The sequence below is a fragment of the Nocardia amamiensis genome, from assembly GCF_015477605.1.
GTDB lineage: Bacteria > Actinomycetota > Actinomycetes > Mycobacteriales > Mycobacteriaceae > Nocardia > Nocardia amamiensis_A.
The window spans coordinates 1-57,671 of sequence record NZ_JADLQX010000034.1; the positions used below are offsets into that span (position 1 = coordinate 1).

Here is a 57,671-nt window from a genome sequence, read left to right on the forward strand (position 1 = left end):
CTGCGGGCGATTCTGTGTGGTGGTGAGCGGGTCGGTCCGGAGTTGGTCGCGCGGTGGGCGAGCGGTGATCGGTCGTTCTACATCGTGTACGGGCCGACCGAGACCACCATCTTCGCCACCGGCACCGCGGCACTACGCCCGGACGACCCGCCGCACATCGGCACGCCGGTCCCATCCCTCGGAGTACATGTGCTCGACGCGCGGCTACGGATGGTGCCGCCCGGCGTGATCGGCGAACTGTATCTATCCGGACCCGCTCTCGCGCAGGGATACCTTGGACGACCCGAGCTGACCGCGGACCGGTTCGTCGCCAATCCGTTCGGCGCGACACCCGGACACCGGATGTATCGCACCGGTGATCTGGTGCGACGCACCCATGACGGGCTGCTCGAGTATCACGGGCGGATTGATTTCCAGGTGAAGATCCGGGGCCTGCGGATCGAGCTGGACGAGATCGACAACGCGTTGACCGCCCATCCGGACGTCGACTACGCCGCCACACTCGGCACTACCCTGCCCTCCGGCAGCAGAGCATTGGTCTCTTATGTGCTGCCACGCGCTGGGTGCGGCGCGGACCGCGGCCGGGTCGCGCTGGACACGACGGAACTCACCGAATTCCTCGCGAAAACCCTACCGGCATACATGATTCCGGCCGCGATCATGGTGCTCGACGAACTACCTCTCACGCCGGTCGGAAAACTGGATCGGGCGGCCTTGCCGGAGCCGGTGCTCACCGTGCGGGAGTTCCGGGCGCCCGCCACGGCAGCGGAGCGGTTGGTCGCGGACACCTTCGCTGCAGTGTTGTTGCCGCAGGACGACGACGAAACTGAGCGGGTAGGCGCAAACGACGACTTCTTCGAACTCGGCGGCAATTCGCTGCTGGCCACACAGGTCGCCGCCCGGCTCGGCACCGCGTTGGGTGTGCGGGTTCCGGTCGCGTTGGTGTTCGAGGCGTCGATGGTGGCGCGGCTGGCTGAGCGGTTGGGGGAGCTGACGGGGGCGTCTGTTTCGCCGCCGCGGCCGATGCCGCGGCCGGAGCAGGTGCCGTTGTCGTATGCGCAGCAGCGGATGTGGTTTTTGAACCGGTTCGACCCGGCTAGTGCGAGCAACAATATTCCGCTGGCGGTGCGGCTCAGCGGTGCGTTGGACGTGGCCGCGCTGCGCGCGGCGATCGGGGATCTGGTGGCGCGGCACGAGGTGTTGCGCACCAGCTACCCGGAGCACGATGGTGTGGGCAGCCAACGCGTGCATACGGTTTCGGAGCCCGGTGCGGTGCCGGAGCTCCCGGTGCTCGAGGTCACCGAAGCCGAGATTCCCGAGCATACGGCGGCGGCGATGATCGAGGGTTTCGATGTCACGGCAGCACCGCCGATCCGGTTGCGTCTGCTGCGGCTGAGCGCCACCGAACACGTGCTGGTGTGCGTGGTGCACCACATCGCCGCGGACGGCTCCTCCATGCTGCCGTTGACCGCGGATTTGATGACGGCGTATTCGGCGAGGGCGACCGGTGCGGCCCCGGGGTGGGAGCCGCTGCCGTTGCAGTACGCGGATTACACACTGTGGCAACGCGAAATCCTCGGCGACGAAAGCAATCCAGACGCGACACTCGCCCGCCAAATCGGGTTCTGGCGTGACCGGCTGGCCGACCTGCCCGAAAAGCTGGACCTACCCACCGACCGCCCGCGTCCGACACTGTTCTCCGGTCGCGGCGCGACGTACGAGTTCAAGATCGACGCGACGGTACACGCGGCGCTGAACCGGCTCGCGCAACGCCATGACGCCACCCTGTTCATGGTGGCGCACGCCGCGTACGCGGTCTTGTTGGCCCGGTTGTCGAACACCGGCGATATCACCGTCGGCACCCCGGTGGCCGGTCGCGGAGACACGGCAGTGAACGGCTTGATCGGCATGTTCGTCAACACCCTCGCCTTGCGCACCGAGATCGACCCCGGCAGCAGTTTCGCGGAGCTGCTGAATCAGGTACGGGGCAGGGATATCGAAGCGTTCGGGCATGCCGAGGTGCCGTTCGAGCGCTTGGTGGAGCTGCTGGACCCGGTGCGGTCGAGCGCGCACCATCCATTGTTCCAGGTGATGCTGACCTTCCAGAACTTCACGCCCGCAACCCTGGAACTACCCGCGCTGAACGTCTCCGCGCTGGATTTCACCGTGCCGCTGACCAAGTTCGACCTCGAACTGACCATGCTGCCCCAGGAGGACGAGCGGACACCGTTGGGGATTTCGGCGGCGTTCACCTACGCCACCGACCTGTTCGACGAGGCCACCATCACGAGCTTCGCGGAACGGTTGTGCCGAATCCTCACGGCCGTGGCCGATTCGGCAGATCGTGCGGTGGGAGAGATCGACCTACTCGACGCTGCCGAACGCACCGCCCTCTTGGTCCACTGGAACGACACTCGACACCCGGTTACTCCAGGTCTGGTGCTGGACGGGTACCGCCGCGCCGTATCCGAGTATGGCGATTCCGTCGCAGTGGTGTACGCCGATCAGCAGTTGACGTATCGCGAGTTCGATGAGCGGGTCAATCGGTTGGCAAGGGTGCTGATCGAGCAGGGGGTGGGTGCGGAGTCGTTGGTGGGTTTGGCGGTTCGGCGTTCGCTGGACCTGGTGATCGGTATGTACGCCATCCTCGCCGCGGGTGGGGCGTATGTGCCGTTGGACCCCGACCACCCCGCCGAGCGGATCGGGCACGTGCTCGATACCGCCGATCCTGTGTGTGTGCTCACCACGACCGCTGACACCATTCCGGTTCCGTCGCATATCCCGGTGTTGTGTCTGGACACCCTCGACACCGGCGGTCGCTCGGGTGCGCCGGTCCGGGTCGAGGAGTTGGCGCGTCCGGTGCTGCCACAGCATCTGGCGTATGTGATCTTCACTTCGGGGTCGACCGGGCGTCCGAAGGGTGTGGGGGTCTCCCATCAGGCGATCGATAACCAGATCCAGTGGATGCTTGCCGAATACCCGATGGGTCCGGGGGAGGTGTATCTGCAGAAGACCGCGACGACTTTCGATGTGTCGTTGTGGGGGTATTTCATGCCTTTGCGGACGGGCGCGAAACTCGTTGTCGCCGACCATGATGGGCATCGTGACCCGTCCTATCTGGCTGCGGTGATCGCCGCGCATGGGGTGACGGTGACCGATTTCGTGCCGACGATGTTGAGCGAGTTCGCCGCCCACGTACCTGCCGCAAGCCTCGCCGGTTTGCGGGATGTGTTCGTCATCGGCGAGGCGCTGCCTCCAGAGACTGTGCGGGCGGTGGGTGCGGTCACCGATGCGCGGGTGCACAATCTCTACGGTCCGACCGAGGCGGCGGTGTCGGTGACCTACTGGCCTGCTGACGGCTCGGATACGGTGACGGTGCCGATCGGCCGCCCGCAATGGAACACCCAAGTGTTCGTGTTGGATGCGCGGTTGCGCCCGGTGCCTGCCGGAGTGCCGGGTGAGCTGTATCTGGCCGGTGATCAGCTCGCCCGCGGGTATGTGCGCCAAGCCGCGCAGACGGCGGGGCGGTTCGTGGCCAGTCCGTTCGCTGCTGGGGCGAGGATGTATCGGACCGGGGATCTGGTGATCTGGCGTGGGCCGGATGCGGAGCGGCCGCAGCGGCTGGAGTATGTGGGGCGTACTGATTTCCAGGTGAAGTTCCGTGGTCAGCGGATCGAACTCGGTGAGATCGAAACCGCGCTGCTGGCCCAACCGTCGGTCAGCCAAGCAGCAGCCGCCGTGATCCCCTCCACGCTGGGTGACCAGTTGGCCGCCTACGCCGTCCCGGCGCCCGGGCACGACATCGACCAACACGACCTGCTGCACGCAATCTCCACGGTCCTACCCGCATATATGATCCCGTGCGCAATTGTCGCGTTGCCCGCGCTGCCGCTGAACGCGAGCGGCAAACTGGATCGCCGGGCACTACCAGAGCCGGTGTTCGAGACGAGAGAATGCCGCGACCCCCGAACGCCCGCCGAGCAGGCGGTCGCCCAGGTGTTCGCCGACCTGCTCGGCATCGACCGGGTGGGCGCCGAGGACGACTTCTTCGCCCTCGGCGGCAACTCGCTGCTCGCGACACGGGTGGTCGCAAGGCTGAACGAGGCGACGCAGTCGCAGGTCACCGTGCGTGACCTGTTCGAGGCTTCCCGTGTTTCGGCATTGGCCGCCAGGACGATGCGCCGCACCGGTGGCACCCGTGTACCGCTCGTGCGGACGGCGCGTCCGGACCGCGTACCACTGTCGCTGGCACAACAGCGGATGTGGTTGCTCAATCGCATCGAGCCGGAATCCGCCGCCTACAACATGCCCTTTGCCCTCCGCCTGACCGGCGCCCTCGACGTGCCCGCGCTGCGCCTCGCGGTCGCCGACGTACTGGAACGCCACGAGGTGCTGCGCACGCGCTTCCCGGCCGACCCCGACGGGCTGCCGTATCAGGAGATCCTGCCGACCGACGCGGTGCTGCCCGACGGACTCGCGATCGACGATGACACCACCGATGTCACGGCCATGGTGACCGGACTGATGTCCGCGGGCTTCGATGTGACCACGTCCGTACCGGTCCGGCTGCGGCTGTTCAGCTCCGGTAACGATCATCTGCTCGTCCTTGTGGTGCACCATATTTCGGCCGACGGGGCATCGCTGGCGCCACTGGCCCGCGACCTGATGACCGCCTACCTCGCCCGCACCGGCGGCGCGACGCCGGACTGGTCGCCGCTGCCGGTGCAGTACGCCGACTTCGCCCTCTGGCAGCACACCGCCATCGGTGCTGCAGCCGACGCGAATTCCATTGCCGCACAGCAGCTCGCATATTGGCGCGACCAGCTGTCCGGGCTGGCCGGACCGCCGGAGCTGCCGACGGACCGCCCGCGCCGGTCGACGCCGTCGATGCGCGGTGCGTCGACCAGCGTCACCATCCCGGCTGCGATCCACGACCAGCTGACCCGGATCGCTCGTGAGCACAACGCGACGTTGTTCATGGTGGTCCACGCCGGTCTCGCGGCGCTGCTCGGGCGGCTGTCCGGCGGCACGGACATCGTGATCGGCACCCCCATCGCCGGCCGCGGCGAACGAGCACTCGACGATCTGGTCGGGATGTTCGTCAACACACTCGCGCTGCGCGTCGACGTCGATCCCGCGGCAACCTTCCACGACCTGGTCGACCGGACCCGCGAAACCGCGCTGTCGGCATTCGCCAACGCCGACATTCCCTTCGAACGAGTCGTCGAGGAGATCGACCCGGCGCGCACCGGAGCGCACAACCCACTGTTCAATGTGATGCTGTCGTTCCAGAACATCGAGCAGCCGACGCTCGAGCTACCCGGTCTGACGGTGACCGCCCTCGACAACGGCGCGATCACAGCCAAGTTCGATCTACAGGTAATCGTCGAACCCCAGGTCGGCGAACACGGTGGCCATACAGGGTTGGCCGTGACATTCACATACGCCACAGACCTTTTCGAGGAATCCACCGTCCGCGCCTTCGGCCGCCGGTTCGAGCGCGTCCTGTCCGCGGCGGCAGGCAAACCCTCGACCCTGTTGTGGGACATCGACATTCTCGACGAGGGCGAGACTGAGGGGCTCCTCACCGGTGACCCGTCCGCTCCGCAATCGAGTCGGGTGAGCCTGGCGCAGCCGGGGATACCAGGCACGATCATGTCCGCGCCTGCGGCGACGTTGCCCGGGTTGATCAGTGAGCAGGCCCGGCTTCGGCCGGATGCGGTGGCTGTGCGGTATGGCGATGCGACGTTGAGTTTCGATGGTTTGCATCGGCGTGCGAGCCGGGTTGCGCGTGCGTTGATCGCGGCGGGGGCGGGACCGGAATCGCTGGTGGCGGTGGCGGTATCACGGACCGAGGAGCTGCCGGTCGCGTTGCTGGGTGTTTTGGCGGCGGGTGCGGCGTATCTGCCGATCGATCTCACATATCCGGCGCAACGGCTGGTGGGTGTGCTGGCGGACGCGGCTCCGGTGTGCGTGTTGACCACGTCGGAGGAGCGCTCGGCTCTGCCGGACAGCGGTCTGCCGGTGGTGTTGTTGGAGCAGACGGCCGGGTTTGCTGGTGATCCGGTGACCGATGCCGAGCGGTTGGCGCCGTTGCGGCCGGAGAATCTGGCGTACGTCATCTACACCTCTGGTTCGACGGGTGTGCCGAAGGGTGTGGGGGTGACGCATCGGAATGTGGTGGAGTTGTTCGCCAACACGCAGCCGTTGTTCGGGTTCGACGAGTGTGATGTGTGGACGGTGTTCCATTCGTTCGCGTTCGATTTCTCGGTGTGGGAGTTGTGGTGTGCGCTGGCGACCGGTGGCAGTGTGGTGGTGGTCGATTACGCGACCTCCCGTTCGCCGGAGCTGTTCCGGGAGTTGCTGATCCGGGAGCAAGTGACGGTGTTGAACCAGACCCCGTCGGCGTTCTGCCAGTTGGTGGAGGCCGACCGGGAGGCCTCTGCCGCGTCCGGAGAATTCAGTCTGCGGTATGTGATCTTCGGGGGTGAGGCGCTGGATCTGCGCCACCTGGGGCGCTGGTATGAGCGTCATCCCGCCGACGCGCCGCGGCTGGTGAATATGTATGGCATCACCGAGACCACGGTGCACGTGTCGTTCCTGCCAATCGATGAACAGTTGGTGGACAGTCCTGCAAGCCTTATCGGCCGGGCCTTGCCCGGACTGGACACCCCTGTGCTGGACATCCGGTTGCGTCCGGCACCGTTCGGCACTCCGGGTGAGATCTATGTGGCAGGCAGCCAAGTGTCTCGCGGGTATGTGGGGCGGCCGGGGTTGACCGCGACGCGGTTCGTGGCCGATCCGTTCGGGTCGCCGGGGTCGCGGATGTATCGGTCGGGGGACATCGCCCGCTGGATGCGGTCTGATGGTGAGCCTGGGTTGGCGTACGGCGGGCGGGGTGATCAGCAGGTGCAGTTGCGTGGGTTCCGGATCGAGCTCGGCGAAATCGAAGCGGCACTGCTGCGGTGCCCGGGTGTGAGCCAGGCTGTCGCGCTGGTCCGCGCCGATGTCACACTCGGTGATCAACTGATCGGATACGTCCTGCCCAAGCCGGGTGCGCGGCCGGATCCGACCGAACTCCGCACCCAGGTCAGCGAGTTCCTGACCGGTTATATGGTGCCCGCGGCGATCGTGGTGATCGACACCATGCCGTTGACGGTGAATGGCAAACTCGACCGTCGTGCACTGCCCGCCCCGCAGTTCCAGGAGCGGGAATTCCGCGCCCCCGCCACTCCCGTCGAACAGATCGTGGCCGCGGCGTTTGCGGAGGTGCTCGGTGTGGACCGGTTCGGGATGGACGATAATTTCTTCGAGCATGGCGGGAATTCGCTGATCGCGGCGAAGTTGACCACCCGGCTGTCGGGTGCGTTGGGTGTGAAGGTGCCGGTGATGCGGGTGTTCACCGCGCCCACGCCGGCGGGGTTGGTGGCGGATCTGGCGCGCCGGGCCGGTGGCCGGGTGGAGACCGAGGCGGCTTTCGACATGCTGTTGCCGCTGCGGCCCGCGGGTTCGGCGGCGCCGCTGTTCTGTGTGCATCCGGTGTCGGGGATTTCCTGGTCGTATGCCGGGTTGGCGGCCTATCTCGATCCGGACCGGCCGCTCTACGGTGTGCAGACCCCGGTGCTGGCGGCCGAGGCGGTGATGCCGGACTCGATCGAGGACTGGGCGGCGCGGTATGTGGAGCTGATCCGCTCGGTGCAGCCGCAGGGTCCGTATCACCTGCTGGGTTGGTCCTTCGGTGGCGTCATCGCGCACGAAATGGCGGTGCAGCTGCAGCGCGAGGGGGAAACCGTGGCCTTGTTGGCGGTGATGGACAGCTACATGGCCGATCCCCCGGGCACGCCGACCAGCGATGCCGGGCAGGTGCCGGTGGCCGAGCTGATCGGCGGTCTGCTCGGGGAAGCGGCCGGGGATCTGGGCAACGTCGCGGAACTGGATTGGGCGGCACTTCCGGAGATGTTCACCGAACTGCCCGAACCGTTTGCCTCCTTCGGCGCCGACCGGGTCACCCGGATCCTCGACGCCGCAGTGCACTCCGTGGCACTGCGCACCGCCTACCGGCCGCCGGTGTACCGGGGCGATGTCATCTACTTCACCGCCGCTCTGGACGACCCCACCGGCTGCGTCGGCGCGTCGATTTGGAGTGAGATCGTCGACGGCACGGTGTACAACCATGCCGTATCGACGACGCATTGGCGGATGACCGTGGCATCCGGGCTGGCTCAGATCGCGGATGTGCTCACAAAGGCGTGGCGAGAGGGTGAGGCGGAAGACCGCGCGATCAGCGAGTGAACCAGCGGTCGAGCCGGGCGGCGGCCGATTCGGCCTTTTCTCGGGCAAGTTCCTCGGAAGGCGCGGAGAACGGCGCCACCGGGGCGGGACCGGAGAGGAAGTCGGCGTCGACTTTGCCGACCAGCCCGCCTCCGAACTCGATATGGCACACGCCTCTACCCAGGTACTTCTCGGACGGCGTCGACCCGCGCAGCTTCGCTGCGATACCCGCCGCGACCGTTCGGGCGGCGTCCTCGGCGAAGACACCCGCACGCGGGACCGGCGCATCGGCACAGTCGCCTATGGCATAGACGTCCGGGTACCGCGTTTCCAGGGTGCGCGGGTCGACGGCGATCCAGCCGTCGGTTCCGCCCACGGTCAGCCCTGACGCCTCGACGACATCCGGAACGCGGTGTTTCGGGATCCCGATGAACAGGTCGTAGGCGAGATCGCCGTCACGGGTGACCGCCATGTGCCGGCTCGGATCGAGGGCGTGGACGCGGCGCCCGGGGGAGTACTCGATGTCGCGCCGGGCCAGCGCCTCGACAATGGCTGCGGAGGTGTCCGGCGACACCGGGATCGGTGAGTCCATCGGGGTGATCATGTGCATGCGAGTGCGGTCGCGCACCCCGCGCCGGGTCAGCATCTCGTGCAGGAGCATCGCGCCCTCATAGGGCGCGGGCGGGCACTTGAAGGGGACGCTCAGAACCGCGAGGATCACCGCCCCGCCGTCGAAACTGTCGAGCCGGTCGCGCAACCGGCAGGTGCCCTCGATCGAGTAGTACTCGTGCCCGTCGTCCGCGAACCCAGGGGTCGCGGCGGGGTCGTAGTCGGCGCCGAGCGCGACGACGAGAATGTCCGGTTCGTATTCGGATCGGTCGGTCACGACATGACGCGTCCGCGGGTCGATCGCGGTGACTTCCTCTTGGCGGAACTCGACACCCGGATGTGCGAGGCCGGCGTAGGGAACACGAACGGCCTCCGGTGGCACGCCCCGGAACAGGATCTCCAGCTTGGCGAAGCCGAACGTGAACGAATCGTTCCGGTCGACGAGGACGACTCTGACTTCCTCGGCCAGCGAACCCGACAAGCGGGCGGCCAGCTCCAAACCCCCGAACCCGGCACCGAGAATGAGCACGGTTCGCATACGACCCATTCTTCACCCGGCACACCACATGCGCGGGCAAACGAGTGTGTTGCCCGACGATTGCTGACCGGATGCTCAGTGCAAGGGAACCTTCCAGCACAGCCGGGTCCCGGCCGCGCCTCCCTCCGGGCCGGTGCCGGAGCCGATCGTGAAGGTCCCGTCCGCCTCCTCGGCGCGCCGGGCCAGGTTCGTCAGACCGCTGGGCGTGACGTTCTCCGGCATACCGCAACCGTCGTCCTCGACGAGGATGGTCAGGTCATCGGCGACCGCGATTTCGACCGAGACCGACTCGGCGCCGGAGTGCCGGACGGCGTTGCTGACCGCCTCGCGCACTACGGCTTCGGCGTGGTCGGCCAGTTCTGGATCGATCACGGACAGCGGGCCGGCGATGTGGACGGAGGTGCGGATCGCGCTGGCGTCGGTTTGCTGCCGGATCGCCTCCTCGATGCGCTGCCGGACTCGCGCGCTGGGGCCGTGGCCGCCGTGCAGGTCGAAGATCGAGGTACGGATCTCCTGGACGACATCCTGCAGGTCGTTGATCGCCTCGGTGAGCCGTTCCCGTACTTCCGGCACACGTGAGCGGGGCACGGTGCCCTGCAGGTTGAGGCCGACGGCGAACAACCGCTGGATGACGTGGTCGTGCAGGTCCCGGGCGATGCGGTCGCGGTCGGACAGAATGTCCAGTTCACGCATGCGTCGTTGCGCGTCGGCCAGTTGCATCGCCAGCGCGGCCTGGTTGGTGAAGGCCGCGGTCAATTCGAGGGTCTCGTCGTCGTACGGCGTCGACTCCACCGAACGCAGCGCCACCAGCACACCGACGGTCGTGTCGGATGTCTGCATGGGCAGGACCAGTGCGGGTCCCGCGTCCGGGAAGATCTTGCCGAGATCGGCACGGCGCGAGTCGCCGAGGCGCTGCGGCGCATGCAGCCGGAAGGCCGTGCCGATCGTGGCGTCCGCGAAGGGCAGCTTCATCGGGTGCCGGTTGTCCTCGGTTCCCGCGGCGTGTGTGATCAAGAGTTCGGTGATGTCTTCAGACCCGCGCTCGGGGTCGGGGACGACAGCGAGAAACGTCCGCTCCGAGCCGGTGAGCCGGCGCGTCGCCTCGACGAGGTGCGCCAGGACCTGGTCGGATGCGGTGCCCGCGAGGAATTCGGTCGTGATGTCGCGGGTGGCCTCGATCCAGGCTTGGCGGGTACGCGCGGATTCGTACAGGTTCGCGTTGTCGATGGCGATGCCGGCCGCGGCGGCCAACGCTCGCACGATGACCTCGTCGTCCTCGGTGAACGGCTGGCCGTTGGCCTTTTCCGTCAGGTACAGGTTGCCGAAGACCTCGTCGCGAATGCGGACGGGGACGCCGAGGAAGGTGCGCATCGGCGGATGGTGCGCGGGGAACCCGACCGAGGACGGATGGTCTGCGAGGTTGTCCAGGCGGATCGGTTTGGGCTGGCTGAACAGCAACCCCAGGACACCGTGGCCTTGGGGGAGATCACCGATCCGTTTCCTGGTCGGTTGATCGATGCCTTCATAGACGAACTGGGTCAGTTGCTGGTCGTGGCCGCGGATGCCCAGCGCCCCATAGCGAGCGTCGACCAGTGACGTGGCCGTATGCACGATCGTGCGCAGGGTGCGATCGAGATCCAGACCGGAGGTGACCGACAGCATCGCCTCGATCAGACCGTCCATCCGATCGCGAGCGTCGATGATCTGCTCGATGCGATCCTTGACTTCGGCCAGCAGTTCCCGGAGCCGCAGCTGCGACAGCGTGTCACGCACCGAATAGGTATCGGTGAGCGCGTCATCGGTCATGTCGACCGCTCCGAGTCCCGGCTTTGCGCATGGCAGGTGGCCATAGAGCAAGATTATTTCACGCACTGCTCGAAGTGAACGTTCGGCAATTCGGATGCGGGCTCGCCGGCCGCGCGACGGTCGATGGCGGCGCGGAAGATCAGAAGTCGGCCGTGGACCCGGACGACCGCGACCGCAGCTTGGACGCGTAGACGGCGGCCTGCGTGCGTCGTTCCAGGCCCAGCTTGGCCAGCAGCCGGGAGACGTAGTTCTTCACCGTTTTCTCGGCCAGGAACATGCGCTGCGCGATCTGCCGGTTGGTCAGACCCTCACCGAGGAGGTCGAGCAATTTGCGCTCCTGCTCGGTGAGTCCGGCCAAAGGGCCGTCTTGCTGGGTGTTCGCGCGCAGCCGTTGCATCAGCGCGGCGGCGGCCCGGTTGTCGAGCAACGACCGTCCTGCTCCGACTTCTTTGATGGCCTTCGCCAGCTCCATGCCTTTGATGTCCTTGACGACGTAGCCGCTGGCGCCGGCGAGGATGGCATCGAGCATGGCTTGCTCGTCGGTGAACGAGGTGAGGATCAGGCACCGCAGATCGTCGAGTTTCGACAGCAGGTCGCGGCAGAGTTCGATGCCGTTGCCGTCGGGCAGCCGCACGTCGAGGACGGCGACGTCGGGCCGCAGCGCCGGGATGCGGGCAAGGGCCTGCGCGACGTCGCCGGCCTCGCCGACGACGGACAGCTCAGGGTCCGCCGAGAGCAGATCGACCAGGCCGCGGCGGACTATTTCGTGGTCGTCGACCAGAAACACCGTGATCATGGTGGTGTCCAATCCGGGAAGAAGTGGTGGGGTCGAGACTACGCATCGCAGTGGCCCTCGGGGTAAGGACCAAGGTCCCCTTCCGGACGACCGCTCGTCACCTCGAGACCGGCAGACTCGGTGTTTCGGGCCGGCGCCAGGACTGTCGGCCAATCTGCTGGGGGCCGTTCCGTGGCCGGAGGGCCTCGCATTCGGTGACCTTCGACTGCTATCTGCGCCGCCCCATAGCGCGATGCTGAATGCAGACCAAGCCGGTGTAGTCAGCTGGGAGGTGCATATCGTGGCCGAGTCCAACGCGCCCGCGATGCCGCGTGCCCAACCCGACCGCGAGATGCTTCGCTCCGCGCTTGCTTCCGCGGTGCGGGCGCCATCGGTGCACAACACCCAGCCATGGCTGTGGCGAATCGGTGACAGCACCGTGCACCTCTATGCCGACGAGAGCCGATGGCTGCCGCACACCGACCCGGAGGGTCGCGATCTGCTACTGAGTTGCGGGGCGGCGCTGCATCATCTGCGGGTCGCGGCGCTCGGACTCGGATGGGAGACGGTGATCCATCGGCTGCCGGATCCCACCGAGCCGCGGCATCTGGCTGTCGTCGAATTCCGTGCTGCCGCCACCACCCCCGAAGCGTTTCGGATGGCAGGAGCCATCTACCGGCGGCACACCGATCGCCGGCGTTACGCTTCCCGGGCGGTGCCGGTCGCCTACGTCGAGGCCGTCGCCGCCGGTGCCGGGAACGGAGTCCACGCGCGCTGCATCAACGCCGGACCTGCTCGGACCCAATTGCTGCGCGCATTCGAGCAAGCGGCCTGGGAACATACCCGCGACTTCTCCTACGGCCTGGAGCTCGCGCAGTGGAGCGGCAGGCACAGCGCACCGGAGCGACACGCGGTGCTGCTGGCCGGCGATCCGGCCGTCCGGCCGTTCTCGAATCCAGGCCTCCCGCAGACGGTTATCGGCGGCGTCGACGCCGCAGACCGGCTGATTCTACTCAGTACGCCCGGAGATGACCGTTTGTCGCGATTGCGGGCAGGGGAGGCCGCCAGCGCGGTGCTGCTGACCGCCACGACACTCGGTCTGGCGACGTGCCCGTTGACCGAGCCGCTGGAGCTGACCGGCACCAGAAACCGGATCCGCACGAATGTTCTCGGCGAGAGCGGTTACCCGCACATCGTCGTCCGGATCGGATGGGCGGAAGAGAGTGCGGGTCCCGTGCCCGCCACTCCGCGCCGCCCACTCGACGAAGTGCTGCATCCGCTGGACGCGGCCGTCTCCGACGCGGGTGCTCGAAAGAGGTGATCGAGGTGTCGCAGTATCCGTCGGCCGTGGTTCGGCTATGGAGATCGCGGCCGTGGAGCGTCAATCCGCTGATGCGCGCCTCGGACCGGTGGGAGGCACTGGTGCGACTGCTGGCCGCGGGGGTGGTACTGCTCGCGATTCCGGTGGCGGGCGCGGCCGGTACCGCGGGTTACACGGCCGCGGTCGATCGGATCCGGACCGAGAACGCGGAGAAAGCCGCGGTGACCGCCACCGTCGCGGGAGAACCGGTGCGGCGGGTGACGGCAGCTCGGTACCAGGGCAGCCAAGAACAGCGGGAAGCGCCCGTGCATTGGACCCGCGGCGGCCGCGAACACAGCGCGACAGTGGAGGTCCCCGGCACGACCGAACTCGGCAGCCGTGTCACGGTGTGGCTCGGCCCGGACGAAAAGGTGACCGCGCCGCCGCGGCCGTCCTCCGACGCGGCGTGGTCCGGAGTACTGACCGGCTTGGCGGTACTGGCCGGGATATGTTGTGGCGCAATAGCTCTAGTGCTCACTACCAACTGGCTGCTGGGCCGGATCCGAAGCGCGGCCTGGGAGTCCGAGTGGCGGCGAATGAGCAGGCCGATCGGCAAGGACACGTAGTGACGCATCCGGAGCTTGCACCATGACAGAACTACGACCCCTCGATTCGGGCTTCATCGAACTGGAAGACGCCGACCGTCATATCAGCCTCGGGATCGGAGCGGTGGCGATCATTTCCGGAACGCCGCCGAGTAGAGACGACCTCATCGGCGTGCTCGCCAAAGGCGTGGAACAGAACGTCCGCCTCCGTCAGAAGGTACGCCGGGCTCCGCTCGATCTGGCCACGCCGGTCTGGGAGGACGACCCGAATTTCGATCTCGCACACCACATCAGATGGACCGCGCTGCCCGCACCCGGCGACGAGCCGGCGCTGTGTGAACTCGTCGCGACCGAACTGGAGGAGCGGCTCGACCGCGATCATCCGCTGTGGCAGGCCGTCGTGGTCGAACACCTCGCCGGGGACCGGTGGGCGCTGATCGTCAAAGCCCATCACAGCCTGGTCGACGGCGTGTCGGGGATCTCCGTCTTCGAGAACCTCTGCGATCCGGTCGCACCGGAGACCGTCGAGGCCGCGCCCGCGTCACGGGTCCGTACCGCGATGGAGTGGCTGGATGTGGCTCGCCAAGGATTCCGACTGCCGGTTGTCATGCCGCGATACCTCATGGGTGTGGCGCGCAGCCTGGCACCCTTGGCTGCCGCCGTGGTTTCGCCGACCGCTCAGTGCTCCCTCAACGGCCCCATCGGACGGCAGCGCCGGTACGTCGTCGCACGGGCCGCCCTGCCGGAGGTCCGTGCGATCGGCAGGGCGTTCGGCGCCACTGTGAACGATGTCGTGCTGACTGCCGTCGCCGCCGCGTACCGCGACCTCTTGCTCAGCCGGAACGAGCGGCCGTCCCCCGACAAGTTGCGCATTCTCGTTCCGGTGTCGATGCGGTCCACGGAGGGGAAATACACGCTCGCCAACCACGTTTCGGCGATGCTGCCGTTCCTGCCGATCAATGTGGCCGATCCGGTCGAGCGCCTGGAGGTCATTCACGCCCGGATGACGAAGCACAAGTCGAGAGGTGAGGCCCGGGCGGAGAGTTCGATGCTGGAATTGGCGGGGCGGTTGCCCTTCGCGCCCATGGCTTGGGGTATCCGGCTGCTGGCGCGCTTTCCGCAGCGAAGCGTCGGCGCGCTCGCGACCAACGTGCCCGGCCCGCGCCACGAACTCACCATCGGCGGGCGGCGAGTCCTCGAGTTGCTACCGGCCGTGCCGATCGCCATGCGGTTGCGCACTGCTATCGCGATCCTCAGTTACGCGGACCATCTGACGTTCGGCATCACGGGAGACTACGACACCGCGCCCGATATCGCCGTGATCGCCGACGGAATCGGGCGCGAGATCCAGCGGCTACTGGAACACGCCGAAGTGCGGCGGCTCGCCCGGCCGGAGGCGGCCAGGGAGTGAGCGCCGACCACGCCTGGGCCTGATCTCAGCGTGGGGATGCGGCGGATCCGGTCAGCCCTTCGGCGAGCAGGATGCGGTGGGCCTGCTGAGCGGCGGAAACCCGCGCGGCGTTGTGCGCCTCGCCGCCGACCGGTTCCTCGAGTCCGCGAACCAGCGCCGCCACGGCGTCGGACAGCGCCCGCAGCCGGTTGTCGATGTCGTCGAAGCGGGACGGTTCCGGTTGCGCGACAGCGGCCGCCGTCAACGTGCTGGACAGGTCGGAACCGCGCAGGATGGACCGCAGATTCTCGGGCAGGAGCGCGAACACGTGGTCGAGTTGCCCGGGGGAGAACAGATCGCTGAGCGAGTCGGTGACGGCGCCGGCGAGCGCGACGGCCTCGTCGCGCGAGACGCCTGCCTCCGCGGCGAACTGGCTGAGGAACGACTCCACATCGTGCCGGACGGGGACGTGAGCGGGAACCCAGCCCTCATAGAAGATCCCGCGCAACAGTTCGGGCAGCTGGGCGCTCAGGTGCGCGGCCGCGCTGACGCCGATGCGGTCACGCACCGAGTGCAGCCAGGCGCGCAGAGCGCGATGCGCGAAGGGGCGGTCCTCGGTGCCGAGTCCGTCGGCGACAGCGCGCAGCCACTCGTGTGCGGTGTGGACCGCGGGGGCGAGGGGATCACGGTGATAGCTCATGGGTTCGCCTTTCACGGATGAGTCGAGATGGAGGGGCCGTGGCCGGCGTGTACGGCCATATCGAAGAGCTTGCTCGCGTGCGTTCGGTCGGGTGAGAGGCCTCGTGCCCGTGCCTGTGGGACCATCGTCACCGCTGGTCACATGAGTTCGCGCTGGAATTCCGCCCGTACCGAGAGCATGCCGAACATGACGCGGCCCTCGGCGGTGCCGGTGTCGATGCCCTGCTCGAGGACCTTCAGCCCGGTACCGCGCCGCGGAGCTGCGCACCGAGGGTGTCCGTCGCGGGGGTCGTCGCTCACACGGGCGATTACCGGCTGCTGCGCGGCGAGGATCGACCGCATCCGTTCGGCCACGGCGTCGTTGGTGACCCCGGTGCGCAACAGCGCACCAACAATTGTAGGCCAACAGATGTTGACACGATCGACGCGCGTCCTCTAACGTCAATGCCAACAATCGTTGGCATTGGGGAGTGACAGCAATGGCGGCCGCGCGCCACACCAGGCCGCGCCAGGCATGCCAACTGTTGCCCCCACTCTGAGAGAAGGACCGAACGATGTCGAAGACTGTGCTGGTCACCGGCGCATCCACCGGAATCGGGCGGGCCACCGCCCTGCTGCTGGCCGGCAAGGGGTTCACCGTCTATGCCGGAGTCCGCAAACAAGCCGACGGGGAGGCGCTGGGCCCGGCGGTCACCCCGATCACGCTCGATGTCACCGACCCAGGGCAGATCGCCGCCGCCGCCGAACAGATCGGCCAGTTGGACGCACTGGTGAACAACGCCGGCGTCGGTGTCACCGGACCGGTGGAATTCGTGCCGCTGGACGCACTGCGCTGGCAGTACGAAGTCAACGTGTTCGGCCAGGTTGCGGTCACCCAGGCCATGCTGCCCCTGCTGCGGGCGTCGCGGGGCCGGGTGGTCACCGTCGGCTCGGTCGGCAGCTGGATCACCCTGCCCTTCGGCGGGCCGCTGTGCTCGTCCAAGCACGCGATCCGATCACTCACCGACGCCTTGCGGATGGAAGTCAAGCCGTGGGGCATCGACGTCGTGCTCATCGAGCCCGGCTCCACCCACACCGACGCCGTCGACAAGCTCGAAAACGAAGTCGAACCGCGCCTGGCCTCGCTGGGTACGGAAGGCAGAAAACTCTACGGCGACGCCTACCGCACCATGATCACCCACAGCCTCGAAAACGAGCGCACCGGCTCGAGCCCCGACGTGATCGCCCGCGCGGTCCTGCACGCCCTGACCGCCCGCCGCCCCCGCGTCCGCTACCCCGTCGGCAAAGGCTCCCGGCTGATGAGCACGCTCGGACGCTGGCTACCCCAACGACCACTCGACATCCTGCGCCTGCGTGCGCTCGGCCTGTCCTGAGCACCCCACATTTCGGAGCATTTCGGAGGAAACCGCCATGTCGCAACAGCAACCGCTCGCGGGTGCCGACGCCCTCGTCCAGCTCGACCCCGTTTTCGCGCAGATGGCCATGAGCGCGGGCCACAACCTGTGGAGCCTGCCCGACCTCACCGCGCGCGAGAAGACCTTCGTCTGCCTGACCGCCGACTTGTGCCATCCGCACCTGGGAACGCCGCTGGCCATGCACATCGAGATGGCATCGACCCACGATGTCGACTCCGAATCGATCCGGGAACTCTTCCGGCACCTGGCCCCATATGTCGGCTACCCCATCGTGGTCACCGCGTTCCAACGCCTGACCGAACTCGGCCTGCCCGCCGCCCGCGACGGCCAACCACCGACAACCGCCCCGCTCGACGACACGCTGAACGACATCGTGCGCGAGCTTCGAACCGTTGCCCCGGGACTGGCCGCGTTCACCGAACAGCAGCTCACACAACGCTGGACCCGCCCGGATCTGTCCGTGCGCGAACGAGCGCTCGCCTGCCTGGTCGTCGACATCTTCTACCAGACACTCGGCCCCTCGCTGCAACTGCACAGCCGAATCGCCCGAGCAGCTGGAGCCACCGAGCAGACCTTCGACAACCTCCTGCGCGCCACAGCCGAATTCGGACTCCCTCGTACTTGGGCTGCCGCCCGAGCACTCGCAGCAGCCAGCTCACCCACCGAATCCAGCCATCCATAACGGCTCCGCCACGAGCGTCACCGCCTCGGTCGAAATGTCTTCCGCGGTCAGCGGGGAGATCACCAGCCCGCCGCCGTCCAGGCGCACCGGACCGCTACCGGCGGCCAGGTCTTTCTCCAACTCTTCGACCGAGGTGTGGAACTCGTCGGTGACCTCGGCCAAGCGGGGGGCCAGATCGGCGAATTTGCCAACCAGGCGGCAGAATTCGCGCGTTGAGCGCCCACTGCTGCGGTGTGAGCGCGTAGGCGGCCGGGTCGGCGAGGACCAGGAAGCGGGGTTCGGTGGGACGAGGTCCGTTACGCCGACGCCGGCGCCGAATCACGGAGGCTCTCCAGCGCGGCGGCGAGTAACCGGCGCGCGTCCACGGCAACCGGGCGCAACGCCGGCTGGGTGGTCGCGCGCACGAGCAGATCGGGATCGGTGGCTTCGACGAGCGTTCCGGTGTCGACGGAACGCACCACCACCGTGCACGACAGCAGCAGCGCGGCCTGGCGGTCGGCCGTCAGCGCACGATAGGTGAGCCGGGGATCGCACACGCCGAGGAGCAGGAAGTCTTCGATCTGTTCGCCGATCTGCTCGCGCAGTGTGGCCTGGAGGTCGACTTCCGCGATCACGCTGAGCCCCTGATGCTGCAGTGCGTCTCGGGTTCGGCGCACGGCGATGTCGAACGGCGCGTCGAGACGGATGGCGATTGCCGGTGCGGGTGCCACCGGCAAACGGATCTCCGTGAGCAGCCGCCGCGGATCGGTGACCTCGTCGGGACCGATCAGGTACGCCTCGGTCGGCGGTCCGGTGGTCCGATAGCCGGAGTCGTGCAGCCATTCCCGCAACGCGGTATAGGCGTCGCCGAGTTCGCGGTAACTGCCGCGGTGGCAGGTGCGCGCGACGAGCGTTCCCGGCACCACGACCACCTCCGCGCCGGAACTGGGGCCGAGCTTGGGCGCCGGTTCCACCGGTACGCCGAAATCCACCGCGATCGCCTCATCGGCGGGCAGTTCTTGATGAAAGGTGATCGTCGGCGCCCCGCTGGCGGTCAATCCGGCGCGTTGGGCGATCTGGGTCAGCTCCCGCATTCCCTCGACGATGTCCTCGCCGAGCAGATTCGGGTTCGGCCGAATCTCCCGCGGCACCCGCAGCACCGTCTCCGGTGCCGACTCCACCAGGGCCACCCGGTACTCCATCGAAGCCTCCTCGGTCTCGTGTGATGAGCGTGCGCCGCGCCCGTTGCCACTGCACAGGGGCGAAGGTCCCGCGATGGTGGGCCTTACCGCCGTCCTGCTCCTGACCCGCCCATCCGCGCTATCCGCCAGCAAGGGCAGAAGATCCCGGCACGCCGGGACCTATCGCCCTGGCGGGTGCGACTCGCTCGAGCGCACGCTGTTGCGATGGAGCTGACTGCGGTACGTATAGACAAACCGGAGGATCTCAACGTGATCCTCGGGCAGTCCCACTTCATCAAGACCGTGGAAGACCTGCACGAGGCACTGGTCGGGATCAGCCCGCACCTGCGGTTCGGGGTGGCGTTCTGCGAGGCATCCGGGCCGCGGCTGGTCCGTCACTCGGGAAACGACGACGACCTGATCGAGCTCGCCACGAAGAACGCGGTCGCCGTGGGCGCGGGGCACTCGTTCATCGTGTTCCTGCACGAGGGATATCCGGTCAATGTGCTCAATGCGATACGGCAGGTCCCGGAGGTCTGCGGAATCTACTGTGCCACAGCCAATCAGGTCGAGGTGTTGATCGCCGAGACGGAGCTGGGACGGGGCATAGTCGGCGTCGTCGACGGGACCGTGCCGGTGGGCGTGGAGACCCAGGACGACCAGGAAGACCGCAGGCAGCTACTCCGCCGGATCGGATACAAGCTGTAGCAGAAAAGGGCGGCGGCACCGGGTGGGGACGCGCACACTGGGATCGGAGGACCACCGCACGCGCCGGTGGTCGACGCTGTCGCGGCACGCGGGATGTGACGGGCATGGCAACCGGTGAAGAAGGCGACCTGTGACGAGCTCAGAGCAGGACGAGGACCTACTGCTGGCGGTCGTCCGGGACCTCGTGGCCGAGCGGCACACCGTGGACCGCGCCGCGCGCGCGATGCTCGACAGCGAGTTGGAGCGCGATCTCGGGCTGGACAGCCTCGGCATCACCGAGTTGCTCGACCGCACCGAGCATGCGTTCGGGGTGAGCTTGGAACGAGGCGTTCTCGGCACCGTGACGACGCCGCGTGATCTTCTCACCGCCGTATGCGGCGCGCCTGCGCGGAGCCGCCAGCGGTCGATGCCCATGCGGCACGCCGCACCACCGCGGATCGACCGGACCCCCGCCGCAACCGCCACCCTCTGTGAGGCGCTGTCCTGGCATGCCCGCACCCACGCTCATCGCACCCACCTGCGGATACTCTCCGGAAGAACAAGGGATGGGGAACAGGAGGAGGTCAGCTACGGCGAGGTGCGGTCCGCCGCCGCGACGGTGTCCGCCGCCTTGCTCGCCCGCGAGCTGCACCCCGGCGACAGGGTGGCCATCATGCTGCCCACGGGCCGGGCCTACTTCACCACCTTCCTCGGTGTGCTCCTGGCCGGTGGCGTCCCGGTGCCGGTCTACCCGCCATCACGCCCGTCGCAGCTCGCCGAGCATCTGCGACGTCAGGTGCGCATCCTCGGCAACGCACAGGCTTGCGTGCTGGTCACCGATCCGCAGGCCGCGCGCTTGGCGCGCCTGGTACGCGACCAGGTGGAGCCGGTGCGCCACGTCCTGACTCCGGAAGAATTGGCCGGGTACGGGGAGGCGGAAGGCTCGGTCCGAGGGGCGGACGACATCGCTTTGGTGCAGTACACCTCCGGTAGCACCGGCGACCCCAAAGGCGTGACTCTCACCCACGCGAACCTGCTGTCGAATATCCGGGCGATGGGCGAGGCAGCAGAGGTCGCCACTTCGGACGTGTTCGTCAGCTGGCTTCCCCTCTACCACGACATGGGTTTGATCGGCGCTTGGTTGTCCTGCCTGTACTTCGGGGTGCCGCTGGCCGTGATGTCGCCCTTGGACTTCCTTGCCCGGCCGTCGCAATGGCTTTGGGCCATCCACGCCCAACACGGCACGGTATCCGCGGCCCCGAACTTCGCCTACGAGCTGTGCCTGCGGAAGATCGCCGACGTGGAACTCGATGGGCTCGAGCTCGGGTCGCTGCGGATTCTCTTCAACGGCGCCGAACCGGTGAGCGCGGACACCGTGACCAGGTTCGCCGAGCGATTCGGCGCCTATGGGCTGCGTCGCGAGACCCAGGCCCCGGTCTATGGACTGGCCGAGGCGTGCGTCGGCCTCACCCTCCCGCCTGTCGGCCGAGGGCCGATCGTGGATCGCGTCGACCGCAACCGTTTCCTGCGTACGGGCAGGGCGACCCGGGCCGCAGAGGACGACCCGGATCCGCTCCGCTTCGTCGGCTGTGGCCGGACGATCCCCGATCACCAGATCCGCCTGGTCGACTCGGCGGGAAACGTGCTCGGCGATCGGCGTGAGGGCCGGATCGAGTTCTGCGGCCCTTCGGCCACCGCGGGATACTTCCGCAATCAGCGGGCAACGAAAGCGCTGTTCCGGCACGGCTGGCTCGACACGGGAGATCTCGGTTATCTCGACGACGGCGAGCTCTACGTGACCGGCCGGATCAAGGATCTCATCATCCGGGCAGGCCGCAATCTGCACCCGGAAGAGCTCGAACGGGTCGTGGGCGATATCCCGGAAATTCGCAAGGGGTGCGTTGCCGTCTTCGCGACATCCGAGCCCACCGGCGGCACCGAGCGGCTGGTGGTGTTCGCCGAGACGCGCCAGACCGCGACTGCCGCCCTCGCCCGGCTGCGGGAACAGATCATCGGGGTGAGTGTCGACCTGCTCGGAACGCCCCCGGACGATGTCGTGCTCGCGCCTCCGGGAACGGTGCCGAAAACCTCCAGCGGCAAGCTCCGGCGCGCCGCCACCCGGGAACGCTACGAGCGGGGCGATCTGCGGGCCCGTCCCCGGCCCGTGTGGTGGCAGCTGGTCCGGTTCGCAGCGAGGGGCGCGATCCCCGGCGTGCGACGCGCGGGGAAACTCACGGCAAGCAGGGCGTTCGCCCTGTGGTGCTGGTCGGTTCTCATCGCGGTTGGTCTGCCGACACTGATCGTCGTGGCAGCGGTTCCCGGTCTCGGCGCGCGACGAGCTATCGTGCGCGCGGCCGCCCGCAGCCTCGCCCGGCTCACCGGCACCCGCATCACTGTGGACCGAGCCGAGCGGCTCGCGCGGCTGGGCGCCTGCGTCGTGGTCGCCAACCACGCCAGCCTCCTCGACGGCATCGCGTTGTCCACGATCCTTCCCGGCCGCTTCACCTTCGTGGTCGGTGAGGTATTCGAACGCAAGCCGCTGGTCGGCTTCTTGCTGCGGCGGGCCGGTACTCGATTCGTCGAGCGGACCGAGCGCGAACACGGCGTGGCCGACACCCAGCACCTGATGGAAGCGGCGCGGCACGGCGAATGCCTGGTGGTGTTCCCGGAGGGTGGCCTCTCGCCGGTGCCGGGCCTGCGGCCGTTCCACATGGGTGCGTTCATGATCGCCGCGAAGGCGGGCCTTCCGGTCGTGCCCGTGGCGATCTCGGGTACCCGCGCGATGATGTGGCCCGACCACGGCACGATCATCCGCCGCGGCGTCATCCACTTCGTCGTCGGGGAAGCGATCCTCCCTGCCGGAGACGGGTGGGATGCCGCCATCGGCCTGGAACACGCGGCACGCGCCGCGATTGCCGAACACTGCCGGGAGCCCGACAACACCCGGTGACGCGACCCGCGTGTTCCGTTCGGCAGGCATCCTGATCCGGGAATCTCCGGCCCGACAGGTGGCCGAAGGAGTCGGAATGGGGCCGATCGTCACGGGAATGGGTGATTTCGGCCCTGTCGATGGGCGCCGGCGGCGACGATCCTGATCTCATGACCGACAATTCGAACCTTTCGGCGCCCGAACAGCGGCGCATCGCCGAACAGGCCCTGGATGCGCTGGCGCAACCTACCGAGCAGGTGCTCCTCCAGGTGCGGTGTGGGCGCGGTCATCATGTGGCGACCGTCTTCGATACGTCCGCCGGCGCGGTGTACCGCTCCGTGGTCGGTCCACATGCCCACGGTGATCGCGACTACGTCGATACCGGACATGGCGCCCATGACCGCGGCACACGATACGTCGACCTACTGGCGGCCGCCCCGATCGTCGACGACGGCCTACCCGCCTCCTGCGAATGCGGTCCGCACACACTGTCGCGCGAACGGCTGAGGCAGGCTATTACCCACGACGAGCACACCCTCCAGTTGCCCTGAGACGCGGCACCGGGTAAACACAGCCAGCCTGCAAGCCGCAGCAGTTCAGCAGCGCCGGCGGATAGCAGCCGGCCGATTGCCGAGCCGTACATCACCTCGATCTCGCAGGCCCCCAGGTCGTCGCAACCAGCGTCGAGACAGCCCCGGTGTTGGTTTCGGCATCGGGCTCGAACCGGATTCCGCCGCCACGATGCGGGGTACTGACTTCACAGTCGCCTCAGTGGTGGTCGACGACAGTGAAGATGTCTGTGAGCGGTCGGCGCGGGGTGGGCGGGATCAGCTCGCTGTCCGCGGGTGCGGTCCCGACGCGGACCACCACCTGTGGCGTGGCCGGGCGGGGGATCAGGCTGGTGAGCAGTGTCCGGCCGGTCGGGAGTTCGGTGATATGGGTCAGCGCACAGGTCGCCAGCCCGGCCGCGGTGCACTCCAGCAGCACGGCTGACAGTGCCTCGCCGGTATGCAGCCAGTGGGTGACCGAGTCGCCGTCGGTGCTGAGCACCACCAGCCGCGCGCGGTCTCGGAGCTGCGCGCGGCGCATCGAGTGCGGAGCGGAGGGAAAGACGCGTCCGACACCGACACGCGCGAACTCCGCGTCCGACACCAGTGCGGACGGCGGCACACCTTCAGGTGTGTCCGGATGTCCGGCCCACCACTCCAATTCGGTTTGATACAGCAGGTCGTTGCCGCGTAGGGCACCAGCCTCGGCGGACGCGGCGGCCAAGCGTGGCCGGGCGCTTTCGTCGAGCACGTCGAGTTCGACCTCGTGCGGTGAGCTGAGCATGCGGATCCGGGGCAGGATGTCGGTGAACCCCTCAGGTTCCGCCAAGGGCAGCCGGTCGGTGCGCCGCTGGTCGATGGCGAGCGCTCGAGGGTGAACACCCTCGGGCGGGTCCGGCCACGGCCGGAACTCGATCGTCGCGAGATGATCGGGCCGTTGCGGGTTCGGTATGCGTACCGTGTCGGTGTGCCAGCCACGGTCGGCGAAGACGGTGCGAACGTGGTGCAGCATGGTGCCGCAGCTGATCAGCAACTGGCGGCCGAGCGGGTCGGTCGAGGGCAGCAGCCGGTCCGCGTCGGTGTGCAGGTGCAGGCGGGTACCGTCCAGGATCCAGCGCCACGGCTGGGTATTGTGCACCGACGGTGCACGAGCGGCCAAGCGCAGCGCCGCCAGTATCGTCGGGTGATCAGGTGCCGGAACCGCAGGCGCGTCGTCGTGGGTGGTCATATTTCGAGTGTTCTCGGTGCGCGGGCGCGCGGATACGGGCCTTCCGCCTGCGCGGCGGGGCCGTTGGTCACCTGGGGTGGCCGCGGTTCCCAGCCGAGTCGGTCGGTCGGCGCGGGTTTCGCTGCCAGGCAAGATCTTTGGTTCCATCATCAGGCCGCCCGGGTCGCTGACTTCATAACGCCTTAGGGGGCATGTCGAGGATCTCGGTGAGCGGCCGGCGCGGGGTCGCTGGACCGTCCGGTTCCGGCTCCGGGGCGATGCCGACCCGGACCAGCACCTGCGGCAGGCGGGACTGCCCGGTCAGCTCCCGGACAACGGCACGGCTGCGTGGCACTTCGGTCAGATGGGTCAGCGGACACGTCGCGAAGCCCGCGAGGGTGCATTCGAGCAGGACGGTGGACAGCACCTCACCGCAGCGCAGCAGGTCGTCGGGGATGTCGCTGTCGGTGGACAGTACGAGGATCACCGAGTGGTCGTCGGTGATCTCGCTTCGGCGGTGCGTGCCACCGGCCCCGGGGAACTGACGTCCCACGCTCACTCGCTGCCGTTCCTCCGGGGAGATCAGGGCGTCCCCGGGGACACCGGCGTCGGCAAGCGTGTGCCCGGTCCACCACTGCAATTCGGCGTGGTACCCGGAGTCGTAGCGGCGCAGCGACGCGGTCATCTCCGAGGCGCGGGCCAAGGCGGGCCGGCTGTCGTCCCGCAACACGTCCACCGTGGCATCGGCGGGATCGAAGGTGGTGCGCAGTACCGATTCGAAATCCGACCAGCCGGTCGGCTCTGCGAACGGCAGCCGGTCGGTGCGCCGCCGCAGAATGGCCCCGGCGCGGGCGCGGTCGCCATCGGTCACGATCTGGGCCGGCCGGAAGGCGAGGGTGGCCAGGTGCTCGCGACGGTTCGGGTCGGGGAAACGGGCGACGAGGATCCGCCAGCCCGCCGCGGCCATCGCGACGCGCAGATGGTTCAGGGCGACACCGCAGCTGATCAGCATCTGCCTCCCAGCGGTGTCCGTCGCCGGGAGCATTCGTTCAGGCACGGCGAAAAGCCGCAGCGCGTCCCCGTCGAACCTCCAGTGCCAAGGCTGACTGTTGTGCAGCGACGGCGCCCGGCCGGCGAGCAGGACGGCCTTCTCGATGGTTTCCCCGGTCGGTAGCTCGTTCATACCGCCGACGGTAGGTTGCGACGCCCGTTGCCGGAGGAGTCATAGGTCCCGAATCCGGATGCGAGTGGCCCCGTACCGGGCTGCTGTTACGGACCGAGCCCGTGGGTGCCGACGACGAGCAGGCGCGGGCTTGGATCCGTCGCGCAGGACCGGAATCGATGGCGCCTCCACCAGATCGGTCGTGATGTCCAGCTCGCCGATCGGGGCGGCGGCCGCCACGGCGGATTCGCGGGCGACGGCGAGAGCGTCCCGTCCCACCCGGGCCGAGTTCGGACGCTTCTCGGCAGCCGGTAGGCGATGCTGGAACAGTGTTGGCACGTTCACTCCCTGGCCTCCGGCAATTCGAGGGTTACCAGCGGGCATGGCTTCGGTACGACCTGCTCGCCGGCGTCACCGTGGCCGCGTACCTCATCCCGCAGGTCATGGCCTATGCGACCGTCGCGGGCCTGCCGCCGGTGGCCGGGTTGTGGGCGGCGCTGGGCCCGCTGGCGGTCTACACCCTGCTGGCGACGTCGCGACAGCTCTCGGTAGGACCGGAGTCGACCACCGCGCTGCTCACCGCCGTCGCGCTGGCTCCGCTTGCGCTGGGTGACCCAGGTCGATACGCCGCACTCGCGGCGGTGCTCGCGCTGCTGGTCGGCGCGCTGTGTCTGGCCGGTGCGGCCGCCCGGTTGGGCGTGCTGGCGGATCTACTGTCGAAACCGGTCCTGGTCGGGTATCTGGCGGGCACTGCCGGGATCATGATCGTGAGCCAGCTCGAATCGGTGACTGGAGTGCCGGTCGAAGGCGAATCGATCGTCGCGGAACTGCGGTCTTCCCTCCAGAACCTGGAGCAATGGCATGGGCCCACCGTCTGGCTCGCGACGGCGGTGCTGACGGGACTCCTGGTGCTGGCTTGGCGTGCTCCGCGGGCGCCCGGCCCACTCATCGCGGTTTTGCTGGCGACCGCGGTGGTGGGGGTCTTCTCGTTGGACCGCTTCGGCATCAGGATGGTCGGCGCGATTCCCGCCGGGATTCCGGCGCCGGGCCTGAGTTCGGTCTCCCTGAACGACGTCGCGGCACTGATTCTCCCCGCGATCGGCATCGCGGTGGTCGGCTTCTCTGACAACGTCTTGACTGCCCGGGCGTTCGCGGCCCGCCACGGATACCGCGTGGAAGCGAACACCGAACTGGCGGCCCTCGGCGCGACAAACCTGGCGGCCGGGCTCCTGCACGGATTCCCGGTGAGCTGTTCCGGCAGCAGAACCACGATCGCCGACGCCATGGGCGCTCGGACCCAGCTGTACTCGCTCGTCACGCTCGGCGGTGTGCTCACGGTGCTGCTCGGAGCCCGCGGCGTCCTCGCGGCATTTCCGACCGCGGCGCTGGGAGCGCTGGTCGTCTACGCGGCGCTGCGCCTGATCAACCTGCCGGAGTTCCGGCGTATCGCGCGATTCCGGCGCAGCGAGCTGGTGCTGGCGCTCGGCACGGTCATCGCGGTGCTGGGACTCGGCGTGCTCTACGGTGTGCTCGTCGCCATCGCGCTGTCGATCTTCGATCTGCTGCGCAGGGTCGCCCGCGCCCACGACGCGGTACTCGGCTTCGTACCCGGGCTTGCCGGAATGCACGACGTCGACGACTACCCCAGTGCGAAACCTGTTCCAGGACTGGTGATCTACCGCTACGACGCCCCGCTGTGCTTCGCCAATGCCGAGGATTTCCGTCGCCGGGCGCTTGCGGCGGTGGACTCATGGAGCGAACGCGGAGAAACGTCCGTGTCATGGTTCGTGCTCAACGCCGAGGCGAACGTCGAAGTCGACCTGACCGCGCTGGACGCGGTCGAACAGCTCCGTGCCGAACTGTCCGAACGGGGGATCGTCTTCGCTATGGCGCGCGTCAAACGGGATCTGCGCGACAATCTGGACGCATCGGGGTTGACGGCGAAGATCGGCGAGGCGCACCTGTACCCGACGCTGCCGACCGCGGTCGCGGCCTACCACGCGGACCGGAATGCCGGGTCGGATGGCCCATCCACTGAATGACATCCCTCCGCCGGTCGCCGGAACTGGGTTCCATGCAGGAAGCCGTCGGCGCCACGGTAGAGGCGCATTCTGCGATTTCGCCGAATAATCGTCCGGAGAACCTTGCCGCACCAGTCGGACACCGTCGGCGTGCCCCGGATCGAGGGTCTGAGATACCTTGCCGAAATTACTCATTGCACCATGGCTCGCTCGGCTCTGCTGGCATGCTGAGCATTTCCGCGACCAGGGCACTCCCGGGCCGGCCGTTGAGCAGCTGGTACGCCAGGTCTCATCGGCACCGTCCCGCGTCGCCCTGGTTCTCGGCCTCGAACGGCGTCCGAGTCCGCAATGGGCCGGCCGATTACGGATACCGAAGCAGCACACGACCTACCGCGTCCCTGCCCACGGAGACCGTTGACACTGTGGATCTCTTGCGCTGAAAAGACTATTCGATGAACGGTATGCCGTCATCGAAAGATATCACCAGGTGTTACGACCTTCCCGCATTGGTCGATCCCGCGTCGAGAAATGGAGTCGACATCGGAAGGGATCCGATATGAACGAGAAAGAGCTCCATCATGATCGCGCGAATGAATAACAGTTGCCAACATATTGCCATAGTCGGCACTATGCACGACTTAGCGCAGTAGGGCGTGTCGATGCGAGGCAACGGTGGCGTGCAGACCGATCGGTACCGATCGCCGGGGCCAAAGCCGCCCATCCGGGGCGGGTTTCGATCCGAACGTAGGATGTACCATCCCGGATAACCGGGTTGACCACTGCAGATCCGCTTGTATCACAGACGGTGTCGCGAACGATATGGACGAGGCACGGTCTAGGCGGGCGGATCCATCGCGGTCATCCCGCCCGAATAGGCATCGAAACGCCCGGCTCGCGCACGAAGCCGGGCGGTCGATATGACTACACTGAGCTTGACTGCTGTCAGATAGCTTGCACCACCTGATCGTTCCTGCGTCACCGCATGTTCAAAAGTCTTGTTTCAGATTTCGAGACGTCGGTAAATGCTGACACACGGGAGGTGTGAGAGTCGCCGTAGAAGTCTTGACAGGGCCCGGTTGCGATTCCGGGCGCGGATGGATCGAGCTGTACGCGGTATCCGGACGGCGCGTCGAGGAGCAGGGGTAGCGCCGTTTCGAAGTAGACAAAGCGCATATACAAGGCAGATTTCGGATGCGGCGAGCCGACGTGCTTCCGCTGCGCTCGCGCGCGTCCGGGTATGAATAGGGGTCATGCGATGAATTCGAAGTCAGACGGAACCGCCGACGGCGATCTGGGACTGATTCCACTCTCGAGGGCGCAGTACGGCATGTGGCTCGCCGACCACATGCCCGGCGGACCGGCTGTCAACATCGCACACTATGTCGAGGTCCGGGGTCCGGTAGATATCGACGCGTTCGCCCGGGCCGTGTACGACGCCGGGCACGAAACCGAGTCCCTCGTGGTGCGGGTGGTCGAATCCGACGGTCGGCCATACCAATTCGTCGACCGCAGCATCGGCTACGACGATCCTGTTCTGGATGTCAGTGATGCGGACGATCCGGTCGCGACGGCGATGGAATGGATGCGCCGGGACTACAACACCAAGGCGGTCGACCTGAGCCGGGACCGGCTCACCGAGACGCGGCTGATCAAGGTCGGCGAAGACCATTACTTCTGGTACGGACGCGCCCACCATCTGGTGATCGACGGCTATGGCGCCTTCAACATCGTCACCCGTATCGCCGAGCACTACAATGCCCTGATCGAGGGCAGGCCGCCGACGCGCTTGGTCGCGGCGAGCTTGCGCGACATCATCGAGGCGGAGCGCACGTATCGCGCCAGCCCCCGGTTCGAGTCCGACAAAGCGTACTGGCTCGACAAGGTCGCGGATATTCCGTCGCCGGTGAGCCTGTCCGGCCGCACCGCGCGGTCGAGCAAAGTCGACCGCGTTGCAGGCTTGCAGCTTCCGTCGCAGTTGTCCGACATGCTCGATCGATTCGCCGACGAGATGGATGCCTCGGCCGCCCAGGTGGTGATCGCCGCGTTTGCCGCGTTTCTCTCCCGGATGACCGGGACCGACGACGTCGTGCTGTCGATGCCGGTGAGCGCGCGCGTGACTAAGCGACTGCGCAATGCCGCCGCGATGCTGGCGAACATGGTGCCGATTCGATTCGCCATCGGCGCGACGACCACTGTGGAAGAGGTGGTCCGCGCGTCGGTGTCGGAGCTCGTCTCGGCCATGCGGCACCAGCTGTACCGGTTCGAAGATCTGCGCCGCGACTCCAACGCGCTGGACGCGTCCGCGAACTCGTTCGGTCCGATCGTCAACATCCTGTTCTTCGACTCGGAGATCCGCCTCGGCTCAGCTGCCGGACGATACCGCGCGCTGACCTCCGGCGTGCTCGACGACTTGCAGCTGAACCTGTACCGCTCCGGTGCGGACGCGCCGCTGCTGATCGAGCTGCACGGAAACGCGAACCTGTACGGACAGGGCGAACTCGAATCGCACGCGGACCGGTTCATCGACTTCCTGTCCCGGCTGATGGAGTCGCCGCGGGACACGCGCATCGCCGACATCCAGCTTGTCGGCCCGGCCGAGGAACTGCGGATCGTCGAGGAACTCGCGGGTCGCGACGGCGAATCCCCTTCTGCGACATTGGTCGATCTGCTCACGCGACAGGCGGCCGCCACACCGTCCGCGGTGGCCGTCACGTCGGGCGCGACCACCCTCACCTACCGCGAACTGGACGAGCGGTCGAACCGATTCGCCCGCAGGCTCATAGCTCTCGGCGCGGGGCCGGAATCGCTGGTCGCCATCGCGATGCCACGCGACGCGGATCTGATCGTCGCCGTGCTGGGCGTGCTGAAATCGGGAGCCGGCTATCTTCCGCTGGATGTGGCCCACCCGGCCGACCGGCTCGAATACGTGCTGAACGACGCCGGTCCGATCGCCGTGGTCACGACCCGGAGCATGCGTGCGCAGGTGCCCGGCGACCCCGGCCGCGTGGTGCTGTTCGACGACGTTCCCGCTACCGGAGACGACGACGCCGCGGATGCGGTCACCGATGCCGATCGGCGGAGCCCGCTGCGTCCCGGCCACCTCGCCTATGTCATCTACACGTCCGGATCGACCGGTCGTCCGAAGGGCGTGTCGATCACCCATCGCGCCGTCGCTACCTACTTGGTGAACTCCTGTGCCGAGATCGGAATTCGCTCCGAGGACGTGTGGACGTTGTTCCACTCGTTCGCCTTCGACTACTCGGTCTGGGAGATCTTCGGCGCGTTGGTCACCGGCGGCCGCGTCGTCGTGGTGGACAGCCTCACCACGCGTTCGCCCGACGAGGTCGTGCGGCTTGCGGCACGCGAGAAGGTGACCGTCTTCAGCCAGACGCCGTCGGCGTTCTACCAGTTCGCGGCGGCCCACCAACGGTATGCGCATGCCGGTGCGCCGGAGGGGGAACTCGCCCTCCGATTGGTCATTCTGTCCGGTGAGGCGCTCAACCCGGCCGGGCTGGCCGACTGGTACGAGCACAATCCGAATCTCCCCGTGCTGGCCAACAGCTACGGGATCACCGAAACGACGGTCTTCGTCACCTACACCGATCTCACCCCGGACGTCGCGGTGCCGGGCGCGCCCAGCACGGTCGGTCCGGCACTGCCGGGTTTGCGGACATATGTCCTGGATGACCGCTTGCGTCCGTGCCCGCTGGGCGCTTGGGGCGAGATCTATGTCGCGGGAGACCAACTCGCTCGCGGCTATCTCAACCGTCCGGCGCTCTCCGCGGGACGGTTCGTCGCCAATCCGTTCGGCACGTCGGGCGAGCGTCTCTATCGCAGTGGAGACGTTGCGCGCTGGAATCACCAGGGCGAGTTGGAATATCGCGGCCGGGCCGACCAGCAGGTGCAGTTGCGCGGGTTCCGGATCGAGCTGGACGAGATCCGCAACGCGCTGCTGACGCACAGCACTGTCTCGGCGGCGGTGGTGGTCGTCCATCTCCCGGGCACCGAAGCAGCCCGGCTCGTCGGATACGTCGTGCCGACCGGCGACGCCACGTGCGCGCCCGACGTCCTGCGCGCACACGTCGGTGCAATGCTGCCGGAATACATGGTGCCGGCGAGCATCGTCGTGATCGACGCGGTACCGCTGACGGTCAACGGCAAAATGGACTACCGGGCGCTGCCCGAGCCGGTGTTCGATTCCGCCGCGGCGTATGTCGCGCCGCGCACGGTGGTCGAGGAGTCGATCGCCGACGTGTTCGCCGAGGTTCTCGGCACGGAGCGGGTCGGCGTGCTGGACAGCTTCTTCGAGCTCGGCGGCAATTCGATCACCGCCACCAGCGCCGCCGTGCGCATCGCGGAGGTCACCCGGTGCGACGTGTCGGTGCGTGACCTGTTCACCAAGCCGACGGTGGCCGAACTCGCCGCGCACATCGAAGACGGGCACCGCTCCGACCGGCCCGTGCTGACAGCGGCGCCGAGACCCGAACCCATCCCGCTGGCACCGGCGCAGAACCGGATGTGGCTGGTCAACCAGGCCGACCCGGACTCGGCGGCCTACAACATTCCCCTCGTGGTGCAGCTGTCCGGACGTCTCAACGCCGAGGCGCTGCGCGCGGCGCTCACGGACGTCATCGATCGGCACGAGTCGCTGCGCACCTGCTACCCCGCCGTGGACGGTACGGGGACACAGGTCATCGTGCCGGCGGAACAGGTCGTCGCCGAACTCGATCTGACCCCGCAGCCGACCGACCCCGACGACATCGCGCACCGGATCCGCGAGCTGTCCTCGAACGGGACGGACTTGCGTGGACGCCCGCCGATCCGGGTCGCGCTGCTGGCGACCGCCGACCGGCGACGGCATGTGCTCGTCGTGGTCCTGCACCACATCTGCTGCGATGGGTCGTCGCTGCGTCCACTCGCGGCCGACGTCGCGACCGCCTACGAGGCGAGGGCGGAAGGCAAGACACCGGACTGGCAGCCCTTGACCGTGCAGTACGCCGACTACAGCATCTGGCATCGCCGCCTGCTGGGCGACGCGGGCGACCCGGATTCGCTCGCGTCACGCCAGTTGCGTTACTGGACAGAGCAACTCGCGGGCATGCCGCCGGTGCTGGAGCTGCCCGCGGATCGCCCGCGCCCGGCCCGCCAATCCATGCTCGGCGACATCGCGGACACCGTGATCCCGGCCGAGACCTTCGCCGGAATCGAGCGGTTGGCCCGCATGGCCGGCGTCACCACCTTCATGGTCGTCCATGCCGCGCTGGCCGTGCTGCTGGCCCGGCTGTCGGGTTCGGCGGACATCACCATCGGAAGCCCGGTCGCGGGTCGTGGCGAGCGGGCGCTCGAGCCGCTGGTCGGCATGTTCGTCAACACCGTGCCGCTGCGCACCGAAGTGCGTTCCGATGAACAGTTCATCGCGTTCTTGGCGCGAGTCAAAGACACCGATGTCGATGCTTTCGCCAACAGCGACCTGCCCTACGAGCGCGTCGTGGAGGAACTGCACCCGAAGCGGTCGATGGCCTACGCGCCGCTGTGCCAGGTGTATCTCGCCTTCGAGAACATGGATCGCGCGAGTTTGGAACTGTCCGAGCTCACGGTCGAACTGCTCGATCCGGGGGCCGAACCGGCGAAGGTGGACATCATCGTCACGGTCGCGGAGAACACCTCCGGCGGTGGCGATGTCGCACTGCGGATCAACTACGCCACCGATCTGTTCGATCGGGAAACGGTCGAGGAGCTGGCCGCGCGGTTGAATCGGGCGCTCGAGACGTTCGTGTCGAATCCGCGGGCGCGAGTGGGGGATGTGGATCTGCTGTCGGGGATGGAGCGACTGGGGTTGGTCCCGGCGTCGGGTGGGCGTGCGGAGGATCCGCGGGTGCTGGCGGAGGTGTTCTCGGTAGGGGATCGGAACGCGCCCGCGGTCGTCTCGGGGGAGCGTGTGGTGTCGTACGGGGAGTTGGACGACTGGTCGAATCGTGTCGCACGGGTGCTGATCGACTGGGGAGTGGGTCCGGGGGATCAGGTCGCGCTGGCGATGGGGCGGTCGGTGGAGTTCGTGGTCGGCGTGTGGTCGGTGGCCAAGGCCGGCGCCGCGTTCGTGCCGGTCGACCCGAGGTACCCGAGCGAGCGGGTGGCGCATATGGTCGCCGACTCCAACGTGGAGGTCGCGATCACGGTCGACGCCGCCCGCTCCCTGCTGCCCGGGCACGTGCGGCAGCTGACCCTCGATGACCCGGCGGTGGACGCTTTCATCGCGGCGCAGTCCTCGGCCGCGGTGACCGACGCGGATCGCCTGCGGCCCTGCCGCATCCTCGATACGGCGTACGTGTTGTACACCTCGGGGTCGACGGGCACGCCGAAGGGCGTGGCGGTCACCCACGAGGGCCTGGCGAACTTCGCGGTCGAGCAGCAAGAACGGTATCGGGTCGATCGCCGGTCGCGGGTATTGCAGGTGGCGGCACCGGGCTTCGACGCCGTGATGCTCGAATTGCTGATGGCCCATGCGAACGGTGCGGTGCTGGTGGTGTCGCCGCCGGAGGTGTTCGCCGGCACGGAGTTGGCGGCTTTGATTCGGGCGCAGCAAGTATCGCATGCGTTTGTGACACCGAGCGTGCTGGCGACGATGTCGCCCGCCGGGTTGGATTCCTTGCAGGTCCTGGTGGCGGGCGGCGAGGTGGTTTCGGCCGAGACCGTGGCGGTGTGGGCGCCGGGACGGCGGCTGCACAACGGGTACGGGCCCACCGAGACCACGATCATGGTCGCCATCAGTGATCCGTTGTGTGTCGGCGACCCGGTCACGATCGGCGGCCCGATCCGCGGCGTCGACGCGGTGGTGCTGGATGCCCGGCTGCGGCCCGTCCCGGTCGGTGTGACCGGCCAGTTGTACGTCTCGGGCGTGCAGCTGTCCCGTGGCTACCTCAACCGCCCTGCCGCCACGGCCGGCACATTTGTCGCCAACCCCTACGGTCCGGCCGGTACACGCATGTACGGCACCGGCGACTTGGCGCGCTGGACCGCCGACCACACCCTGGAGTACTTGGGTCGCACGGATTTCCAGGTGAAGATCCGCGGGCAGCGGATCGAGCTCGGCGAAATCGAAGCCGTCCTCGCCGGACATCCCACGGTGGCGACGGCGGTGGCGGTGGGCGTCAGCACGGACGGCGGATCGCGCCTGGCCGCCTACGTGGTGCCCGCTGACGGCGCCGTCGACCCGGCGAAGCTGCTGAAATACGCCGCGCAACGATTGCCGTCCCACATGGTCCCGGACACGGTGATGGTGCTCGACACGCTCCCGCTGTCGTCGGTGGGCAAGGTGGATCGACGAGCGTTGCCCGAACCCGAGTTCGCTCCGGCCACCGAGTTCGTCGCGCCACGCAACGCGGCCGAGCAGATCGTCGCCGATATCTGCGCGGAAGTCCTCGGCATCGATCGCGTCGGCGTCCTGGACAGCTTCTTCGATCTCGGCGGCAACTCGCTGTCGGCCACCCGGGCGGCGGCGCGGCTGAGCAGCGCGTTCGGCGTCGAGGTACCGCTGCGCGCGATCTTCGAGACGCCGACCGTCGGGGCACTGGCGGACCGCCTGCGCACGGCTGAGGCGGCGGGACGGGAACCGCTCGTCCCACAGGAGCGGCCGGACCGGATTCCGCTCTCGCCCGCTCAGGCTCGGATGTGGTTCCTCAACCAATTCGACACGACCTCCGCGGTGTACAACATTCCGCTGGTCGTCCGGATGTCGGGCGATCTCGACGTGGCCGCCATGCACGCCACGATCGCGGATGTGCTGGAACGCCACGAGGCACTCCGCACCGTCTACCCGGACAGCGACAGCGGACCGCACCAGGTGATCGTTTCGCTGGAGACGGCGCTGTCCCCGTTGACGCCGGTGCCGGTGGCACCGGCCGAGATCGAGGCGCGCATCGCCGCTGCGGTGACGACCGGATTCGACGTCACGTCCGAGGTCCCGATCCGCATCGCGTTGCTGCGCAGCGCACCCGACGAGCACACGCTGGTACTCGTCGTCCATCACATCAGTTTCGACGGGTCGTCGCTCGCGCCGCTCGCCGCGGACCTGATGACCGCGTACAAGGCCCGCGTGCGGCAGCAGGCGCCGCAGTGGGCGCCGCTGCCCGTTCAGTACGCGGATTACACCTTGTGGCAACGGAAGTTGCTCGGCAGCGAGGACGACCCGGACAGTCCGACCGTCGCCCAGACCGAGTATTGGCTCGGCGCGCTCGCCGATCTGCCCGAGGTGCTCGACCTGCCCACCGACCGTCCGCGGCCGGCGAAGCAGTCGTTCCGCGGCGCGACCGTGTCGACGACCCTGCCCGCCGAACTCCATCGCGCGGTCGTCGCGCTGGCCCGCCGCCATGACGCCACCGTCTTCATGGTGATGCACGCGGCGTACGCGGCGCTGCTGGCGCGCCTGTCCGGAACCGGTGACATCGCGGTCGGCACGCCGATCGCCGGTCGCGGCGAGCCCGGACTCGACGGCTTGGTCGGCATGTTCGTCAACACGCTGGTGTTGCGGACCCAGATCGAGCCAGGCGCGTCCTTCCTCCGGATCCTGGATCAGGTCCGGGCCACCGACCTGGCCGCGTTCGAGAACGCCGACATCCCGTTCGAGCGCCTGGTCGAGGTGCTGAATCCGCCGCGCACGACGGCGCACGCGCCGTTGACGCAGGTCGGATTCTCCTTCCAGAACATCGAGATTCCCACCGTCGAGTTCGAGGGCTTGACCGTGTCGACCCAAATGGTCGATCCGAGTGTGGCCAAATACGACGTGCATCTCAATCTCGTCGACGCCTTGGCGCCGGACGGTGAACCGGGCGAGATGGCGGTCGAATTCGGTTACGCGACAGACTTGTTCGACGAAGCGACGATCACATCGATGTTCGAGCGCTACCTGCTGCTGCTGCGTGCGGTGGTCGAGGACCCCGCCCGCGCCGTCGGCGACATCGACTTGCTGACCCCAGCCGAAGCCCGTGAGCTGGCCCGCTACTCGACCGGCGGGACCACACAAGCGCCGGCGATGACGATCGCGGACCTGTTCACCGCGCAGGCGGCAGCCACGCCGGACAGCACGGCGGTGCTCGACGCCGAAGGCGGCGCTCGCCTCAGCTACCACGAGTTCGCGGCCCGGGTGAACTCCCTGGCCCGAGCCTTGATCGGACGCGGTGTCGGCCCGGACACCGTGGTGGCCGTCGCGATGCATCGCTCGGTCGACCTGCTGGTCACGCTGTATGCGATCCATGCGGCGGGCGCGGCCTACCTGCCGCTGGATACGGATCATCCGGTCGAGCGTGTGCGCGCGGTCCTCGCCGCCGCGCGGCCGAGGGCGGTCCTCACCCGTCCGGCCGACCGGGCGAGTCTGCCCGACGACGTGCCGGTATGGGGGCTCGAGGGACTCGCGGCCGAGCGCGCCGACGCGTCGCCGGTGACGGATGCCGACCGGACCCGGCCGCTGCATCCGGCTGATCTGGCGTACGTTATCTACACCTCCGGCTCGACGGGCGAGCCGAAGGGTGTTGCGGTGCCGCATGCCGCGGTCGTGAATCAGCTCCGGTGGATGCGGGAACACTACCGGCTCGGCGGCGACGACATCATGCTGCTGCGCACGCCGGTCACCTTCGACCTGTCGGTCTGGGAGCTGTTCTCCGCGTTGACCTGCGGCGCGACGCTGGTTGTCGCGGGACCGGACGCGCAGCGCGACCCACGCGTCGTGGCCAGGCTGGTGGCCGAACACGGCGTGACGACCGTTGATTTCGTGCCGTCCCTGCTGTCGGCTTTCCTCGAGGTGGCCGCTGCGCACGAGTTCCCGGGGCTGCGGCGGGTGCTGTGTATCGGTGAGGCACTGCCGGCCGAGACCGTCCGGCGCTTCAAGGATCTCAGCGCCGCTCGCATCGACAACTTGTACGGACCGACCGAGGCCGCGGTCAGCGTGACCGCCCACCGCATCGACGCGGTCGACGGCGTCGCGGTGCCCATCGGTGTGCCCGAGGCGAACGTGGTCGTGCACGTGCTGGACTCGCGGCTGCATCCGGTTCCGATCGGCGTGACCGGCGAGCTGTACCTGGGCGGTGTTCAGTTGGCCCGCGGCTACCACGACCGCCCCGGTCTGACGGCGGCGACGTTCGTCGCGGACCCCTTCGGCGACGCGACCGGTTCCCGCCTGTACCGCACCGGCGACCTGGTCCGCTGGGACGAGAGTGGCAGCCTGCGCTATGTCGGCCGCGCCGACACCCAAGTGAAGGTCCGGGGCCTGCGGATCGAACTGGGCGACATCGAGGCAGCGCTCATCGCGCACGAACAGGTGAGCACGGCCGTCGCGCAGGTACGCGCCGACGGTCGCGATGAGCGGCTGGTGGCCTATGTGGTCGCTGCAGAGACATTGGACCCCAAGCAGGTCCGGGCTTTCTTGCTGGACCGGCTCCCCGCCTACATGGTGCCGTCATCGGTGATCCGGATCGATTCGATCCCGCTCACCGCGAACGGCAAGGTCGACTATCGGACGCTGCCGGCACCGGACCCGAGCGATGACCAGACCGAGTACCGCGCTCCGCGAGGGCTCGTCGAGCAGACCATTGCGGCGGTCTTCGGCGAACTGTTCGACCGGCCGGAAATCGGCGCCGATGACAACTTCTTCGACCTGGGCGGCAATTCGCTCATCGCGACTCGCGCGCTGAGCCGCATCGGCGAGGTCGTCGACGTGTCCATCCCGGTCCGCGTCATCTTCGAGGCGCCGACCGTCGCCGACCTCGCCGAGCGCATCGCACGACTGCGCGCGGTGCCGAGCCTTCCCGCGCCGGTCCGGAAACAGCGCCCGGATCGGATTCCGCTGTCGCACGCGCAAACCCGGATGTGGTTCCTCAACCAATTCGATCCGGACGCGCCGGGATACATCGTGCCGCTGGCGATTCGCCTCGAAGGCGTACTCGACCTGGCGGCACTGACTGCGGCCATCGGCGATGTCGTCGAGCGGCACGAGAGCCTGCGGACGGTGTATCCGGCCGTCGACGGCACGCCGGCCCAGGTGGTGCTGGACGCGGCCGATGTCCTCGCCATCTTCGATCTGACGCCGCAGCCGGTCGGTGAGCGAGAGCTGTCCCGGCTGCTGGCGGAGTTCTCCAGCGTCGGTTTCGACGTAGCGAAGAGCGTGCCGGTACGCATAGCGCTGTACCAGCTGTCGGACGAGGCGTGGACGGTCGCGTTGGCCGCGCATCACATCAGCTGCGACGGCTTTTCGGTAGCGCCCCTGGCGGCGGACCTGGTGACGGCCTATCGGGCGCGGTCGGGCGGAAACGCGCCGGACTGGGCGCCGCTTGCCGTGCAATTCGCCGATTACGCCCTCTGGCAGCGCGAGGTGCTCGGCTCGGCGGACGACCCGGCTTCGTACGTCGCCCGCGACATCGCCTATTGGCGAAACCAACTCGCCGGGATACCGGACCTGCTCGAGTTGCCGACCGACCGTCCGCGGCCGGTCGAGCAGACTCAGCGCGGCGCGGTGATCCATGTGGCGATCCCCGGTGAGCTGCAGGGCCGGGTCGAGGCGCTGGCGCGCCGAGCCGGAGCTACCCCGTTCATGGTGGTGCACACGGCGCTGGCGGTGTTGCTGTCGCGCCTGTCCGGCAGCGATGACGTCACCATCGGCGTGCCGCACGCGGGCCGGGGCGACCGGTCGCTGGACAACCTGGTCGGAATGTTCGTCAACACCTTGGTGATGCGCACCCGGATCACCCTCGACCAGAACTTCCTGAGCCTGCTGGATCAGGTGCGGCGCACCGACATCGAGGCCTTCGACCACGCCACCGTTCCGTTCGAGCAATTGGTGGACGCGCTGAACCCGGCGCGGTCGACCGCGCACACGCCGTTGTTCCAGGTGCTGCTCGCCTACCAGAACATGGCGCAGGCGCGCGTCGAACTTCCGGATCTCACCGTCGAGAGCGTGGACCCCGGCGAACGTGCCGCGATCTACGACCTGCTGCTCATGCTGACCGAAGGCCACGGCACGCACAACGAGCCGACCGGCATGACATTGCGCCTGACCTACGCCACGGACCTCTTCGACGAGGACTCCGTGCGGCGCTTCGCCGAGCGATTCATCCGCGTCCTGGACGCCGCCGCGACCGATGCCGAGTCGGCCATCGGTGCGATCGACCTGCTCGATGATGCCGAGCGTCACCAGGTGCTGGAGCGATGGAATGACACCGGAGGCTCCGCCGCACCCGGCCGGACGCTCGTGGACGCGTTCGACGAACAGGTCGCGCGCACTCCGGACAGTCCGGCGTTCTGCCTTCCCGGCGGAAGCGCGGTGACCTACCGGGACTTCGACGCGCAGGTCAATCGTCTGGCCCGATGGCTCATCGCGCGTGGCGCCGGACCGGAAACTATTGTGGCCGTGGCCATCCAAAGGTCAGCCGAGCTGATCACAGCGGTGTACGCGGTGGTGAAAGCGGGAGCCGCGTTCCTGCCCATCGACCCGGATCACCCGAGCGCACGGATCGCGAACGTACTGAACACGGCACAGCCGCTGCTGGTGCTCACCACATCCGCCGATGGCGAGGCTCTGCCCGATACCTGCGCGTCGGTTGCGATCGATCAGCTGGACGTCGCCGCGCTGCCCGATGGACCGATCGCGGACGCGGAGCGGCGTGCGCCGCTGCGGCCGGACAACGTCGCCTACGTGCTGTTCACCTCCGGCTCCACCGGCGTTCCGAAGGGCGTCGCGCTGACCCACGCCGCGACTATGAGCCAGTTGGCGTGGGCGCAGCAGCAGTGGCCGCACGACGCCTCCGACACGGTGCTGCACAAGACTCCGATCACGTTCGACATCGCCGTGTGGGAATTGTTCTGGCCGTTGCAGACCGGCGCGAACATCGTCGTCGCCGAGCCCGGCGGGCATCGGGATCCGGCGTATCTGGCCGACGTCATCGCGCGTCACCAGATCACCACGGTGCACTTCGTCCCGTCGATGCTCGACGTTCTCCTCGAGTCCATCGCCGCCCGGCTGTCGTCGGTGCGGCGGATATTCGTCGCGGGTGAGGCGCTGGCGCAGCGGACGGTCGACGCCGCCGCGCGAGTGTTCGGGAACGCGGACCTGGTGAACTGGTACGGACCGGCGGAAGCGGAGGTCGTCACGGCTCAGCGGTGCGAGCCCGGCGCGACAACCACGACGGTTCCGATCGGTGCACCGGCGTCCGGGATGAAGGTGTACGTCCTCGACTCGCGGTTGCGTCCGGTGCCGGTCGGTGTCGTCGGTGAGCTGTACGTTTCGGGCGTCCAGTTGGCGCGCGGTTACCACGCGCGTGCCGACCTCACCTGCGGCGCCTTCGTCGCGCACCCGTTCGGCGCCGAGGGCGAGCGCCTCTACCGCACCGGCGACCTGGTCCGCTGGCGCGCGGCCGGCGAGCTGGAGTACCTGGGCCGCAGCGACTTCCAGGTGAAAGTGCGCGGCCAGCGGGTGGAACCGGGTGACATCGAAGCCGCACTGCATGCGATTCCGCAGGTCGCGCGCGCGGTGGCGATCGCGACGGCGGAACGGATCGTCGGCTACGTGACGCTGCGGCCGGGCGCGGTGATCGATGGCCGCGCGATACACGAGCAGCTCACCCACACGCTGCCGCCCTATCTGGTTCCCGATGGCGTCCACGTGCTCGATGCCATGCCGCTGAACGCGAACGGCAAGCTCGACCGCGCGGCACTGCCACAGCCGGTGTTCGACAGCGGCGAGGAGTTCGTGCCGTCGCGAACCGAGCGGGAGGCGGTGCTCGCGCGTCTGGTCGCGGAGCTCACCGGCGCCGATCGCGTGAGCGTTACCGCGAATGTCTTCAAAATCGGTGTCAATTCGCTCTCCGCGGCGCAGCTCGCGGCGCGTGCCCAGGCAGCCCTCGGCGTCAGCGTCGGAATCCGTGACATTTTCGACGCACCGACGATCGCCGGACTGGCCGAACGGATCGCGACGCGAACCCATTCCGCGGTCCTGCCGCTCACCCCACGGCCACGGCCTGCGGCCATCCCGCTGGCGGCAGCGCAGCGACGGATGTGGTACCTCAACCAGCTCGACACCGACTCGGCGGCATACAACATCTGTTTCGCGGCGAGGTTGACCGGCCCGCTGGACATCGACGCACTGCAGGAGGCGTTCCGCTACGTGGTGACCCGGCATGAGCCGTTGCGGACCGTGTATCCGGCGGTCGACGGCGAACCGTGCCAGGTCGTGCAGGATGCCGCGGCGATGACCGCGGACGTGGTGCTCGACCCGGAGCCGGTCGGTGGCGAAACGGAACTGGCCGATCGGATCCACACTGCCGTCGCGACGGGATTCGACATCGCACATGCGGTGCCCGTGCGGGCGCGGCTGTATCGCACCGCGGCCGACGACCACGTGCTGGTGCTCGTGGTCCATCACATAGCGGCGGACGGCTCGTCGATGGCGCCGCTGGCCCGCGACGTGTTCGCCGCCTACCAGGCGCGGGTGAGTGGCCACGCACCGCAGTGTGAACCGCTGGGCGTCCAGTACGCCGATTACGCGCTGTGGCAGCGGGAGATGCTGGGCTCCGAGGACGACCCGGCATCGCTGATCGCGCGCCAGATCCGGTACTGGAGCGAGGCCCTCGGCGACGCGCCGGAACTGCTCGGCTTGCCGACGGACCGGCCGCGGCCCGCCACCATCTCGACAGCCGGCGGCAACGTCCGCTTCGAACTGCCCGCTCGGCTGCACGACGACATCGTGCGGCTGGCACACCGCGAGGGCGTCACCGTGTTCGTCGTGCTGCACGCGGCATTGGCGATTCTCCTGGCGCGCACCGCGCACAGCGACGACATCTCGGTGGGCACCCCCGTCGCCGGCCGCGGCAGGCCGGAGCTGGACGATCTGGTCGGCATGTTCGTCAACACGGTGGTGTTGCGCACCCGGGTCCACGACGACCGCTCGTTCCGCGAATTGCTGGCCGAGGTACGCGACGTCGACCTGGAAGCCCTCGCGCATGCGGACCTGCCCTACGAACGACTGGTCGACGTCCTCGGCCGTCCGCGTTCGACGGCGTATTCGCCGCTGTACCAGGTGATGTTCGGGTTGCAGAACACCCGCCCGGCCCGGTTCGAGCTGCCCGGTGTCGGAGTCGAACTGCTCGATCCGGGTATCGCGCAGGCGAAGGCCGACCTCATGGTGTTGCTGACCGAGCGCGTGGATGGCGCTCGACCCACTGGTATCGATGGCGAAATCATCTATGCCACCGACCTTTTCGTGGAATCAACCGCGACGTCGATAGCGCAGAGGTTCGTCCGCGTCCTCGAAGCGGTCACCTCCGATCCGGGCCGCCCGATCGGCGCGATCGGGCTGCTGAGTGCCGAGGAGACCGAGCAACTGGTCCCGGCGAAGGGCGGCGACGCCGCGCAGCCTTGCTTGCTGCCCGATCTGCTGGCCTCGGCCGTGGCGGCCGATCCCTCGGCGGTCGCCCTGATCGGCGAGGCCGAGACGCTCACCTACGGGGAACTCGACCGTCGGGCCAACCGGCTCGCCCGTCAGCTGCTCGCTCGAGGTGCGCGGCCGGGAGTGTGCATCGCGCTGGCCGTGCCACGGTCGGTCGACTACCACGTCGCGATGTGGGCGATAGCGAAGACCGGCGCGACGTTCGTCCCAGTGGATCTGCGGTATCCGCTCGAGCGAATCGCGCACATGGTGCACGATTCCGGTGTCGAGGCCGGGATCACGCTCGCGGCCGCACGCGCGTCGCTGCCGGACGGCGTCGCATGGCTGGTGCTCGACGATCCGCATTCGGCCAACGAGATCGCCGCTGAAGCCGACCACTCGATCACGGACGCGGATCGTGGTCGCGCCCTGCGAGTTCAGGACGCGGCGTATGTGATCTATACGTCCGGATCGACTGGAACGCCGAAGGGCGTCGTGGTCACGCACGAGGGGTTGGCGAACTTCGCGGCCGAGCAGCGTGAGCGCTACCGGGTGGACGCCGCCTCGCGGGTGCTGCAGGTGGCCTCGCCCGCCTTCGACGCGGTCCTGCTGGAAGCGTTGATGGCGCATGCCGCCTGCGGGTCGTTGGTCGTGTCGCCACCGGAGGTGTTCGGCGGCCCCGACCTGGCCGAGTTGATCCGCAGGCATCAGGTGTCGCACGCGTTCCTGACACCGAGTGTGCTGGCGACAATGTCGCCTGCCGGTCTGGAGTCGGTGCGGATGCTGGCGGTCGGCGGCGAGATGGTGCCCGCGGACCTGATCGCCGCCTGGGCGCCGGGACGACAGCTGCACAACATCTACGGTCCGACCGAGACCACGATCGTGATCACGATGAGTGACCCGGTGCGGCCTGGTGAACCGATCACGATCGGCGGTCCGATCCGGGGCGCGGAAGCGATTGTTCTGGACGCGCGGTTGCGTCCGGTGCCGATTGGGGTCGCGGGAGAGCTGTACCTGTCGGGTGTTCAGCTGGCGCGGGGATACCTGAACCGGCGCGCCACGACGGCGGCCGCGTTCGTCGCGAATCCCTACGGTGAGCCCGGTTCCCGGATGTATCGCACCGGCGACATCGTCCGCTGGAACGCGCGGTCTGCACTGGAATACGTCGGCCGCAGCGACTTCCAGGTCAAGATTCGCGGACAGCGCATCGAACTCGGCGAGATCGACGCCGCCCTGCTCACCCATCCGCGGGTGGCCGCCGCGGTGACCGTGAGCCGCCGCGGACCCGGCGGGCAGCCGGTGCTGGCCGCGTACATCGTGCCGGAACCGGGAACGGTCGTGGAACCGAGCGCCGTGCTCGATCACGTCGCCGCGGCTCTGCCCGCGCACATGGTGCCGTCGACGGCCACCGTGCTCGACCGCATGCCGATCACCTCGACCGGCAAGGTGGATCGGAAAGCGCTGCCCGAACCGGTGTTCCAGCCCGCGGAAGACGATGCCGTCGCGGCGGAGACCGACCTGGAGCGTACGATCGCGGCCGCGTTCGCGGACGTGCTCGGCATCGCGTCGGTGGGGGTGACCACCTCGTTCTTCGCGCTCGGCGGTGATTCCATCCTGTCGATCCAGTTGGCGTCGCGGCTGAAGTCGGCCGGTGTCATCGTCACCGCCCGCGACATCTTCGAGCACAAGACGGTTCGGGCACTGGCCGCCGTGGCCGGCGCCGCGGAACGGGTCGCGCTCGAGGAACTGGCCGGCGGCGGCGTGGGCGAAATCCCGTTCACCCCCGTCGTTTCCTGGTTCACCGAGCGGCTCGGGCCTGCACCGCGATTCGCCCAGTCGATGCTGGTGCGCTTGCCAGGTGACGCGTGCGTCGACGAGGTGACATCGACCGTGCAAGCCGTGCTCGATCAGCACGACATGCTGCGCTCGCGGCTGCGCGCACAACGGCTCGAGGTGCTGCCCGCGAGCACCGTCGACGCCGCTGATTCGGTGCTGACCCGCACCTTCCGCACGGACGAGGCGCCGGGCACCGACGCGTTCACCGCTGTACTGGAATCGGCGCTCGCCGAGGCCTCCGCCCGCCTCGACCCGGCGGAGGGCAGGATGGTGCAGGTCGTGTGCCTGCTTCCGGAATCGGGGGCGGACGCCGATGCCCGCGCTCTCATCGTGATCCACCACCTGGCTGTCGACGCGGTGTCCTGGCGGATCTTGATCCCGGATTTCGCGGCTGCCTGGCAGCAGGTCACCCAGGGACGAGCGGTCGAGCTGCCCGCACCGGGCACCTCGATGCGGCGCTGGGCGCACGCGTTGGCCGACGCCGCCGCGGCCCGCGCCGATGAGCTCGAGCTGTGGCAGCGGATGAGCGGGGCGGACGATCCGCTGCTCGGCCGCGCGGCATTGGATCCCGCCGTCGACACCCAGTCGACCGTCCGTCATCTGACGGTGTCCCTCCCTGCGGACGTGACCTCGGCGTTGCTCGACGCGGTGCCCACGGCGATCCGCGGCAGCGTCGACGACGCGCTGCTGGCCGGTCTGACCATGGCGCTGACGCGCTGGCGCAGTCGGCGTGGTATCGCGCACGCGGGCATGAAAGTCCTGTTGGAAGGCCATGGGCGCGCGGAGCAGATCGCCGAAGGAGCAGACCTGTCCCGCACGGTGGGCTGGTTCACCAACACCTACCCGGTTGCGCTCGATCTGAACGGCATCGCGGCGGCGGACCCGCGCGCGGCGGCGAAGTCCGTGAAAGACCAGCTGCGCGACATCCCCGACAAGGGGATCGGCTACGGTCTGCTGCGTTATCTGAACACCGAGACGGCCGACCGGCTTTCCGCGCTGCCGGAGCCGCAGATCAGCTTCAACAATCTGGGCCGCGTCGGCGTCGATCTCGCGTCACTGTCCGACCTCGCGTGGATTCCGACCGACGAGCAGTTCGACCGGCGTGCCGCGTTCGATCCGGACATGCCCGCGGCAGCGGTGGTCACGATCGATGTGAACGTCGTGGATACGGCGGCCGGACCGCAGCTGTCGGCGCACGTCGGATTCGCCTCGCGGTTGCTCGATCACGACGAGGTAGCCGAACTCGTCGACGAGTGGGTCGACGCCGTCACCGGGATCGCCGCCGCGGCCCGGGCGGACGACGACTGGGGATTCTCCCGGTCCGACGTGCCGCTCGTCGACGTCACGCAGTCCGACCTGGACGCGTTCGCCGACCGGTACGGAACGCTGACCGACGTATGGTCACTGGCGCCGCTCCAGGCAGGACTGCTCTTCCACGCCGAACTCGCGGCAGGCGAAATCGACGTCTACACCGCGCAATCGGTGCTCGGCCTGTCCGGTGTGGTCGAGGAGGACCGGCTCGAACGGTCGGCGGCGGCGCTGCTCGCGCGGCATACCAACCTGCGCGCCGCCTTCGTCCGGACGGCCGACGGCGTTCCCGCGCAGGTCGTTCCGGCCGCGACCGCCGTGCCGTGGCGAAGAGTCGACCTGACCGGCAGCACGATGACGGCGGACGAGCTGATCGCCGCCGAGCGTGCGGTTCCATTCGATCCCGCCGATCCGCCGCTGCTGCGGTTCCTGCTCATCGTGGTGGCGCCACAGGACTACCGGCTGGTGCTGACCGCCCACCACTTGCTGCTGGACGGCTGGTCGCTGCCGCTGCTGTGGCGCGAGCTGATCGGCTTGTACGCCGTGGGCGCCCGGACCGACCTGTTGCCCGCCGCCGCGTCGTACCGCACGTATCTGGAGTGGCTGGATCGGCGTGAGTTGTCCACCGGCGTCGAGGTGTGGCGCGACGTGCTGCGCGACTTCACCGAACCGACGCTGGTCGCCGATTCGCGCACCGATACGACGGTCGACATCCCGGTCGACCTGGAGGTCGTGCTCGATCGCGCCGTCACGGCCGAGCTGGTGGAGTTCGCTCGGGCAAGAGCGGTCACGATGGCGACGATGGTGCAGTTCGCCTGGGCAACGGTCCTGGGCAATCTGCTCGGCACCGAACGCGTGGTGTTCGGTAGCACCGTCTCGGGCCGTCCCGCCGACCTGCCGGGCGTGGAGTCGATGATCGGCCTGTTCATCAACACGATTCCGGTCGCAGCGCAGGTACGCCGGGATTGGACCATCGAGGACGCGCTGAACCGGTTGCAGGCCGACAACACCCGCCTGCTCGACCACCACGACGTCGAACTGTCCCGCATCCTGGCGGCCGCGGGCACTGCCCAGCTGTTCGACACCCTGGTCGTCTTCGAGTCGTATCCGGTCGACAGCAGCGGACTGGGCGACGCGGATATCGACGGTATGCGCGTGGTCTCGTCGGACGGAAGCGACGCAGCGCATTACCCGATCACCGTTCAGGCGCACCAAACCGACGAGTTGCACGTCAGGATCCGCTACCAGAGGGCCCGCATCGATGACCGGACGGCGTCGGGGCTGGCCGCGCGTTTGGAGACCGTGCTGCGCACCATCACGTCCGATCCGCGGTCGCGGCTGGGTACGGTCGACCTGTTGTCCGCCGCCGAGCGGCGTGATCTGGTGCCCGCTTCGGGCGGCCGTGCCGAGGCACCGCGCGTGCTGGCGGAGTTGCTGTCCGCCGGTGTGACGGTGAATCCTGCTGCGCCAGCCGTCGTTGCGGGTGAGCGCACGCTGTCCTACGTCGAGTTGGACGCCTGGTCGAATCGTGTCGCGCGAGAGTTGATCGACCGGGGTTTTGGTCCGGGCGATCAGGTCGCGTTGGCGATGGCCCGGTCGGTGGAATTCGTGGTCGGCATGTGGGCGGTGGCCAAGGCGGGCGCGGCATTCCTCCCGATCGATCCGCGGAATCCGGCCGAGCGCGTCCTGCACATGGTGGCGGACGCCGAGGTGCGCGTCGCGCTCACGGTCGAGTCGTCCCGGAAGCTGCTGCCGGACTCGGTCCTGGCACTGGTTCTGGACGACCCGGACACCCAGAAGCCGATCGCGGCGCGATCGTCTACCGCGGTGACCGACGCGGAACGGGTACGGACTCCGCACGTCCGGGATACCGCCTACGTTCTCTACACCTCGGGGTCGACCGGAATGCCGAAGGGCGTCGCGGTAACTCATGAGGGCTTGGCTAATTTCGCTGCGGTACAGCGTGATCGGTTCGGCGTCGCCAACGGCTCGCGAGTACTGCAAGCGGCTGCTCCGGGGTTCGACGTGGTGGTTCTCGAGGTCCTGCTGGCCCATGCGAACGGCGCTGTGCTGGTCCTGCCGCCCTCGGACCTGTTCGGCGGCCCGGAGTTCGCGGAATTGATTCGGGCGCAGCGCGTCTCGCACGCGTTCATCACACCGAGCGTGCTGGCGACGATGTCGCCCGATGGACTGGACTCGTTGCGGGTGCTGGTCGCCGGAGGCGAGGCGGTGACACCGGAAACGGTCGCCGTGTGGGCTCCGGGCAGGCAACTGCTGAACGGGTACGGGCCGACCGAAACCACCATCTTGGCTGGGATCAGTGAACCGCTGCACCCCGGTGAGGTCGTCACGATCGGCGGTCCGATCGGCGGCGTCGAGGCCGTCGTGTTGGACGCGTGGTTGCGGCCGGTACCGGTCGGCGTGGTGGGGGAGTTGTATCTCGCGGGTGTGCAACTGGCCCGCGGGTATGTGAACCGGCCCGCGGTGACGGCGGGTGCGTTCGTGGCGAATCCGTTCGGCGCGGCGGGCTCGCGCATGTACCGCACCGGCGATCTCGCCCGCTGGACACCCGAGCACACCGTGGAATACCTCGGCCGCAGTGATTTCCAAGTCAAGATTCGCGGTCAACGCATCGAACTCGGTGAAATCGAAACCGTCCTCGCCGGACATCCCGGCGTGGAACACGCCGTCGTCGTGTTGCGGAAGGACGAGCGCGGTATCGATCGGCTCGTCGGCTACCTCGTCGGCGACGAGGAGGTGGATCCGCACGAGGTCAGGAGCGCGGCGCGGCTGCGGTTGCCCGCGCACATGGTGCCCGACGCCTGCCTGGTGCTCGGCGAACTCCCGCTCACCAGGACGGGCAAGCTCGATCGGCTGGCGCTTCCCACACCGGAATTCTCCGAGGGCCGGGAGTGGATCGCGCCGCGGACCGAGGCCGAGCAACGCGTCGCCGACGTGTTCGCCGCTGTTCTGGGCGTCGAACGGGTCGGAGCGGCCGACAGCTTCTTCGACCTCGGCGGCAACTCGCTGTCGGCGACCCGGGTCACCGCACAGCTGGGGACGGCGCTCGGCGTGAGCATCAGCGTCCGCGACCTGTTCGAAGCATCGACCGTCGCCGAGTTCGCCGCACGTCTGGCGAGTTTCGAGCGGCGGGCTCGGGCGCAGCTGCGGCCACGCACCCGGCCCGCTATGGTGCCCTTGTCGCTGGCACAGCAGCGGATGTGGTTCCTCAACCAGCTGGACACTTCGATCGGCGCGTACAACATTCCGCTGGTGATCCGGCTGAAGGGCGAGCTCGATCTCGACGCGTTGCAGCGCGCGTGCGAACTGGTCGTCGACCGGCACGAGTCGCTGCGGACCAAATTCCCGATGACCGACGGAAAACCGCATCAGGTCGCGGTCTCTGCCGGCGAGGTCGTGCCCGCACTCACGGCGGTCAGGATCGACGAGGAGCAACTCCTGCCGCGGGCGGTCGCCGCGGTCTCGGCGAGCTTCGACGTGACACAGGCGCCCCCGCTGCGCATGGAGCTGTTCCAACTCGATGCCACCGAGCACGTTCTGGTGATCGCCGTGCACCACATCTGCGCCGACGGACAGTCCATGATGCCGCTCGCGCGGGACGTGGCGCTGGCCTACCAGGCGAGCAGACAAGGGACGGAGCCGATGTGGCCGGTCCTCCCGGTCCAGTACGCGGACTACACACTGTGGCAGCGCGAAGTGCTCGGCGACGAACACGATCCGGCCTCGGTCATGTCCCGGCAGTTGCGCTTCTGGACCGACACCCTCGACGGGCTGCCCGAACTGCTCGAACTGCCGACCGATCTGCCCAGGCCGCCGGTGGCGTCCATGCGCGGCAGCACGGTGGATTTCGAGATTCCCGCCGCGGTGCAGGCCCGGATCGGCGCGATCGCACGGCAGTCGAACGCGACGGCGTTCATGGTCCTGCACGCCGCGTTTACCGTGTTGCTGTCCAGGCTGGCAGGCGTCGACGATGTCGCGGTGGGCACCCCGGTGGCAGGCCGCGGGGAACGCGAACTCGACGATCTGATCGGCATGTTCGTCAACACGCTCGTATTGCGGTCGCGGGTGTCGTCGCGGCAGTCGTTCACCGAATTGCTCGCCGCAACGCGCGAAACGGACCTGGCCGCGTTCGCGCACGCGGACGTGCCGTTCGAGCAAGTGGTCGAAGCGGTGAATCCGCCACGGTCCACCGCGCATCTTCCGCTGTATCAGGTGACGATCGACGTCCAGAACTCCAGCAAGGCCGCGTTGGAGCTGCCGGGGCTAACGGTCGAGCGGGTGGAGAACGGGTTCGAGCCGGCGCAGGCCGATCTGAACGTGGCGCTTGTCGAGCGGCTCGGTGACCAGGGTCGTCCGGAGGGCATCGTGGGCCGGCTCACCTACGCCACCGATCTCTTCGTCGAAGAGACGATGACTCGGTTCGCGCAGTCGTTCGTACGGATTCTGGAAGAGGTGACCGCGAACCCGGAGATCGCCATCGGCGATATCGACCTCGTGGGTCCGGCACAGCGGCGCGAACTGCTCGACGCGTCCGGCAACGATGGCGTCGCGGTCCCGGAGACGACACTCGCGGAGCTGTTCGCCGCCATCGCCGCCGCACAGCCGGAAGCGGTCGCGGTGGCCGATGGGCAGTCGCGGCTGACCTATGCGGAGCTGGATCGGCGCGCTGACGCGGTGGCCGCTCGCCTCGCCGGACACGGCGTGGGACCGGATGCGCTGGTGGCAGTGGCGTTGCCGCGCTCGATCGAGTTGATCGTGGGTCTGGTCGGCGTCGTGCGAGCCGGTGCGGGATACCTGCCGCTGGATGTGTCGTACCCGCCGGAGCGCTTGCGGTTCATCCTCGATGACGCGGGCCCTGCGGCGGTGTTGACGTCGGCCGAGATCGCCGCGGCGGTACCGGAATTCGCGGCACCTGTCGTGCTCATGGAGGATTGCGCAGAGTCCGCAAGCGGTTCCACGGCAACGAAGTCCGCTGCGCGGCCGGGCAACGTCGCCTATGTGATCTACACCTCCGGCTCGACCGGCCGCCCCAAGGGGGTGACGGTCAGCCATCGGGAAGCGGTCACGTTGTTCACGAACGCGGCCGAGCGGTTCGATGTCGGTCCCGATGACGTGTGGACGATGTTCCATTCTTACGCCTTCGATTTCGCGGTGTGGGAAGTCTGGGGCGCGTTGCTCACCGGTGGCAAGGTGGTCGTCGTCGACTACGAAACCTCCAGATCGCCCGAGGCGTTCGTGGATGTCGTGGCACGAGAGCGCGTGACGGTCCTGAGTCAGACGCCCTCGGCGTTCTACGGATTCGCCGAGGCGGAGCGTCGATACCGCGAATCCGGTTGCCCTGCTGGCGAACTCGCCTTGCGTTACGTCGTCTTCGGTGGCGAAGCGCTGGACGCGTCGCGGTTGAGCGGGTGGTTCGCCGCGCACTCGCCGGGCTCGCCGCGACTGGTGAACATGTACGGGATCACCGAGACCACAGTGCATGTGACGTTCTCGGAGGTCACGCAGGCCGGGTCGGCCGGGATCGGGACGCCACTGCCGGGGTTGCGGGTGTACGTCCTCGACGACCGGTTGCGGCCGGTGCCGATCGGAGCCGTCGGCGAGATCTATGTGGCCGGTGGGCAACTCTCGCGTGGTTACCTCGGCGCTCCCGCGCTGACCGCGGGACGATTCGTGGCGAACCCGTTCGACCCGCGAGGCACCCGGTTGTACCGATCGGGAGACGTGGGCCGGTGGCGGAAGTCCGCGAGCGGACTGGAGTTGCTGTACGTGGGCCGCGCCGACGCGCAGGTACAGCTGCGCGGTTTCCGGATCGAGCTGGGTGAAGTGGAGTCGGCACTGCTGCGCCATCCGCACGTCGCGCAGGCCGCGGCCGCGGTGCACCACCACGAACGCGGCGTGGATCAGCTGGTCGGATACGTCGTCGGCGTCGACGGCCAGCGGATTGATCCTGGCGAAGTCCGGCAAGCCGCTGCTCAGGTCCTGACGAGTTACATGGTGCCCTCGGCGATCGTGGTCCTGCCCGAGCTGCCGCTGACGGTCAACGGCAAACTCGACCGAAAAGCACTGCCTCTGCCCGATTTCGAGGACTCGGCGAGCGCGTTCACCGCGCCGCGGACCCACACGGAGAAGACGATCTGCGACGTTTACGCGCAGGTTCTGGGCGTCCAGCGGGTCGGAGCGTCGGACGGGTTCTTCGACCTGGGTGGCAATTCGCTGCTGGCGACGATGGTGGTGACCGAGTTGCGTGCCCGCGGCGTGACGATCGCGTTGCCGTGGATGTTCGACGACGCGACGCCGATGGCGCTCGCGAGCCGGGCAGACGGCGCCGAGGGCGGCTCCGGTCTGCAAGTGCTGCTTCCGCTGCGCGCGAACGGCCCGAAGCGCGCGGTATTCGCCGTGCACCCCGCAGGCGGTTTGGCCTGGTTCTACGGCGGACTGGTCGAGCATCTGCACAAGGACCGGCCGATCTACGGTCTGCAGGATCCCCACGTGGTGGCGGGCGAACCGCGTGCGCAGTCCGTGGCCGAACTGGCGGAACGCTATGTGGCTGAGATCCGCCGAGTACAGCCCACCGGTCCGTATCACCTGGTCGGCTGGTCATTGGGCGGGACGATCGCACACGCCATCGCGGTGCGGCTCCAGCGCGATGGCGAGCAGGTCGGCACGCTGGCCATGATGGACAGCGCCGTCGGCACACCGGAGGCCCTGGCCGAGGCGATGATCACCACCGCGGACGAGGCCGCGCCGGGCGAACTGATGGCAGACCTGCTCGGCGGGTGGCGTGAGCTGTTCGACCTCGGCGCCGACGTGACAGCCGACACCGACGAGCAGGCGTGGGCTGTCATCCGTGATCAGGTCACCGGGACCGGGATGTTCACCGCCGACCAGGTCGATCGGGTCATGGAGAGCTTCGAGACCGCGAGCGGCATCGCCCAGGACTACCGGCCGGAAGTCTTCGACGGAGACCTGGTCTTCTTCACCGCAGGAAAAGACCGCGTCGACCACGACGCCGTCGTGCAGACGTGGCGACCTTTCATTACCGGCGAGCTGCACAACACGGTCGTCGAAGCACGTCATCTCGAGTTGACCCATCCGTACGCACTGGCCGTCATCGGCCCGATCCTCGAAAGGTTCATGAACGAATGCTGACGACTCTCCAGCAATTCCAGCAACTCCGGCTCGACGACGGCAGGACGGTGGCCTGCACGAGTCCGGCCGAGGCGCGGATGCTGTGGGGCGAGATGTCGACGGACGGGTTCTATCGGCGTGCCGCCGCGCGGTTGCGACCGGGGGACATCGCACTAGATATCGGCGCGAATATCGGACTCAGCGCGATGATGTTCGCCGACACCTGCCCCGGCGTCCGGGTGATCGCCGCAGAGCCGGCTCCGATGACGTTCGATTGCCTGGAGCGCAATGTGGACACTTACGTCCCCGACGGCGTGCCACTGCAGGTTGCCGTCGGAGCGGCGCCAGGGGTTGCCGAGTTCACCTGGTACCCGCGGGCATCGGCGAATTCGGGTTTGTACGCCGACCGCGAAGCCGACGACGAGGCAACCGCGATCTATCTGCGTAACAGCGGCCTGAACGACGAGGCAATCGCACTCATCACCGACGGGCTGCACGAGGGCGAGGAAATAGACGTCGAGATCACCACTGTTTCGGCAATATTGGCCGAGCACGGTCCAACGGCCGAGATCGGGTTGCTCAAGGTCGACGTCGAGCGGGCGGAGTTGGACGTCCTGCGTGGTATCGCGGAAGCAGACTGGCCACGTATCCGCGCCGTCGTCGCCGAGGTCCACGACCGCGACAACCGGCTGGCACAGTTCTGCGAACTGTTGCGTCTGCACGGCCTGCCCGCGCGAACCCGGCAGGACCCGAGCCTGGCCGGAACCGAACTGCACGAGGTCTATGCCGTCAGGTCGACAGACAATTGACTCGTCCCGTTTCCAGGTGAGTGGCGTTTGTATACCGAGCAACGCCACTCACCTGCGGCGGTGGCCCTACTGCCTGGCCATGTGCATGCGCATCTCGCTGTGGATGTCGGTGATCAGCTCTCCGGAGAGGTCCACGACGACGGTGTGGAGTGTGCCGCTGAACCGGAAAGGCGGTTGGTAGTCGGGTGTCACGGCAGAGCCCGGGTTGGCGCCGCAGGTCATCCCGCCGGGGTTGAACGCGACCGGAGTGATGAACGGGAAATCGGCCTCGCCGACCAGGCTGCGGTCGATGTAGAGCCGGGCGCGGCCCGGTGTGCCTTTGCCGTTGGCGAAGTCGGGCGCACCGGTGGGTTCGAACTCGAAGCGCAGTTCGTGGCGGCCTTCGGGAACGGTCTCCGTCGCGGAGACGCGGTGCGTGGTGCGCCGAACGTAGTTGTGGGCGTAGTGCAGTCGGGCGTCCTTGACGAAGAACGACCAGCCGCCGACGTTGGTGCCCTGGCAGAGCAGGACGCCTTCGGCGCCGCCGGGCGGGATCTCGACATCGGCAGTGACGCTGTGCGGGCGATTCAACACCCGTGGGGAGACGGCAGCGGGCAGCGTCTCGGTGCCCGGCCGCAGCGTGTAACTGGTCTGGGCCGGGGTGATCTGCGGGCGCTCGACGAGCAGCCGTTGCAGCCCGCTGCCGTCGATGGGCAGCACGTCGTATCGGCCGGCTTCCACATACCACAGTGAGATCATTTCGATGAGCTTGTCGCGGTGCTCGGCGGCGAGATCGCGGGTCTCGGCGAAGTCCTCGGCGATGTGGTACAGCTCCCAGTGGTCGGCGTCCAACTTGCCGAGATCGTCCGCGGTGATGGGGCTGCCGAAGGGTTGGTCCGCCTCGGCGAAGGAGGACCCGGGCCACGGACACACGGCCCGCCAACCGTGGTGGTCGATCGCGCGATGGCCGAGCATCTCGAAGTACTGCGTGTGGTGCCGGGTCGGCGCAGTCGCGTCGTCGAATGTGTGGGCGAAGCTGACACCGTGCAGCGGGGACTGGGACACGCCTTTGATGGTGGCCGGTGGTTCGATTCCGAACACGTCGAGGACGGTCGGAACTATGTCGATCACGTGTGCGTACTGGGTTCGCACCTCACCCTGCGCCGTGATGCCACGAGGCCAATGGACCAGGAACGGATCGCTGACGCCACCGCGGTAGGTCTCGCGCTTCCATCGCCGGAATGGCGTGTTGCCCGCCCAGGTCCAGCCCCACGGGTAGTGGTTGAACGTGGTCGGGCCGCCGAGTTCGTCGATGGCTCGGAGACTGTCCTCCAGCGGTTCCGGGGCGTTGTTGAAGAACTGCAGCTCGTTCGTGGTCCCGGTGACACCGCCCTCGGCGCTGGCTCCGTTGTCGGAGACGAGCATGATCAGTGTGTTGTCGAGCTCGCCGGATTGCTCGAGGAACTCCAGCAACCGTCCGATGTGGTGGTCGGTGTGGGAGAGGAATCCGGCGTAGACCTCCATCATTCGCGCGGCGAGGCGACGCGTGTCAGGCGACAAGGAATTCCAGTCCGGCACATCCGGATCGCGGCGGGAGAGCCGGGCGTCCGGTGGTACGACGCCGAAATCGATTTGGCGGTTGAAGGTGTACTCGCGGTACGCGTCCCAGCCATCGTCGAATGCGCCTCGGTAACGATCCGCCCACTCCTTGGGCACGTGGTGCGGTGCGTGGGTCGCCCCGGTGCAAAAGTTCAAGAAGAACGGCTTGTCCGGCGCGACCTGCTTCGCGCTGGCGATGAAGGAGATCGCCTTGTCGACCAGATCCGCGGTCAGGTGGTAGCCCTCGTCGGGCGTCGTGGGCGGCTCGACCTGGTGGTTGTCGTAAACGAGGTCCGGATACCACTGGCTGGTGTCGCCGCCGAGGAAGCCGTAGAACCGCTCGAAACCTCGGCCGAGCGGCCAGCGATCATAGGGACCGGCGGCCGATTCTTGCTCCGATGGCACCAGGTGCCACTTGCCGACCATGTAGGTGTTGTAGCCGTGCTGCAGCAGCATCTCGGAGAGGAATCCGTTCTCGAACGGAATGTTGCCGTTGTACCCCGGATATCCCGTCGCTATTTCCGTGATGCCCGCCATCGCATTGGCATGGTGATTGCGCCCGGTGATGATGCACGACCGCGACGGTGAGCACAGTGCCGTCGTGTGCATGTTGTTGTACAGCAGTCCACCCGCCGCCAGGCCGTCGATATGCGGTGTGGAGATGGGACTGCCGTAACAGCCGAGCTGACCGAATCCGGTGTCGTCGAGCACGATGAACAGCAGGTTCGGCGCTCCCGGGACCGCACGCACCGGTTCGGGCCACGCGGGACTCGACACATCGATCGTTCGCCCGATGGTGCCGGGAAATGCCGTTCCCCGCCGGTACTCCTCGAGTGCCATCTCCTCGGTCCTCCGTCCTGCCGGATGGACCTGGCCACCGGCGGCCTTTGTTGTCCGAACGATGCACGCGGTGCGGCCGCGTCAACGAGATAGTTCAGCTCGATGAATTGCTGGAATTCTTGCCCTGGAGCTCAGGCAACCTTCATCGTCGATGGCTCCGGAATGTCAGGACCGGGCCACGAAATGCCGACTCGGAGGGGAGGAACAAACGCCACCCATCCACTAGTACGACGGCACAGTGGAATGCTAGACGACCAGCAGCGCGGCTGTTCAGCGAACGCAGAAGCCCCCGGCCATCGGATGCATGGCCGACGTGATCTTCTCCGTCGACGCTTTCGTCGGCGGCGTCGCGCGCCTGGAGATCGACCCGGCACTGGGCCGCGAGGCAGCCGGCCACGTCGGCCCCACGCTCGCTCCGGAGATGATCCAGCGCTACGGGCAGCCCGAGCGGTACCCGGCGCTGATGGCCATGCTGACCGCAGGTGCCGCCGGCGACCGCGGTACGCGTGCTGTCGCCGGGGGCGTGTTCGAATTCGGTCTCGGCAAGCTACTCGACGGCATCGCCGCCCATCTGGCCTGATTCGCGGGCCAGGTCGGCGCGGCGCGCTCGGCATCGGCGAACACGGTGGACTCGCACCAGGCGGTGGTCATGGCCGGGCACACCCTCCGGTGGGAACGGTGAGTGCCGTTGCCCTGACTCACCTGTGGTGGATCGTGGCGGGCTCCGCATTGCCGCCGACCCGCGCGGTGTGGGTCGGGCTTCGGATCATGCCGCGAGCGGCCCGGCTGTGATCGCCCGTCCGTCGCGGGTGGTCACGGTGATGTGCGGTTCCTCGCTGCCGTAGGCGCGGATGACCGCAAACGCCAAACCATCCGCTCCGATCGGTGCGACGTGCTTCTCCAGCGAGGAACTCACCGTCAGGGATACCGCGTCGTGGGCG

25 protein-coding genes (1 of these 25 running past the window's edge) are annotated in these 57,671 nt (G+C 68.0%); 13 read left to right on the forward strand and 12 right to left on the reverse strand.

Annotation, left to right across the window (positions count from 1 at the left end):
- A partial coding sequence (locus tag IU459_RS30925) for a non-ribosomal peptide synthetase (protein WP_195133136.1) occupies positions 1 to 8,292 on the forward strand: 8,292 nt, incomplete at its 5' end.
- On the opposite strand, the gene IU459_RS30930 is transcribed toward IU459_RS30925, so the two are convergent.
- From IU459_RS30930 to IU459_RS30940, 3 genes are all read right to left on the reverse strand, one after another.
- Positions 8,282 to 9,418 carry an NAD(P)/FAD-dependent oxidoreductase gene (locus IU459_RS30930; protein ID WP_195133137.1) on the reverse strand — a complete coding sequence of 379 codons (1,137 nt, stop codon included), beginning with the start codon at positions 9,416 to 9,418 and terminating at the stop codon, positions 8,282 to 8,284. The two genes, IU459_RS30925 and IU459_RS30930, sit on opposite strands and share 11 nt — an antisense overlap.
- A 75-nt stretch (positions 9,419 to 9,493) precedes the next feature.
- Positions 9,494 to 11,224: a sensor histidine kinase gene (locus tag IU459_RS30935; protein WP_195133138.1), complete on the reverse strand. Its 1,731-nt coding sequence runs from the start codon at positions 11,222 to 11,224 to the stop codon at positions 9,494 to 9,496.
- Positions 11,225 to 11,363: 139 nt separating this feature from the next.
- Positions 11,364 to 12,020 (reverse strand): response regulator, encoded by a 657-nt coding sequence (locus IU459_RS30940; protein ID WP_067469243.1) that lies wholly within the window; start codon positions 12,018 to 12,020, stop codon positions 11,364 to 11,366.
- A gap of 232 nt (positions 12,021 to 12,252) precedes the next feature.
- Here IU459_RS30940 and IU459_RS30945 point away from each other — a divergent pair, with 232 nt between their 5' ends.
- The 3 genes from IU459_RS30945 to IU459_RS30955 are packed head-to-tail and all read left to right on the forward strand — an operon-like array spanning position 12,253 to position 15,315.
- Positions 12,253 to 13,320: an Acg family FMN-binding oxidoreductase gene (locus tag IU459_RS30945; protein ID WP_228838772.1), complete on the forward strand. Its 1,068-nt coding sequence runs from the start codon at positions 12,253 to 12,255 to the stop codon at positions 13,318 to 13,320.
- Positions 13,321 to 13,325: 5 nt separating this feature from the next.
- Positions 13,326 to 13,925 carry an Rv1733c family protein gene (locus tag IU459_RS30950; protein WP_195133139.1) on the forward strand — a complete coding sequence of 200 codons (600 nt, stop codon included), beginning with the start codon at positions 13,326 to 13,328 and terminating at the stop codon, positions 13,923 to 13,925.
- A 22-nt stretch (positions 13,926 to 13,947) separates the two neighbouring features.
- On the forward strand, positions 13,948 to 15,315 hold the full coding sequence (locus IU459_RS30955) for a wax ester/triacylglycerol synthase family O-acyltransferase (RefSeq protein WP_195133140.1): 1,368 nt from the start codon (positions 13,948 to 13,950) through the stop codon (positions 15,313 to 15,315).
- 25 nt (positions 15,316 to 15,340) lie between these two features.
- On the opposite strand, the gene IU459_RS30960 is transcribed toward IU459_RS30955, so the two are convergent.
- Together IU459_RS30960 and IU459_RS38830 are read right to left on the reverse strand one after the other, a co-directional pair.
- Positions 15,341 to 15,994: a DUF2267 domain-containing protein gene (locus tag IU459_RS30960; RefSeq protein WP_195133141.1), complete on the reverse strand. Its 654-nt coding sequence runs from the start codon at positions 15,992 to 15,994 to the stop codon at positions 15,341 to 15,343.
- A 137-nt stretch (positions 15,995 to 16,131) separates the two neighbouring features.
- A complete protein-coding gene (locus IU459_RS38830; RefSeq protein WP_228838773.1) occupies positions 16,132 to 16,374 on the reverse strand; it encodes a recombinase family protein in 243 nt (80 codons plus the stop codon).
- A gap of 173 nt (positions 16,375 to 16,547) precedes the next feature.
- Between IU459_RS38830 and IU459_RS30975 the strand changes: the two genes are divergently transcribed.
- Together IU459_RS30975 and IU459_RS30980 are read left to right on the forward strand one after the other, a co-directional pair.
- Positions 16,548 to 17,366: an SDR family NAD(P)-dependent oxidoreductase gene (locus IU459_RS30975; RefSeq protein ID WP_195133142.1), complete on the forward strand. Its 819-nt coding sequence runs from the start codon at positions 16,548 to 16,550 to the stop codon at positions 17,364 to 17,366.
- Between the two features lie 37 nt (positions 17,367 to 17,403).
- A complete protein-coding gene (locus tag IU459_RS30980) occupies positions 17,404 to 18,090 on the forward strand; it encodes a carboxymuconolactone decarboxylase family protein (protein WP_195133143.1) in 687 nt (228 codons plus the stop codon).
- Here the strand turns inward: IU459_RS30980 and IU459_RS40540 are convergent.
- Together IU459_RS40540 and IU459_RS30990 are read right to left on the reverse strand one after the other, a co-directional pair.
- Positions 18,064 to 18,252, reverse strand: coding sequence for a hypothetical protein (locus IU459_RS40540; protein WP_195133144.1), 189 nt, complete (start codon positions 18,250 to 18,252; stop codon positions 18,064 to 18,066). The genes IU459_RS30980 and IU459_RS40540 overlap by 27 nt on opposite strands.
- A gap of 134 nt (positions 18,253 to 18,386) precedes the next feature.
- Complete coding sequence (locus IU459_RS30990; RefSeq protein ID WP_195133145.1) at positions 18,387 to 19,271, reverse strand: DUF302 domain-containing protein; 885 nt, start codon at positions 19,269 to 19,271, stop codon at positions 18,387 to 18,389.
- Between the two features lie 204 nt (positions 19,272 to 19,475).
- Between IU459_RS30990 and IU459_RS30995 the strand changes: the two genes are divergently transcribed.
- The 3 genes from IU459_RS30995 (at position 19,476) to IU459_RS31005 (ending at position 23,417) form a co-directional block, all read left to right on the forward strand.
- Positions 19,476 to 19,958 carry an adenosine-specific kinase gene (locus IU459_RS30995; protein ID WP_195133146.1) on the forward strand — a complete coding sequence of 161 codons (483 nt, stop codon included), beginning with the start codon at positions 19,476 to 19,478 and terminating at the stop codon, positions 19,956 to 19,958.
- A 130-nt stretch (positions 19,959 to 20,088) separates the two neighbouring features.
- Complete coding sequence (locus IU459_RS31000; RefSeq protein WP_195133147.1) at positions 20,089 to 22,887, forward strand: AMP-binding protein; 2,799 nt, start codon at positions 20,089 to 20,091, stop codon at positions 22,885 to 22,887.
- Between the two features lie 149 nt (positions 22,888 to 23,036).
- Positions 23,037 to 23,417: a hypothetical protein gene (locus IU459_RS31005; protein WP_228838774.1), complete on the forward strand. Its 381-nt coding sequence runs from the start codon at positions 23,037 to 23,039 to the stop codon at positions 23,415 to 23,417.
- Positions 23,418 to 23,634: 217 nt separating this feature from the next.
- Here IU459_RS31005 and IU459_RS31010 read toward each other — a convergent pair whose 3' ends face one another.
- From IU459_RS31010 to IU459_RS31020, 3 genes are all read right to left on the reverse strand, one after another.
- On the reverse strand, positions 23,635 to 24,642 hold the full coding sequence (locus tag IU459_RS31010) for an Acg family FMN-binding oxidoreductase (protein ID WP_195133148.1): 1,008 nt from the start codon (positions 24,640 to 24,642) through the stop codon (positions 23,635 to 23,637).
- Positions 24,643 to 24,814: 172 nt separating this feature from the next.
- A complete protein-coding gene (locus tag IU459_RS31015; RefSeq protein WP_195133149.1) occupies positions 24,815 to 25,804 on the reverse strand; it encodes an Acg family FMN-binding oxidoreductase in 990 nt (329 codons plus the stop codon).
- A gap of 39 nt (positions 25,805 to 25,843) precedes the next feature.
- Complete coding sequence (locus tag IU459_RS31020) at positions 25,844 to 26,122, reverse strand: hypothetical protein (protein ID WP_195133150.1); 279 nt, start codon at positions 26,120 to 26,122, stop codon at positions 25,844 to 25,846.
- Here IU459_RS31020 and IU459_RS31025 point away from each other — a divergent pair.
- From IU459_RS31025 to IU459_RS31035, 3 genes are all read left to right on the forward strand, one after another.
- Complete coding sequence (locus IU459_RS31025) at positions 26,113 to 27,825, forward strand: SulP family inorganic anion transporter (protein WP_195133151.1); 1,713 nt, start codon at positions 26,113 to 26,115, stop codon at positions 27,823 to 27,825. The two genes, IU459_RS31020 and IU459_RS31025, sit on opposite strands and share 10 nt — an antisense overlap.
- A gap of 1,234 nt (positions 27,826 to 29,059) precedes the next feature.
- Positions 29,060 to 53,524: a non-ribosomal peptide synthetase gene (locus IU459_RS31030; protein WP_195133152.1), complete on the forward strand. Its 24,465-nt coding sequence runs from the start codon at positions 29,060 to 29,062 to the stop codon at positions 53,522 to 53,524.
- Positions 53,518 to 54,312 (forward strand): FkbM family methyltransferase, encoded by a 795-nt coding sequence (locus tag IU459_RS31035; protein ID WP_195133153.1) that lies wholly within the window; start codon positions 53,518 to 53,520, stop codon positions 54,310 to 54,312. The genes IU459_RS31030 and IU459_RS31035 overlap by 7 nt, the downstream gene beginning before the upstream one ends.
- A 66-nt stretch (positions 54,313 to 54,378) precedes the next feature.
- On the opposite strand, the gene IU459_RS31040 is transcribed toward IU459_RS31035, so the two are convergent.
- The gene (locus IU459_RS31040; RefSeq protein WP_195133154.1) at positions 54,379 to 56,730 is read right to left on the reverse strand and encodes an arylsulfatase; all 2,352 of its coding nucleotides are present in this window, start codon (positions 56,728 to 56,730) and stop codon (positions 54,379 to 54,381) included.
- 304 nt (positions 56,731 to 57,034) lie between these two features.
- Here IU459_RS31040 and IU459_RS31045 point away from each other — a divergent pair, with 304 nt between their 5' ends.
- On the forward strand, positions 57,035 to 57,310 hold the full coding sequence (locus IU459_RS31045) for a hypothetical protein (protein ID WP_195133155.1): 276 nt from the start codon (positions 57,035 to 57,037) through the stop codon (positions 57,308 to 57,310).
- A gap of 186 nt (positions 57,311 to 57,496) precedes the next feature.
- Here IU459_RS31045 and IU459_RS31050 read toward each other — a convergent pair whose 3' ends face one another.
- Positions 57,497 to 57,671, reverse strand: partial view of a hypothetical protein gene (locus IU459_RS31050; RefSeq protein WP_195133156.1) — the 3' portion only. The gene runs 326 nt beyond the window's last position; 175 of the gene's 501 nt are visible here — the last part of the coding sequence; its start codon lies off the right edge, out of view; its stop codon occupies positions 57,497 to 57,499.

Excerpts from the sequence above, each read along its gene's own strand:
- IU459_RS30945 (WP_228838772.1), top strand. The coding sequence starts at position 12,253 with ATGCTGAATGCAGACCAAGCCGGTGTAGTCAGCTGGGAGGTGCATATC.
- IU459_RS30975 (WP_195133142.1), top strand. The coding sequence starts at position 16,548 with ATGTCGAAGACTGTGCTGGTCACCGGCGCATCCACCGGAATCGGGCGG.
- IU459_RS31035 (WP_195133153.1), top strand. The coding sequence starts at position 53,518 with ATGCTGACGACTCTCCAGCAATTCCAGCAACTCCGGCTCGACGACGGC.
- IU459_RS30935 (WP_195133138.1), bottom strand. The coding sequence starts at position 11,224 with ATGACCGATGACGCGCTCACCGATACCTATTCGGTGCGTGACACGCTG.
- IU459_RS31045 (WP_195133155.1), top strand. The coding sequence starts at position 57,035 with ATGGCCGACGTGATCTTCTCCGTCGACGCTTTCGTCGGCGGCGTCGCG.
- IU459_RS30930 (WP_195133137.1), bottom strand. The coding sequence starts at position 9,418 with ATGCGAACCGTGCTCATTCTCGGTGCCGGGTTCGGGGGTTTGGAGCTG.
- IU459_RS30990 (WP_195133145.1), bottom strand. The coding sequence starts at position 19,271 with ATGGAGTACCGGGTGGCCCTGGTGGAGTCGGCACCGGAGACGGTGCTG.
- IU459_RS31010 (WP_195133148.1), bottom strand. The coding sequence starts at position 24,642 with ATGACCACCCACGACGACGCGCCTGCGGTTCCGGCACCTGATCACCCG.
- IU459_RS31015 (WP_195133149.1), bottom strand. The coding sequence starts at position 25,804 with ATGAACGAGCTACCGACCGGGGAAACCATCGAGAAGGCCGTCCTGCTC.
- IU459_RS30955 (WP_195133140.1), top strand. The coding sequence starts at position 13,948 with ATGACAGAACTACGACCCCTCGATTCGGGCTTCATCGAACTGGAAGAC.
- IU459_RS31005 (WP_228838774.1), top strand. The coding sequence starts at position 23,037 with ATGACCGACAATTCGAACCTTTCGGCGCCCGAACAGCGGCGCATCGCC.
- IU459_RS30995 (WP_195133146.1), top strand. The coding sequence starts at position 19,476 with ATGGAGCTGACTGCGGTACGTATAGACAAACCGGAGGATCTCAACGTG.
- IU459_RS30940 (WP_067469243.1), bottom strand. The coding sequence starts at position 12,020 with ATGATCACGGTGTTTCTGGTCGACGACCACGAAATAGTCCGCCGCGGC.
- IU459_RS30960 (WP_195133141.1), bottom strand. The coding sequence starts at position 15,994 with ATGAGCTATCACCGTGATCCCCTCGCCCCCGCGGTCCACACCGCACAC.
- IU459_RS31030 (WP_195133152.1), top strand. The coding sequence starts at position 29,060 with ATGAATTCGAAGTCAGACGGAACCGCCGACGGCGATCTGGGACTGATT.
- IU459_RS31040 (WP_195133154.1), bottom strand. The coding sequence starts at position 56,730 with ATGGCACTCGAGGAGTACCGGCGGGGAACGGCATTTCCCGGCACCATC.
- IU459_RS30980 (WP_195133143.1), top strand. The coding sequence starts at position 17,404 with ATGTCGCAACAGCAACCGCTCGCGGGTGCCGACGCCCTCGTCCAGCTC.